General features: G+C 44.3%; 49 protein-coding genes (1 of these 49 running past the window's edge). 15 read left to right on the plus strand and 34 right to left on the minus strand.

The annotated features are described in order from the left end of the window. The first annotated feature begins 269 nt into the window (after window positions 1-269). The gene (locus BCT34_RS11615) at window positions 270-677 is read left to right on the plus strand and encodes a SulA-like leucine-rich domain-containing protein (RefSeq protein WP_076654881.1); all 408 of its coding nucleotides are present in this window, start codon (window positions 270-272) and stop codon (window positions 675-677) included. A gap of 250 nt (window positions 678-927) precedes the next feature. Then, on the plus strand, window positions 928-2,031 hold the full coding sequence (locus tag BCT34_RS11620; protein WP_017055177.1) for a phosphoribosylaminoimidazolesuccinocarboxamide synthase: 1,104 nt from the start codon (window positions 928-930) through the stop codon (window positions 2,029-2,031). A gap of 127 nt (window positions 2,032-2,158) precedes the next feature. Here the strand turns inward: BCT34_RS11620 and BCT34_RS11625 are convergent, their stop codons facing one another. Both BCT34_RS11625 and BCT34_RS11630 read right to left on the minus strand, forming a co-directional pair. Next, window positions 2,159-2,536, minus strand: coding sequence for a hypothetical protein (locus BCT34_RS11625; protein ID WP_019821854.1), 378 nt, complete (start codon window positions 2,534-2,536; stop codon window positions 2,159-2,161). Between the two features lie 203 nt (window positions 2,537-2,739). After that, complete coding sequence (locus tag BCT34_RS11630; RefSeq protein ID WP_076654880.1) at window positions 2,740-5,118, minus strand: helicase-related protein; 2,379 nt, start codon at window positions 5,116-5,118, stop codon at window positions 2,740-2,742. Window positions 5,119-5,302: 184 nt separating this feature from the next. Between BCT34_RS11630 and BCT34_RS11635 the strand changes: the two genes are divergently transcribed. The 3 genes from BCT34_RS11635 to BCT34_RS11645 all read left to right on the plus strand — a co-directional run bounded on the left by BCT34_RS11635 (window position 5,303) and on the right by BCT34_RS11645 (window position 9,521). Continuing rightward, on the plus strand, window positions 5,303-6,991 hold the full coding sequence (locus BCT34_RS11635; protein WP_076654879.1) for an NAD-dependent malic enzyme: 1,689 nt from the start codon (window positions 5,303-5,305) through the stop codon (window positions 6,989-6,991). Window positions 6,992-7,152: 161 nt separating this feature from the next. Further along, complete coding sequence (locus BCT34_RS11640) at window positions 7,153-7,953, plus strand: ElyC/SanA/YdcF family protein (RefSeq protein WP_076654878.1); 801 nt, start codon at window positions 7,153-7,155, stop codon at window positions 7,951-7,953. Window positions 7,954-8,150: 197 nt separating this feature from the next. Beyond that, the gene (locus tag BCT34_RS11645; protein WP_076654877.1) at window positions 8,151-9,521 is read left to right on the plus strand and encodes a DASS family sodium-coupled anion symporter; all 1,371 of its coding nucleotides are present in this window, start codon (window positions 8,151-8,153) and stop codon (window positions 9,519-9,521) included. Between the two features lie 226 nt (window positions 9,522-9,747). On the opposite strand, the gene BCT34_RS11650 is transcribed toward BCT34_RS11645, so the two are convergent. Then, on the minus strand, window positions 9,748-10,098 hold the full coding sequence (locus BCT34_RS11650; protein WP_048607138.1) for a GlpM family protein: 351 nt from the start codon (window positions 10,096-10,098) through the stop codon (window positions 9,748-9,750). Between the two features lie 123 nt (window positions 10,099-10,221). After that, window positions 10,222-11,517, minus strand: a complete 1,296-nt coding sequence (locus BCT34_RS11655; protein ID WP_076654876.1) for a GGDEF domain-containing protein — start codon at window positions 11,515-11,517, stop codon at window positions 10,222-10,224. Window positions 11,518-11,821: 304 nt separating this feature from the next. On the opposite strand from BCT34_RS11655, the gene BCT34_RS11660 reads away from it, so the two are divergent. Next, complete coding sequence (locus BCT34_RS11660) at window positions 11,822-12,646, plus strand: DUF2797 domain-containing protein (RefSeq protein ID WP_076654875.1); 825 nt, start codon at window positions 11,822-11,824, stop codon at window positions 12,644-12,646. Between the two features lie 108 nt (window positions 12,647-12,754). Here BCT34_RS11660 and BCT34_RS11665 read toward each other — a convergent pair whose 3' ends face one another. Next, window positions 12,755-14,005, minus strand: a complete 1,251-nt coding sequence (locus BCT34_RS11665; RefSeq protein ID WP_076654874.1) for a GGDEF domain-containing protein — start codon at window positions 14,003-14,005, stop codon at window positions 12,755-12,757. A gap of 326 nt (window positions 14,006-14,331) precedes the next feature. Next, window positions 14,332-15,216, minus strand: a complete 885-nt coding sequence (locus BCT34_RS11670) for a LysR family transcriptional regulator (protein WP_076654873.1) — start codon at window positions 15,214-15,216, stop codon at window positions 14,332-14,334. A gap of 167 nt (window positions 15,217-15,383) precedes the next feature. Between BCT34_RS11670 and BCT34_RS11675 the strand changes: the two genes are divergently transcribed. Further along, window positions 15,384-16,055: a type 1 glutamine amidotransferase domain-containing protein gene (locus BCT34_RS11675; protein ID WP_076654872.1), complete on the plus strand. Its 672-nt coding sequence runs from the start codon at window positions 15,384-15,386 to the stop codon at window positions 16,053-16,055. Window positions 16,056-16,210: 155 nt separating this feature from the next. Here BCT34_RS11675 and BCT34_RS11680 read toward each other — a convergent pair whose 3' ends face one another. Both BCT34_RS11680 and BCT34_RS11685 read right to left on the minus strand, forming a co-directional pair. Beyond that, complete coding sequence (locus BCT34_RS11680; RefSeq protein ID WP_076654871.1) at window positions 16,211-17,446, minus strand: cysteine desulfurase-like protein; 1,236 nt, start codon at window positions 17,444-17,446, stop codon at window positions 16,211-16,213. Next, entirely contained in the window at window positions 17,430-18,086 is a 657-nt protein-coding gene (locus BCT34_RS11685; RefSeq protein ID WP_017059755.1) for a 2OG-Fe dioxygenase family protein, read from the minus strand. Before BCT34_RS11685 ends, BCT34_RS11680 begins: the two co-directional genes overlap by 17 nt. A gap of 747 nt (window positions 18,087-18,833) precedes the next feature. On the opposite strand from BCT34_RS11685, the gene BCT34_RS11690 reads away from it, so the two are divergent. From BCT34_RS11690 to cydC, 5 genes are all read left to right on the plus strand, one after another. Next, window positions 18,834-19,733 (plus strand): hypothetical protein, encoded by a 900-nt coding sequence (locus BCT34_RS11690; RefSeq protein ID WP_076654869.1) that lies wholly within the window; start codon window positions 18,834-18,836, stop codon window positions 19,731-19,733. Then, window positions 19,730-20,113, plus strand: a complete 384-nt coding sequence (locus tag BCT34_RS11695; RefSeq protein WP_019821826.1) for a hypothetical protein — start codon at window positions 19,730-19,732, stop codon at window positions 20,111-20,113. Before BCT34_RS11690 ends, BCT34_RS11695 begins: the two co-directional genes overlap by 4 nt. Window positions 20,114-20,621: 508 nt before the next feature. Further along, window positions 20,622-21,581 (plus strand): thioredoxin-disulfide reductase, encoded by a 960-nt coding sequence (gene trxB / locus BCT34_RS11700; RefSeq protein ID WP_004733400.1) that lies wholly within the window; start codon window positions 20,622-20,624, stop codon window positions 21,579-21,581. 161 nt (window positions 21,582-21,742) lie between these two features. After that, window positions 21,743-23,527: a cysteine/glutathione ABC transporter permease/ATP-binding protein CydD gene (cydD, locus tag BCT34_RS11705; protein ID WP_076654868.1), complete on the plus strand. Its 1,785-nt coding sequence runs from the start codon at window positions 21,743-21,745 to the stop codon at window positions 23,525-23,527. Next, window positions 23,520-25,241 carry a cysteine/glutathione ABC transporter ATP-binding protein/permease CydC gene (cydC, locus tag BCT34_RS11710; protein WP_076654867.1) on the plus strand — a complete coding sequence of 574 codons (1,722 nt, stop codon included), beginning with the start codon at window positions 23,520-23,522 and terminating at the stop codon, window positions 25,239-25,241. Before cydD ends, cydC begins: the two co-directional genes overlap by 8 nt. 338 nt (window positions 25,242-25,579) lie before the next feature. Here cydC and BCT34_RS11715 read toward each other — a convergent pair whose 3' ends face one another. The 9 genes from BCT34_RS11715 to BCT34_RS11755 form a co-directional block, all read right to left on the minus strand. Then, entirely contained in the window at window positions 25,580-27,463 is a 1,884-nt protein-coding gene (locus BCT34_RS11715) for a methyl-accepting chemotaxis protein (RefSeq protein WP_076654866.1), read from the minus strand. A gap of 318 nt (window positions 27,464-27,781) precedes the next feature. Next, the gene (locus BCT34_RS11720) at window positions 27,782-29,353 is read right to left on the minus strand and encodes a BCCT family transporter (protein WP_017060963.1); all 1,572 of its coding nucleotides are present in this window, start codon (window positions 29,351-29,353) and stop codon (window positions 27,782-27,784) included. Between the two features lie 271 nt (window positions 29,354-29,624). Next, window positions 29,625-31,223, minus strand: a complete 1,599-nt coding sequence (locus BCT34_RS11725) for a BCCT family transporter (RefSeq protein WP_076654865.1) — start codon at window positions 31,221-31,223, stop codon at window positions 29,625-29,627. Window positions 31,224-31,392: 169 nt separating this feature from the next. Continuing rightward, complete coding sequence (locus BCT34_RS11730) at window positions 31,393-32,031, minus strand: response regulator transcription factor (RefSeq protein WP_076654864.1); 639 nt, start codon at window positions 32,029-32,031, stop codon at window positions 31,393-31,395. Next, entirely contained in the window at window positions 32,024-33,379 is a 1,356-nt protein-coding gene (locus tag BCT34_RS11735; protein ID WP_076654863.1) for a cache domain-containing protein, read from the minus strand. The genes BCT34_RS11730 and BCT34_RS11735 overlap by 8 nt, the downstream gene beginning before the upstream one ends. 104 nt (window positions 33,380-33,483) lie before the next feature. Next, complete coding sequence (locus tag BCT34_RS11740; protein ID WP_076654862.1) at window positions 33,484-34,767, minus strand: TRAP transporter large permease subunit; 1,284 nt, start codon at window positions 34,765-34,767, stop codon at window positions 33,484-33,486. A gap of 9 nt (window positions 34,768-34,776) precedes the next feature. Next, window positions 34,777-35,322: a TRAP transporter small permease subunit gene (locus BCT34_RS11745; RefSeq protein WP_017631193.1), complete on the minus strand. Its 546-nt coding sequence runs from the start codon at window positions 35,320-35,322 to the stop codon at window positions 34,777-34,779. A 209-nt stretch (window positions 35,323-35,531) separates the two neighbouring features. Next, on the minus strand, window positions 35,532-36,626 hold the full coding sequence (locus tag BCT34_RS11750; protein WP_017631192.1) for a TRAP transporter substrate-binding protein: 1,095 nt from the start codon (window positions 36,624-36,626) through the stop codon (window positions 35,532-35,534). A gap of 489 nt (window positions 36,627-37,115) precedes the next feature. Next, a complete protein-coding gene (locus BCT34_RS11755) occupies window positions 37,116-37,508 on the minus strand; it encodes a hypothetical protein (protein WP_004740184.1) in 393 nt (130 codons plus the stop codon). 220 nt (window positions 37,509-37,728) lie between these two features. On the opposite strand from BCT34_RS11755, the gene BCT34_RS11760 reads away from it, so the two are divergent. Beyond that, window positions 37,729-38,529, plus strand: coding sequence for a DUF2982 domain-containing protein (locus BCT34_RS11760; protein WP_076654860.1), 801 nt, complete (start codon window positions 37,729-37,731; stop codon window positions 38,527-38,529). Between the two features lie 111 nt (window positions 38,530-38,640). On the opposite strand, the gene BCT34_RS11765 is transcribed toward BCT34_RS11760, so the two are convergent. The 15 genes from BCT34_RS11765 to nrfB all read right to left on the minus strand — a co-directional run bounded on the left by BCT34_RS11765 (window position 38,641) and on the right by nrfB (window position 53,394). Continuing rightward, entirely contained in the window at window positions 38,641-39,294 is a 654-nt protein-coding gene (locus tag BCT34_RS11765) for an MBL fold metallo-hydrolase (RefSeq protein WP_076654859.1), read from the minus strand. 100 nt (window positions 39,295-39,394) lie between these two features. Beyond that, the gene (locus BCT34_RS11770; protein WP_076654858.1) at window positions 39,395-39,943 is read right to left on the minus strand and encodes a YcbK family protein; all 549 of its coding nucleotides are present in this window, start codon (window positions 39,941-39,943) and stop codon (window positions 39,395-39,397) included. 198 nt (window positions 39,944-40,141) lie between these two features. Further along, on the minus strand, window positions 40,142-41,680 hold the full coding sequence (locus BCT34_RS11775) for a L,D-transpeptidase family protein (RefSeq protein WP_076654857.1): 1,539 nt from the start codon (window positions 41,678-41,680) through the stop codon (window positions 40,142-40,144). Between the two features lie 80 nt (window positions 41,681-41,760). Then, a complete protein-coding gene (locus BCT34_RS11780; RefSeq protein WP_076654856.1) occupies window positions 41,761-42,849 on the minus strand; it encodes a DUF1513 domain-containing protein in 1,089 nt (362 codons plus the stop codon). Then, window positions 42,839-43,900: an imelysin family protein gene (locus tag BCT34_RS11785; RefSeq protein WP_076654855.1), complete on the minus strand. Its 1,062-nt coding sequence runs from the start codon at window positions 43,898-43,900 to the stop codon at window positions 42,839-42,841. The genes BCT34_RS11780 and BCT34_RS11785 overlap by 11 nt, the downstream gene beginning before the upstream one ends. A 176-nt stretch (window positions 43,901-44,076) precedes the next feature. Then, window positions 44,077-45,465 carry a di-heme oxidoredictase family protein gene (locus BCT34_RS11790; RefSeq protein ID WP_076654854.1) on the minus strand — a complete coding sequence of 463 codons (1,389 nt, stop codon included), beginning with the start codon at window positions 45,463-45,465 and terminating at the stop codon, window positions 44,077-44,079. A gap of 111 nt (window positions 45,466-45,576) precedes the next feature. After that, window positions 45,577-46,836 carry an imelysin family protein gene (locus BCT34_RS11795; protein ID WP_076654853.1) on the minus strand — a complete coding sequence of 420 codons (1,260 nt, stop codon included), beginning with the start codon at window positions 46,834-46,836 and terminating at the stop codon, window positions 45,577-45,579. 177 nt (window positions 46,837-47,013) lie between these two features. Continuing rightward, window positions 47,014-47,610 (minus strand): GTP cyclohydrolase II, encoded by a 597-nt coding sequence (gene ribA, locus BCT34_RS11800; protein WP_076654852.1) that lies wholly within the window; start codon window positions 47,608-47,610, stop codon window positions 47,014-47,016. Window positions 47,611-47,859: 249 nt separating this feature from the next. After that, window positions 47,860-48,036, minus strand: coding sequence for a hypothetical protein (locus tag BCT34_RS24425; protein ID WP_017632056.1), 177 nt, complete (start codon window positions 48,034-48,036; stop codon window positions 47,860-47,862). A gap of 89 nt (window positions 48,037-48,125) precedes the next feature. Then, on the minus strand, window positions 48,126-48,566 hold the full coding sequence (nrfF, locus tag BCT34_RS11805) for a heme lyase NrfEFG subunit NrfF (RefSeq protein ID WP_076654851.1): 441 nt from the start codon (window positions 48,564-48,566) through the stop codon (window positions 48,126-48,128). Beyond that, the gene (locus BCT34_RS11810; protein ID WP_076654850.1) at window positions 48,563-49,117 is read right to left on the minus strand and encodes a DsbE family thiol:disulfide interchange protein; all 555 of its coding nucleotides are present in this window, start codon (window positions 49,115-49,117) and stop codon (window positions 48,563-48,565) included. Before BCT34_RS11810 ends, nrfF begins: the two co-directional genes overlap by 4 nt. Continuing rightward, complete coding sequence (locus BCT34_RS11815; protein ID WP_076654849.1) at window positions 49,098-51,014, minus strand: heme lyase CcmF/NrfE family subunit; 1,917 nt, start codon at window positions 51,012-51,014, stop codon at window positions 49,098-49,100. The genes BCT34_RS11810 and BCT34_RS11815 overlap by 20 nt, the downstream gene beginning before the upstream one ends. Window positions 51,015-51,142: 128 nt before the next feature. After that, on the minus strand, window positions 51,143-52,117 hold the full coding sequence (gene nrfD / locus BCT34_RS11820; protein ID WP_076654848.1) for a cytochrome c nitrite reductase subunit NrfD: 975 nt from the start codon (window positions 52,115-52,117) through the stop codon (window positions 51,143-51,145). Window positions 52,118-52,119: 2 nt separating this feature from the next. Beyond that, complete coding sequence (gene nrfC / locus BCT34_RS11825) at window positions 52,120-52,806, minus strand: cytochrome c nitrite reductase Fe-S protein (RefSeq protein WP_076654847.1); 687 nt, start codon at window positions 52,804-52,806, stop codon at window positions 52,120-52,122. 3 nt (window positions 52,807-52,809) lie between these two features. After that, window positions 52,810-53,394 (minus strand): cytochrome c nitrite reductase pentaheme subunit, encoded by a 585-nt coding sequence (nrfB, locus tag BCT34_RS11830; RefSeq protein ID WP_008222036.1) that lies wholly within the window; start codon window positions 53,392-53,394, stop codon window positions 52,810-52,812. A gap of 481 nt (window positions 53,395-53,875) precedes the next feature. Between nrfB and nrfA the strand changes: the two genes are divergently transcribed. After that, window positions 53,876-55,306 carry an ammonia-forming nitrite reductase cytochrome c552 subunit gene (gene nrfA, locus BCT34_RS11835; RefSeq protein WP_174571155.1) on the plus strand — a complete coding sequence of 477 codons (1,431 nt, stop codon included), beginning with the start codon at window positions 53,876-53,878 and terminating at the stop codon, window positions 55,304-55,306. 126 nt (window positions 55,307-55,432) lie between these two features. After that, entirely contained in the window at window positions 55,433-55,777 is a 345-nt protein-coding gene (locus BCT34_RS11840) for a rhodanese-like domain-containing protein (protein WP_076654845.1), read from the plus strand. A 104-nt stretch (window positions 55,778-55,881) separates the two neighbouring features. On the opposite strand, the gene BCT34_RS11845 is transcribed toward BCT34_RS11840, so the two are convergent. Further along, on the minus strand, window positions 55,882-56,511 hold the full coding sequence (locus BCT34_RS11845; RefSeq protein ID WP_076654844.1) for a tetratricopeptide repeat protein: 630 nt from the start codon (window positions 56,509-56,511) through the stop codon (window positions 55,882-55,884). A gap of 199 nt (window positions 56,512-56,710) precedes the next feature. Further along, window positions 56,711-57,671, minus strand: partial view of a DNA topoisomerase (ATP-hydrolyzing) subunit A gene (gene gyrA / locus BCT34_RS11850; RefSeq protein WP_076654843.1) — the 3' end only. 1,700 nt of this gene lie beyond the right edge of the window; 961 of the gene's 2,661 nt are visible here — the last part of the coding sequence; its start codon lies off the right edge, out of view; its stop codon occupies window positions 56,711-56,713.

The raw sequence follows: 57,671 nt of genomic DNA on the forward strand, positions 1-57,671 counted from the left end.
TCTTCTCTCTTCTCTCTTCTATACAGGTGTATACAGTACTTTTCTGTCAAAACTACTGTATACACCTGTATAAAGCTCACATTTTTTCAACTTATGAGACAAAACAGCAAATTCAGTCAAATTTAATTTATTTAAAAATTTCAATAACTTAGCTAGATAACAACCATAACCCCCGGCAGAATCGTCCAATAATCCCGCAAAAAACGCTTGATCTTATAAGCAACTAAAACTACTGTATACACATACAGCATGTATATAAGGACAGCAAAATGATTCAAGCACACGTTAAAGCACAACACTCTAGCCCGCTAGTTCACTGCGCATTTGCATCAGTTTCTCGTAAAAGCAAAAATTCAAACGAGGAAGCGTTATTTGCAAGAATGGCGTTGCTGTCCAATCAACATCAGTGGTTACTGTTTACGGCACAAACGCCAAGACCATCGGCAAAGCAACTGAAGCAACATAATGTATGCTGCGACCGCGTTATTCACATGAAAGCCTCTCATCAAATGACGGAAGTTGAAACGGTCGAAAAAGCCATCCGCTCTAAGAATGCGAGTGCGATTGTTGCAAGTGCATCGATTGATCAGTTCAGCCAACAATACTTAAGAACACTAGGTATGCGCTTTCAATGTGAAGTGTTCTTTATAGATGCAAATTCAGAGCGTATTCACTAAACCACCTTACTTAACAAATTAGCTAACAAACATAGCTACAAAACACAGTCCAAATATACTGCCTTCCCCTGCCCTACAATTCGCCAAATTTTTAGCGGATTGTTAGGTGGGGGTTTTTATTTAAACAATAGATTTAGCAATCGTTTGCTTTTTCTCTGGAAGCAAATAGTAGATTGGGTATAATGCCCGTCTAATCATGTGCACACCGCACTTCTCTGTATGACGTTTGATAAAAGATAGGAATGTCTAAATGAGCCTTGCTGATCAAGTTCTTGCCGTAAATGATGACCTACCAATCCGTACTGATAAACCTGTCCACAGCGGCAAGGTTCGTTCAGTCTACTGGTTAACTGAAGAAGATAGCCAACGACTAATTAAAGAGAAAGGCTACGACGTAGCACCTGATGCGCCTCTGGCTATCATGGTGATCAGTGACCGTATCTCTGCGTTTGATTGTATCTGGCGTGGTGAAGGTAATCTAAAAGGTGTCCCAGGTAAGGGAGCGGCTTTGAATGCTATCTCTAACCACTGGTTCAAATTGTTTAAAGACAACGGACTTGCTGACAGTCATATTCTTGATATCCCTCACCCGTTCGTATGGATTGTACAAAAAGCTCGCCCAGTCATGATCGAAGCGATTTGTCGTCAATACATCACAGGCTCTATGTGGCGTGCATACGCAAACGGCGAACGTGAATTCTGTGGTATCGAGATGCCTGAAGGCCTTGAGAAAGATAAGAAACTACCAGAGCTTCTAATCACGCCTTCTACTAAAGGGATTCTGAAAGGTATTCCTGGTGTCCCAGAAGCTGACGATGTGAACATCACACGTAACAACATCGAAGATAACTTCGCAGCATTTAACTTTACTCAAGCAAGTGACATCGCGCATTACGAGAAGCTTCTCAAAGAAGGCTTCAACGTCATCAGCCAAGCACTAGCGAAAGTAGATCAAACCTTTGTCGATACCAAGTTCGAGTTCGGCTACGTTAACGATGCTCAAGGTAAAGAAAAGCTTATCTACATGGACGAAGTGGGTACTCCAGATTCATCTCGCATTTGGGATACTCAGGAATACAACAACGGCAACATCGTTGAGAATTCAAAAGAAGGCTTCCGTCAGTTCTTGCTTAACTACTTCCCTGATGCCGACATTCTTCTGAACAAAGAGCGTATGCCGGAACGTGAAGCACTAGCTCGTGACAATGAACTTCCACTGGACTCGCTAATGTCTCTGTCTCGCACTTACCTTGATATCGCAGCGAAAATCACAGGTGCGGAGATCGTACTGAGCGAAAATCCTAAGCAAGAGATCATCGATGTCCTACGCGCTGACTATGGTCTAATCGACTAGTGACTTATTTGCTCAAGATAAAGAGCTAGTAAACACAAACTTTAGATACTAAAAGGGCCTCAGTATGGAGGCCCTTCTTACGTGTACGTTTTGCTATTCCTTGAGAGAGGTAATAGACGAAATGAAGTTACAGCCTAATAGTGAACTCTTCTCCAGAATTACCCGCAATCACTAAATGACTGCGCGATTCAATATACTCGATTTGCTCTTCTTCAAGAGAATATGGCATAACCACTTTGAGCTCATTGATCCCTTCTAGCTTCGCGAGCTTGAGTAAGGTAACAATATTCGACTCATCACTTTTACGCGTCGACATTGATTTCAATGCCATCTGCCATAAACGATCTTCAGGGCTTGCTAACTCTTTGATGCTATCTCGCCAGACGGTACTAAATACCGGCGCAATTGTGGTGAGCGCTTCCAGAAAAGTCCATTTTTTACTGCATGAGGCGCCAAGAAATGTTGTGTAATCAAACTCTACACGCGTCTCTTCCTGTTTATCCATGATGTCCCCCGACACTTTGGCAACACAATATGCTCAATATCTATCAACTCTTTCGTTATAGCAATAGGATATAGAAGAATAGTCTTTTATGACCTTTTGATTGGTTAAAAAGGCATATAAAAATCAATTTTGTAACAAAATAAGCACCGAAAAATCATATATGCACCTATTTGATTAATATTTTAGAGATAAAAGTTATCCATCTATTTGATATCAATGATTCGGCTCGCTTTTTTGTACTGAATACGCCAACCAGACCATGTCGGTAGTTCCCAACGTTTTGGCGATAACTTACGGCTACCCGATTGATAGTGAACGTAAATCAGCTTTCTTGCGGGCAAGTATTCTACATCGAGTTGCAAATCGGCAAGGCTCAATGTAAATGGGTATTTCTCAGAAAACTCCCCATAGAGCCAAGTTGGAATGCCATCAAACGGGATGTCTTCATGTTCAAACATTTCCAACTCGCTGACATCCGTCACACCTAACACTTCAAGCTGTTCTATAAACCATAGCTCAAAGTTCATTTGGTCAATTTCTGGTGTGTGTTGGACTTGTTCATCGAGGCCAAGTTTCACATACAACTGCCAATGTTTGATTTCTTGAGTTCGAGCCTCTACGAAACCAGGAAGCTGAACACCGCTTACCACAAGATCAACGATTGGCTTCAATGACAACTGACCTTCAGCCACAACCTGCTTAGTCGTAATCGTGCGACCAGCGTACACCAGCGCCATTTCGGTAAATACGCCATCTTCATTTACTATGGTTTCGCCTTGTTCCCACTCTCCTAGTTCAGCATCAATGATAAGCTCAAGAGGAATTGGTGCTGTGACGGTCGCTAAGGTCAGTGTTTGCTTAACGCCTCTTCCCGGCAAACTATGAGTATCAAGCACCAACATCGCTTGTGCACTGTCCGGGAAACGATTCTGACGACCAAGTACCGCCTCTAACACTCCATTGGCAAACGCTTCTTTCCGTTTCAGTCGTCGCACAAATACCAGCTCAGGGTGCAGGTTCATAACCATCTTAAGCAGTTCAATGCGTTGGAAACGTGATGCGACTTCTAGCTGAGGAAGTTCAAACACCTCTCGCATTTGCTTAGCCAGCCCTTGTGCTTCATTCAATGCCTGTTGGTCGATGTCCAAATGCGGATATTCGCGACCACGCACAATCTGAATCAGCAGGCTTAAATCGCCCCCTTCTTTCTCTTGTTGCGCGAGCGCTTCTAGATATTCTGCATTATTCGGTAATTGATAGAGCCGTGCAGGAACGGACAGCGCCGCGGTGAGATCCACCATCGCTTCTTTAAGTGCTTTGGTTTTAGTTCGAGTAACAATATCGGCATACAAAGCGTCAATCGGCAACGGATACAGCTTCTTGCCATGCTCGGTAATTTGATGGTCCGTATTGATCGCTTCCATCGTCAGCAAGGTTTGAGTGGCACTGTTTAGTGATTTTTCAGGAATAGGATCGAGGAAAGACAGACTCTCAAGCGGAGTACCACAACATGCCGCCGCCAACATAGGTTCGGTCAGTTCTTCACGCTGAAGTTCAGGAGGCGTAACCAACTCCAACGCCGCATGTTCGCCATACAGACGAACACAGACACCATCCATTACCCTGCCCGCACGACCTGCGCGTTGTTTGGCGCTAGCGCGTGATATGGATTTCAACATCAAGGTAGTTCTGCCGTTGCGTTGAACGGTGCGTCTTTCTAGTCCTGAATCTATCACCACACCAATATCAGGAATGGTTAGCGAGGTTTCAGCAACATTGGTGGCAAGGATGACCTTTCTCAAGCCATTAGTTTCTGTATCCATGTTACGACCAGCGAGTGCTATATCTCGCTCCTTATCACTGACCGATGCATGCAATTTAACGACTTGGATATCTGGATTTTTCGCCAAGGCTTGTTCGCATTGCACAATCTCTTTTTTACCCGGCAGAAAAACCAACATGTCGCCAATAGATGCGATCAGTTGATGATTCACTTCTTCCGCTATACGTTGCTCTAGATGTCGACTGTCTGGCAGTGTTCTGGATTCATTCGCTCGGTGTTGAATGTCAACCTGATAAGTTCGACCCTCACAGCTTATTCGATTCGCCCCCAAATACTGAGCAAGACGCTCACCCTCTATGGTTGCTGATGTAATCACCAAACGATGACTCGCTTTTTGCTTAAGAATGGCCACCAGCAGATCGATGTCCCACCGTCTCTCATGAAACTCATCCACCACGATCACATCAAAACCAGCGAGTCCATCTTCTGATAACCAACGCAACGCGATACCGGGAGTCACAAAAACAACGTTAGTTTGCTCGTTATATTCCGATTCAAGCTTAATTGCATAGCCAATTTTAGAACCCAGCTTTTCACCCGATTGTTGCGCTAAATATTTCGCAAGTGACGTACAAGCAATTCTTCTCGGTTCCACCACCAAAACACGTCCATGTTCAGACGCCCAAATTGGCAATCGCGTTGATTTACCTGATCCAGTTTCAGCTTCTACAACGAGGTGAGAATCGGCGATCTGTTGATGGAAAGTACTTTGATAGCTATCGATGGGAAGTTGAGACATAAAAAGAGAGAGCCGCGAAAAAATGTGAGCAAAGTATAACGAATTATGGCGTTCAAATTCGATAAGAGTGGGAGATGACTAAGAATATCATTTTGTTTGCTCAGATCGGAGGGAAACTATTTACAATTGAATAACTAAACCGTTATCATTTTTCAGTTACCCTTTCTCCCATATTAGGCATCCAATGAACAACGATAAACGCCCTCTATATATCCCTTATGCTGGTCCTGCTCTACTTAGTACACCTCTTCTAAACAAAGGCAGCGCATTCTCTGCTGAAGAGCGCAGTTCTTTCAACCTTGAAGGTTTGTTACCGGAAACAACCGAAACGATCCAAGAGCAAGTAGGACGTGCATACAAACAATATTGTAACTTCGAAAGTGATATGGATAAGCATATCTACCTTCGTAACATCCAAGACACTAATGAAACGCTTTTTTATCGTTTAGTTCAAAACCACATCTCTGAAATGATGCCTATCATTTACACGCCAACGGTTGGCGCAGCATGTGAGAACTTCTCAAATATTTACCGTCGTGGCCGTGGTCTGTTTATCTCTTACCCGAACCGCGATCGTATCGATGATCTACTGAATAATGCGACAAACCACAATGTTAAAGTCATCGTGGTTACGGATGGTGAGCGCATTCTTGGTTTGGGAGACCAAGGTATCGGTGGCATGGGTATTCCAATCGGTAAACTAGCACTTTACACAGCGTGTGGCGGCATCAGCCCAGCATACATGCTACCAATCGTGCTAGATGTGGGTACAAACAACCCTCAACGTCTTGCAGATCCAATGTACATGGGTTGGCGTCACCCTCGTATCACAGGTGCTGATTACGATGCATTCGTTGAAGAGTTCATTCAAGCGGTTCAACGTCGTTGGCCTGATGCTCTAGTTCAGTTCGAAGATTTCGCACAAAAGAACGCAATGCCACTGCTTGAACGCTACAAAGATCGCATCTGTTGTTTCAACGATGATATCCAAGGTACAGCAGCAGTAACCGTAGGTTCTCTACTTGCAGCATGTAAGGCAGCAAACAGCAAACTGTCAGATCAACGTATCACCTTCTTGGGTGCGGGTTCTGCAGGTTGTGGTATCGCGGAAGCTATCATTGCTCAAATGGTGTCTGAAGGTATCAGCGATGCACAAGCACGCTCTCAAGTTTACATGGTTGACCGTTGGGGCTTACTACAGGAAGGCATGCAGAACCTGCTTGATTTCCAACAGCGCCTAGTTCAAACCAACGCGAATACTAAAGATTGGGAAAGCGATGGCACTGGCTTCTCACTACTAGACGTTGTTCGCCACGCTAAACCAACGGTATTGGTTGGTGTATCTGGTGCACCGGGCCTATTCAGCAAAGAAGTGATCAAAGAGATGAACCTTCACTGCGAACGCCCTATCGTGTTCCCTCTATCGAACCCAACTAGCCGTGTTGAAGCAACACCAAACGACATCATTCGTTGGACTGATGGCCAAGCACTTGTTGCAACAGGTAGCCCATTTGAGCCAGTGGTTCACAACGGCACAACTTACCCAATCGCTCAGTGTAACAACAGCTACATCTTCCCAGGTATTGGCCTTGGTGTACTAGCTGTGAACGCTTCACGCATCACTGACGAAATGCTAATGGAATCAAGCCGTGCGCTTGCAACGTGTTCTCCATTAGCCATCAATGGTACAGGTGCTCTACTTCCACCATTGGAAGAGATCCACACGGTATCTAAGAAGATTGCTTTTGCTGTGGGCAAGAAAGCGATTGAACAAGGTGTTGCACTAGAGATCACTGAAGAAGCACTACAACAAGCGATTGACCAGCACTTCTGGCAGCCGGTTTACCGTCGCTACAAGCGTACTGCATTCTAATAGAGCGTACTTATTCTCAAATACCTCTCTAACAAGAGCCTCTGCCATTGCAGGGGCTTTTTTCTTTACACTGACTTGTCTTTTTAACTGATTTTTCTCATTTTTATTTGGTATTATCGAGCACTCAAAAATTAATGCTCAGTCAAAGGACCATACCGAGAGTGAAATTTGATTCTCACATTATCCGTAGCTACCTAAAAACAGCTTACAAAAAGCTGCAAGGTTTTCTGTTTGGCGCTTTCCTCGTGTTCTTAGTAGCCAGCGCTGCGGTTATTGCGATCGATTATTGGGTTTCATGGCAAGCGGAAGATCGCATCATCTACGATATTGATGAAGTGCCCGAGCTTGAGGTCGCCGTTGTACTTGGCACAAGCAAATATTTGGGTCGAACACTTAACGACTATTACAAGCACCGAATCGAAGCCGCGATTGAGCTGTTCGATCGTGAAAAAGTGGACCAATTTCTACTGAGTGGCGATAACGCTCATCGCTCTTACAATGAGCCTTGGACGATGAAACGTGACCTGTTAAAAGCGGGCGTCCCCGAAGAACGCATCAATCTCGATTATGCGGGGTTCAGAACCTTAGACTCGATTGTTCGCGCCAAAAAGATATTCGACACCGATAACTTCCTGATCATCACCCAGAAGTTCCACTGTGAACGAGCATTGTTTATCGCCAATTCTTACGATATTCACGCGCAATGTTTAGCCGTTTCAGGACCAACCCATCATTCAGGAACCTCAATACGTTTACGTGAAGTGTTTGCGCGTACCAAAGCATTCCTTGATCTGTACATTATGGGAACAACACCAAAGTTCCTTGGCCCTAAAGAGCCAATTCAACCAAGCCCAAAACCGGAACTATTACCGATTCCAAACCCTATTGCTGACCCCACTACAAACCCAGTTGTAGACCCTAAAGCAAACCCGATTACAGACCCAATAGAGTCCGATGTGTAGAAAACTACACATTTTGAATTTGTTGCCTCACACTTCCCCATTGTTAAGCAAAAACACACCAACACTCCTTTGTTAACTTGAGTAACATTCTTCCAACAAAGTCTGACCCTACATCAAGCTATATACCTCGAAAATAATAAGCACCACTCAATGAAGTGGTGCACCAATACAACGAGGATAAACAAAAGGAGCGCCTTATGACGGCACTTGTTACTACACTGAAACACTGGTTGTTTACCCGCAACAGCATGATATTAATTGGTAATTTCACGCTATTTGCTGTTTTGCTCAATACCCTGCCATTCGAAGCGCAAGTGAATACGGGTTTAAGTATTCTCGTATTCGTTGCCATTCTATGGTTAACAGAAGCAATTCACGTCAGCATCACCGCTTTGCTCGTTCCCCTATTGGCTGTCTTGTTTGGTGTATTCAACACGCCCGCTGCGCTGGCTAACTTTTCGAACCCAATCATCTTCTTGTTCATGGGTGGCTTTGCATTAGCAGCCGCACTCAACAAGCAAGAGTTAGATAAAGCGATTGCTGACAAAGTGCTGCTAATAGCAAAAGGCAGAATGTCAGTAGCTGTATTCATGTTGTTCGGTGTGAGTGCTGGCTTATCTATGTGGATCTCAAACACAGCAACCACAGCAATGATGCTTCCTCTTGTTCTTGGCATCATGAACAAGGTCGACCAACGTGAAGACCGCAACACGTACGTGTTCGTGCTGCTAGGTATTGCTTACTGTGCGTCAATCGGTGGTATCGCAACCTTGGTTGGTAGCCCACCAAACGCAATTGCAGCGGCAGAAGTTGGCTTGAGCTTCACAGAATGGATGGCACTTGGCCTACCTATCTCAATGATCTTACTGCCAATCGCGATGATTATTCTTTATGTGATGACTAAGCCTAAGCTTGACCACAAATTCGAGCTAGACCATGCACCTGTTGAGTGGACAAACAGCAAGAAAATCACGCTGTCTATCTTCCTTCTAACCGTGACTCTATGGATATTCGGTAAGCCAATCAACGCAATGATCGGCGGTTTCTCTAAATTCGATAGCTTAGTTGCAATTGGTGCGATTGTACTGCTTGGCGCTTCTAGAGCTGTGGAATGGAAAGATGTTGAGAAGACAACCGACTGGGGTGTTCTTATCCTGTTCGGTGGTGGTATCTGTTTGAGTAACATTCTTAAAGCGACAGGCACTAGCGTATTCCTAGCACACTCACTAAGTGGCTTCTTAGAAACAGCAGGCGTTCTTCTTACGATTCTAGCCGTGGTTGCATTCGTGGTATTCCTAACGGAATTTGCGAGTAACACAGCGAGTGCTGCACTGCTTGTTCCTGTATTCGCGACGATTGCTGAAGCTCTAGGTATGTCTCCGGTTATCTTGTCTGCATTGATTGCGGTTGCCGCGTCTTGTGCCTTCATGTTGCCAGTAGCAACACCACCTAACGCAATCGTGTTTGGCTCGGGTCACATCAAGCAAAAAGAGATGATGCGAATTGGTATGGTATTGAACCTAGTTTGTATCCTAGTACTGACTCTGTTCGCTTGGATCTTCTGGTAAGCACGAACGCCTTTTAGCAAATGCTCCAACTGAACTGGCTGCAGCTCCCCCGCTGAACCAGTATAAAAATGCCCGCCCAGCTAACAAGATCTGCTCTACTGGCAGAAATGACTGAACGGGCATTTAAAAACAATAAAACGCTTTTCCCTTTTGGTGGCCTCGCGCCACCTTTTTTGTTTTGGCTTGGCTATTATCGAACCGCTCATCACTTTTCAGAACAACAGCATTAAATTGCGCTTGGTACTAAACGCGTCCAGCCCAACAGCAACATAGATGCACACAATACCCACACTAAGGTCGCTAACGAGAGTGTCGATACCAAGTTATAACGATAACTGAACACATACACGGCGCCAAGATAAGCAGCATATGGCACAAGCGAAAACAAGCCAAACAGTGCCGTGGTTCGCAACTCCACCATGGTTTGTTCCGTGCCGACAATGTAGTGAGCAATCAGAGCAAAGGTCGGAAACAGCGGGACTAAACCCGAAATGTAAAAGCTCTTACTCTTCGACAACAGCGCAATCAACAAAACCGCCGCCGCCCCCAGCAAACATTTAAAGAACAGTGAGATCATTTTTGTACGTTATCCAAACAAACCAACAAAGGTTCCAGAGAGTAAACTCATCTAGCGGCCATAAAAACGCCACACGTCACATATGCACGTGTGGCTTATCAATTAATCAAAACAATTTTCAGATTAATGACTCAAGATCACCTGATTTCTGCCTGAGTGTTTGGCTTGATATAAAGCTTCGTCAGCGCGAGCAATGGTTTCCGTCACCCGCTCTTGCTTCATCTCAGCAACGCCAATACTGCATGTCAGTGGATCGCCATGAACCCAAAGGTGTTGGCTGACTAAAAGTCGAATTTTCTCGGCCTTTCTTTGCGCTTCGCCTAAGTCAGTCTCTGGGCAAAAAACAATGAACTCCTCGCCGCCCCAACGAACCAACTTATCGGTAGGACTGATCGAGCTGCCCACCACCATACTAAACTCACGCAAAATATGGTCACCCATTTGGTGTCCGTACTTGTCATTCACACTCTTAAAATAGTCGATATCGAGATACAGCATACTCAGCTTGCCATGACCTTGCTTCACGTGTTGTGACTGCATTTTCAGCCAATCACGAATCGCGTGTCGGTTTAATATCCCAGTCAGCTCGTCACGATGAGCCTTTTCAGAGAACTCGAAATTTTGCTCTCTCAATGCTCGGTTGACGTTCTTAAGATGGTTGTGTCTTTTTTCAACAATCACCATGCGTTTTCTAGAGCGGTGCAATTCTGAAATTAAGAAGACCGTGCCAGTCCCCACCCAGACAAACAACAAGATTAGGAATAAGCTTTCCGCCGAAATATACGAACCTTCAAACTCGATACTGCGAATAATGATCCGATGGTGGCCTAATTTCGCGCCAGATGCCGTCGCAAACTCAACCATGTTCACATTCGAATACTCAGGCGCAGAGTGCTCTAGCGCGATGTCATTATCAGCTAACCACCAAGTCATAACCTGCAAGTTTTTGATTGGGATTTCAATCACTCCACCATCAATCCCCGGCGAAAACTCCATCCCATTGTACTTGTGCGTATATTCGTTATCAGGAACGGAATAGGCAGGATTGTAATTACGTAGATAGGTTCTCAGACGGCCACTCGAATCCGCTTCAGCATGATAGTCAATGTTCACTCTAAAGGTATGATATTGGGAAAGATCAAGACCAGCGGTAATGTCTGGGTTAATCCGAATCGATAGGCCACAATAAGGCCACGGATATTCAGATTCTTTCAGTTCACACTCGAGAATATACTGCCCATCTTCATAGAAAAATTGAGATGTACTGACTCCCCTATCAACTTGATCACTGGTCGCGATAAATTCATATTTATCAGGGGTAATTGCCGTTATCACGCGATTCCCGCTCACACGGTAATATTGCACAATCGCAAGGGTTGCGATAACTAGAAAGATAACAATCTTATGGATCCACTTCACGTCTAAGCTTCCGGCTTAATATCCCTATGATTGGGATTTCACGATAAAAAATAAGTTAAGTGAGTTAGTGATCTTAGTACCAATAATCCACTAAAAAAACGTTATATCACGCCCAAAAAAAATGTCATACTATATTTTTATGCATGTGTATGCCGTTGATTATTCACGCTGAGAATCAAGTAATATTGCGTATAAAAACGGGCTCTATTTGTTATACTCATCGCATAATCATCGTTAACCGTAGTGCCTGCTCACAGCGCACTCGAGTCGGCGAAATAACAATCAAAATACAACGAGTAATGTAATGTCTTTATTAGCGAAAGGAACACTCAAGAAGATGAGTGCTTCCCTTGATGGTGCGGTTACCTACCGCTTGCCTGTTGGCGAAGAGTTTGTCGAGCTAAACCCTCTGATTGGTAAAACCATCAACCTCACTCACACTGGCAATATTTTTTGCTGCTCATGTGGTAAGAAAACCAAGAAAAGCTACTCCCAGGGTCACTGCTTTGTCTGCATGAAAAAGCTAGCAAGCTGCGATATGTGCATCATGAAACCAGAGACTTGCCATTACGATGAAGGCACTTGTCGTGAACCTCAATGGGGTGAAGAAAACTGCATGGTTGATCACTTCGTTTACCTATCAAACACATCAAGCTTGAAGGTGGGTATCACTCGCCACACGCAAATCCCAACGCGTTGGATTGACCAAGGTGCAACACAAGGCCTGCCGATTCTCCAGGTAAAAACACGTCAGATTTCTGGCCTGATCGAAGTTGAATTGGCAAAACACATTGCGGACAAAACCAACTGGCGCACGCTGCTAAAAGGCGATGGCGACGACATGGAATTGGTAGAAAAAGCCAAAGAGCTGTTGCCATTGGTTGAAGACAAAATCCAAGAGATCAGAGCGAAATTTGGTGACGACGCCATCGAGATTCTTAGCGAAAACATCACTTCACTGAGCTACCCAGTAGAACAGCACCCAGTGAAAATTGTTTCGCACAACTTTGATAAGAATCCTGAGGTGACGGGCGTACTTCAAGGCATAAAAGGCCAATACCTTATCCTAGATACTGGTGTGATTAACATCCGTAAATTTGGCTCTTACGAAGTAGAGGTGTCTGCTTAGTCAGCAGGATGTCATCACAGCTAAGGTTGAAATAAAAAATGCCCTGAGACTTCTGCTTCAGGGCATTTTCATTTCAGATGAAACTATCAGCTTTGGTTAAGTGAAAGGCTAGAGCGCAACCACATCTCCATCCACACAATTCTTACCATTGGCCTTCGCGCGATAGAGAGATTGATCGGTTAAATTCACGAGTGCGTCAATCGTGACACCGTCTTCACAGGCTCGGCTATCACTGATTCCGATGCTGACACTCGAATTAAATCGAACCTGCTCATCAATTTTGAACTCGACTTGATTGAACTGTTGGCGAATCTCTTCTGAAACCTCGTGTGCTGTTTCAAGAGACGTATTGGGGATGAATATAATGAACTCTTCCCCTCCCCAACGCCCTGCAACTCCACCGACTTTCTCAGCATTACGCTTGGTAATATTAGCCAAAGCGCAAATTACCTCATCACCGACCATATGACCGTAAGTGTCATTAATAGACTTAAAATCATCGATATCCAATAATATACAAACGAGGTAATTTTCTGAGGTTATATGCTCTCTTAGCCATTCGTAAATCGCCCTACGATTAAGCAAATCTGTCATTTCATCATAGTTAGCCTGATGGACCAGTTGCTTTTCCAGCATCACTTTTTGCGTTACATCTTCAAGTACAACCTGAACTGCGGGCTGACCTTTCCAAGTAATCGCATTGTCGTAGATATTGAAGAACCGGTGAACGCCATCAAATCCAATGTTTTCAACTACAGTACTCGTTCCAGACAGCTCCCCCAACACGATCGCTTGATAGTGCTTGCAGATACCATCCGTATTCTGTTTCGGCACCAATTCAAGAATCGATTCCAGCGCCAATACTTGCTCGATGGAAGTAGCGCCTTGCATGTTGACCCAAGATTGATTGACCATTAATGGCTTAAAATCTCGATGAACCAAGATGCCCTGACCAGATTGCATGATCATATCGTGATACATCTTATCTTGCTCACGCACTACGTTTTGTAGCTGAATAGCAGGAGAAAGATCGATAACCGTTACTTGCAGTGCAGGCCTACCTTGCCATTCAGTGACATGGTCGATAGAGAACACAGTGAACTCTCTGTCATGGCGATCAACATTGGTGTAAGTATGCACCTGCGGGTCGCGTTGACCACTGACGGTTTCAAGGTAATTTTGGTAGGCGAGAACGTGAAACTCTTCTGGAATGAGGTCCAGAAAGCTATCTATATTGGAAAGTAGTTCTTCGGGTGATTGGTATCCATAAATACGAGCATAATTAGCGTCAACACTAACCACATTCATATCTTGAATAGTTATTACACCGTACGTGGATTCGAAATTTATTGAAGACATTGCCAACTCCGCACTCTAGCTATACTTCACAAACTGGAGCATAACGACACATCCCGCCAACGCTTCCACATAATCTATCATGCGTTAGGGATATCAATATGCTGACTAGTATATCGTACTGTTGCAGGCTTCTCTACAACTCAATCGCTAGCACGAGTAAGTAAAAGTAGACAAGCATCTCAATCCCATTATTCGCGTCAAAAAACAGAAATAGATAACCTATACCTATGTAATTATTAACTTTTTCTATTTTTCATCTTGCACTGAATGAGCGAGTCAACTCTCTAACACTTCAAATCCCGTTCACTATTCTTTTAAACTTGGCGCTATTCATTCCAATCAGAGAAATAAGAGACTAAGAAGTCGATAGCCAACCGTGCTCTCTGTGGAAGAAAACGACGGTTCTGATAAACAATCCAACTGCTTGTGCCCACTCCCCAATACTCTTCTAACACAGGGACGAGTTTTCCATTGCTAAGACTGCCATTGAAACTGCTTTTGGGCAGATAGACAACGCCAAGTCCCTCTTCACATGCTTTAAGTACTGCGCTCGAGTTATTACTGCGCCAGCGCCCTTGCACTCTTACTGGATTTAGCGGCTTGCCCTCTTTCTCGAACAACCATTGGTCACTGTTAGCGATAATACAGCTGTGCAGTTTAAGTTGTTCTGGATTCGCTGGCGCACCAAACTCAGCAATGTAATCTTTGCTTGCTGCCGCGGCCATCGGGCGATCAACCAACTTTCTTGCCACCAGCCCCGAATCGTCTAATCGACCATAGCGAATCGCGAAGTCGATACCATCTTCGATGAAGTTAACCATCTTGGTGTTGAAGTTCATTTCAATGGTTAGGTCTGGATGAGACTTTGCAAACTCCATCAGCGCTGCCGCAACATGGTTCTCTGCAAATGCGCCCGCTGCGCTGACACGCAATGTACCGCTCAGCTGAGCTTGTTGAGATGTGACTTGTTCATTCGCCTGTTGCAGCCCAATAACCAGATCTTTGCATTGCTGATAATAGGTATGCCCAGACTCGGTCAAACTCACCATACGAGTGGATCGAGCGAGTAAAGCCACACCTACCCGCTCTTCCAACCTTGAAACCTGCCGACTCACATGGCTGGTACTGCAACCTAACTGCTTAGCGGCCGCAGAAAAACCGTGGCATTCGGCAACCGCAACAAATTCGTTAATCCCTTCAAAGCTATCCATACTTAATCTACCCGCATCTTATCTTTGCTATATAGCAACAATGTTTTTCCTATTTAGCATATTATCACCTAATTGGTTTGGAACTAGTATTAGATACAACAAGACGGCGATAGCTAACGTTAAGCATCAGCGCCTAAATAAAAAACATAAGCTCAAAGGGATGAATCATGAAAAAAATACTAATTCCAGTAACGAACCACGCAACACTTGGCGATACAGACCAAGCTAACGGCACTTACGCACCTGAACTAACCCACGCTCTGAAAGAGATCATGGCTGCTGGTTTTGAGTACGACATCGCTTCTATCAATGGTGGCAAAGCGCCGCTATACGGAACTGATATTGAAGGAGATACGGTTAATGCTGATATCTTGGCGAATGATGACTTCCAAAACCGTATTAACAACACGATTCCTGTAAGCCAATTAAACGTAGAAAGCTACGATGCTATCTTCTACCCAGGTGGATTCGGCCTACTTTCTGACTTAGCAACCGACGAGCAATTCGCAACGATTGCAGCTAAACATTATGAAGATGGCGGTGTGATCGCATCAGTATGTCACGGCCCAGCAGCTCTACTTCCTATCGTACTGAGTAACGGTGAGAAGTTGCTGAGTTCTAAATCGGTAACAGGCTTTACACGCGAAGAAGAGATCGACTTTGGCACCATCAACGACATTCCATTTCTACTGGAAGAATCACTTGCTCGTGGCGCAGCGCGTTTCAATAAGGTTCAACCTTGGCAAGAACTTGTGATTATTGATGAGCGAGTGATTACAGGCCAGAACCCAACCAGTGCACATGCTGTGGGTGTCGCAATTGTTGAGCAGCTTTCTTAGTCGAATAGCTGTCTTGCTTCGGTCACTGGCGTTAACTAAATAAGCGCTGTGAAACGAAAAAGAGCATACTTCCTACTCAATATTCATGAGAGAAGTATGCTCTTTTCTAATTCTGTCGCTATTAAGTGCTAGTGACTTCTTGCTAATGACTTCTGCTAATGGCTTCGCAAGATCCCTTCAAGCACATTGAACAGCAAATCGATCTCTTCAATCGAGTTGTAATGCATACAACCAATACGCACCACACCCTGCTCTTCAATACCCAACTGCTTCACCAAACCTAGCGCGTAGAAGTGTCCGTTCCACACACAGATATTATGTTCACCCAGCTTCTTAGCGATGAACTCTGGAGAGTGGCTATCAAAGGTGATGGCGAACGTTGGCGTTCTCAGGTTCGAATCAAACTCCGTCTTACCATAAAGTTTTGCCCCTTCCAGATCGCCCAAGCGCTTTAGGAAGTACTCACTGAGTTGGCTTTCATGCTTGTTATAAAGCGCGTAGCTTTGCTCTAAACGAGAACGCAATGAATCGGCTGGATCGCCTAATTGTGCCAAGTAATCCACTGCCGCAATCACACCGGCAAGGCCTTCGAAGCTTTGCGTGCCAGTCTCAAATCGACCTGGGCCGATATTGGTTGCAGGCTCTACCTTATAAGGTTTTAGAGTATGCAGCCATTGAGGCGCAACATAAGCAATGCCCACATGCGGGCCGAAGAACTTATACGCTGAACACGCTAAGAAATCACAATTCAGTTGCTGAACATCAATCAAGTGGTGTGGCGCGTAATGCACGGCATCGACATAAACCTGCGCACCATGCGGATGTGCAAGCTCGATAACTTTCGCCATATCGACAATTGAGCCTGTCGTGTTCGAAGCAAACGTCACCGCGACAAGCTTGGTTTTCTCGTTAAGCAGCGATTCAAAATGCGCCATATCCAAACTACAATCCGACTCATCGACACGAACTTGGCGAACAATAGCGCCTTTGTCGTCGGCCGCTTGCTGCCAGCTCGAGACATTTGAGTAATGGTCTAACGCAGTGACGATAACTTCATCGCCCTCTTTCCAATCGCGGCTGATCGCTCGGCTAAGTTGGAAGGTCAAAGATGTCATGTTCGCACCGAACACTACGTTGCCAGAAGACTCCGCGTTGAGTAGCGCTTGTGCCGCTTCTCGCGCTTGCTGCATTAAACCTGTCGTCTTTTGGCTAGAAAAGTAATGACCGCCTAGGTTTGAATTGAAATGCCCTAGGTATTCCGTCATGGATGCTAAAACATTCTCAGGAACCTGAGAGCCACCCGGCCCATCAAAAAAGGTCACCGGCTTGCCACTATGATATTGGCCTAACGCGCTAAACTGTTGGCGCACATCGTTAAGAGTGAAGGACATTGCGCGCATCCTTAGCCGTTAGAACAAACACATCCATGTAGCCCATCTCATCATGGTCTATGGTACGAATCGGTTGTGCGTTGTGCCAAAGCTTACTGTCGGCCAACATTGCTACTTCGCCATCGCCTAACACTTTTCTAAAGAATGGTGCTTCGTGGCTATCTTGATACAGCATCACTTCACCACCAACGATGTTGTGACGAGTAACACCAATGATCGCGATGTGGTCAAAACCGTCTTGGTGGACACCTTCTGGCGCAACCTGTGTCTCTTCAAAAATGGCAGCGATACGGATTTGGTGAATTTCGATTTCTTGTCCGTCTTCAAGTCCGTTGGTTTCAATGAACAGTTCACACATCTCTTGCATGCCTTCGCTGCTTAATATTTGAGCTTCAATCGGCTCGAACTGGCGAACAACGTCACCTTGAAAGTGATTGATGTCTTCAGACTGAACGAAGTTATGTTTGTCTAGCTCAACGACTTGTCCATTACTGAATTCAACCACAGAGTACCTTCTCAATCGGAACTGGCCATCCGCATGCTCTGTGCTTGGTAGCTTAGAGAATGATGGTGACAACTCCTTGACTGCATGGTTACTGAGGTGGGTAATATGTAGGGTGTTTTCGTGAGCGTGTAACATCATCGACTCCTTAATGATTGTTAATTTACTTTCGATATTTAACGTTTTGTTTACATAAAGGATACTTGAAGATCTTGTCAAATCAACATAAAGCAATCATTTATCCCGTCAGATTTAATAATTCAGACACTAAATCTAACTTGAAATTCAAATGCAGTGTATAAAACCAGAATAAAAGATGACCAACTCTTAAAACTAGCACACTCCACTAGCTAGTTATAAATCCCTACAAATTTAAATTTAACGATATTATTAACTATCAACTCATATTTCATATTGTGCCAGCCCTTTCGCCTCAACAAACCAGCCTCCTGCACGAGTCCAAATATCACGTTCACCATTATTGATTTCTATGCTTTTGCACAACGAAATACGACCTACCTATCAATCACTAGGCTATTGATTATTTACACAACAAACTGAAATTGGTTAATTTATGAGTACACCAGAAACCAAACGCCTTTGCTTGCGCGTCTGGAACAGGTCGAGTTCGGGGGGAACTCGACCGCCCCAAATGGCTCATTTCTTTTAAAAGCGCAACTTAGTAGAAACGACATCTAACCTTAATGTTTCTAACGACGATTATGAACTTCAGCGATTTACCGAGGCTCACAAAAGTCATTTTTGAACCTTTTTCTTTCCATTTAGGTCAAAAATGGCCAATTTAGTCGGATTACTGCTGGATAGGTAACGTATAAGAGACGTATTATTGCTGCGTCTATTCAATTACTAAAAATAAAGCAACACATGCACACCACTACGCCAATAAAGAAATGCTCTGAAACCAATAACCTAACATTACGTTTAGAGCACAGAGACCTGCGAGCTAACCCTGAAGATATGCTGCTAGCTCTGCACTGCTATACCAAAGGTTACCGCCACTTCATTGAATTAATTGGGCAGCAAATTGAACCCGATTCCGAATCAGTTTTTTTATTCGATCATGTTGAACGTGGTTCCATCAAGTTAATTAATAAGGTTGGTTATAAAGGCGGTGTTTTAGATTTTATTGCTTTACAACTAACCAAACTGCTACTTAATGATGCAACTGAGGATAACTTAGAGCAAAAGGCTCAAGAAATTGAACAAGAAACATCAGCCTTTTTAAAAAGTCATAACACATTTGCGACTAATATAGTCGACCCTTATATTGACCGTATTTCTTTAGCCGAAGTGATGAATGATATATCTACCGGTGGAGAAATGCTTATGGATCAAGAGCATTTTGAAGTATCTGCAAACGAGTCATCTTCGAGCAATAAAGTATACAAGTTTGACCCTGGATTTAGATCTCATATCTCGATGGCAGACTTAAAGAAATCCCAACCAGAGCCCTTTAATGGCAAAGACACTATTATCGCAATCAAGCCCTGTAATATTGGGACTGGCTCTTGGTACGTAAAAAGTATCATTTCTCAAAGACAATTTTTCGTGAAGATAGTTGATCATGAATGGCTTAGTAAGTACCAATCTGGAAAAATGGCAGTAGTAAGAGCAAACGATCTAATTCGTGTAAACTTGATTTGTGATGTGGTTGTTAGCTCATCTGGAAACACTCGAAACGCTAATGCAATTATTAACCACGTTCATAGCGTCGAACGTGACAAGTTTATTAGTTCGGACAGTCAAGCAAATCTATTTGAATGAAAAAGTTTCTAGCAAGCTACATTTTTATACTTGTGCCTTTCGTTATTTTATTGGTAACGAAGTTAGCTACATCAAAACCAATGGAGATTCTGACATCTACAGATTGGTCTGTAGCTAGTTTCATGATGATTGCTCAATCACTAGGAATCATCATATGTGACTCTAATGGAAGCAAAAACATAAACTCACAAGGGTTGCTTATTTTTATCGGTTTAACAATTATTCTTTTGATTCTTTGTGGAGGGGTTTATGCGTATTCTCTTATAAACCCAGAGAGTGTGTTTAGTTACATCCAACCAGTTATTTTTGCTTTGTCATCTTTTTGGTTAGTTATCGCTTACAAAACGAGCGATTTTTTGAAAAAAGCAGCTAGAGATTAAACAAAGCATCAAGTACTAAAAGCCGAATCTACTCACAACAGGTTCGGCTCTTTGTTTATCGATATGACCAAAACGGAAAACGAATTTAATAAAACAAGTAATCTTTCTATTTTAATTGAATCAAGTTATCAACTCTCCCATAAACAAAAGGCAATAAGTTAAGTAACTTTTCGATACTAGAATTGTTCAAATGATTTCTAAAGAGCTTACTTGGCAATCAACATTGAAGTTGCATCAAGATCGATTTCACAATAGGCAAGTGTAAGATTTAGCTAACTAAAAAAGCCCACCTCATACATAAATCATAGTCATAGCCCTCTCACCAACACCCCCAAAGCCTTTTGGTGATTTCACTGTTCTTCCAGCCACGAAAACGTTTGTCTTCATTAAGTTCTAAACTATAACGATTAATTACACTTCAGCCCTTGTTTACACTTTTATTGCCTCCATATTTTCCATACAATCCTAAGCGATTATAAATTAAAACAAATTCAATTTCGGAGTCCTCATGAGCGACGTAAAGCACTGTAATTTATTGATTCTTGGTTCTGGCCCTGCTGGCTATACAGCTGCAGTTTACGCTGCTCGTGCAAACCTAAACCCAGTACTTGTTACGGGTATGCAGCAAGGTGGTCAGCTTACAACCACAACAGAAGTGGAAAACTGGCCGGGTGATGCAGAAGGTTTAACGGGTCCTGCTCTAATGGATCGCATGAAAGAGCACGCAGAGCGCTTTGAAACAGAAATCCTGTTCGACCACATTAACGAAGTCGACCTTTCAAACCGCCCTTTCCGTCTTAAAGGCGATTCTGGTGAGTACACGTGTGATGCGTTGATCATCTCAACGGGCGCATCGGCTAAGTACCTAGGTTTAGATTCTGAAGAAGCATTCAAAGGCCGCGGCGTATCCGCTTGTGCAACGTGTGATGGTTTCTTCTACCGCAATCAGAAAGTAGCGGTTGTGGGTGGTGGTAACACGGCTGTTGAAGAAGCACTTTACCTATCTAACATCGCGTCTGAAGTTCACCTAGTTCACCGCCGTGACACATTCCGCGCAGAAAAGATCCTAGTGAAGCGTTTAATGGACAAAGTAGAGAACGGTAACATTGTTCTTCACACTGATCGCACGCTAGACGAAGTTCTGGGCGACGATATGGGCGTGACTGGCGTTCGTATTAAAGATACTCAGTCTGATAAGACAGAAGACATCGAAGTAATGGGCGCGTTCATTGCTATCGGTCACCAACCGAACACTGAAATCTTCAAAGGCCAAGTAGATATGAAAGATGACTACATCATCGTTCAGTCAGGTCTTGAAGGTAACGCGACACAAACCAGCATCCCAGGCGTATTCGCTGCAGGTGATGTAATGGACCACAACTACCGCCAAGCAATCACTTCTGCTGGTACAGGTTGTATGGCTGCACTGGATGCTGAACGCTTCCTAGATGGCCTTAACGATAAGTAAATCTGAGATTGCAGATTTGATTATCGGTGCTCTCGCCTCAGTAGATGCAGGGCGTCATCACATTTTGTTGTAAATCCCTAGAGCCCAGTGGTATATCCACTGGGCTTTCTTTTGTATACTAGCCGCCCTCAACAAATAATAATTATCATTAAGCCTTCATAATGGATAAGAAAAAACAACGCAGCTTGAACAAGTGGCTTAAGCAACAGAGTAAGTTAGCGAAACGCTGGCTTATGATTGCGATTAGCCTTGGCGTACTTTCAAGCGTGTTTTTAATTGCTCAAGCAGCTCTTCTCGCCTCTATTCTTCACCAGCTGATCATCGAGAATGTCGATAAATCTGAACTGGTTGGTCATTTTGCTGGCTTGGCACTTTCGGTCGTTGGCCGTGCGGGCTGTACATGGGGTCGTGAAATCGCAGGTTATCGCTGTGGTGAACAGATCCGTGTTTACATTAGGCAGCTCATTCTCGATAAGTTACGCGAACTTGGCCCTGCTTACATCAAAGGTAAGCCTGCAGGTACGTGGGCAACCTTGTTGCTAGAACAAGTTGAAGACATGCAAGACTTCTTCTCTCGTTACTTACCTCAGATGTCTCTGTCGGTAATGATTCCGTTCATTATTTTGGTCGTGGTGTTCCCAGTAAACTGGGCGGCTGGCCTTATCTTCTTGCTGACTGCGCCACTGGTACCGATGTTCATGGCACTTGTAGGTATGAAAGCGGCCGATGCAAACCGTAAAAACTTCAAAGCGCTTCAGCGTCTTTCAGGTCACTTTTACGACCGTTTGCAATCCATGACAACGATTCGTCTTTTCGACCGTACTAGCGCTGAAACAGAAGTATTGAAAGGTGCATCAGAGGTGTTCAGAACGCGCACCATGGATGTATTGAAGATCGCTTTCTTGTCTTCTGCTGTGCTTGAGTTCTTCACGTCTATCTCTATCGCGATGACGGCGGTTTACTTTGGTTTCACTTACATCGGCGAGCTTAACTTCGGTCACTACGGCGTTGGCATTACTTTATTCGCTGGTTTGTTTATCCTTATCTTGGCACCTGAATTTTACCAACCTCTGCGCGACTTAGGTACGTTCTACCACGCGAAGCAACAAGCGGTGGGTGCTGCCGAGAGTATTGTCGAGTTCCTAGAAACCGACATCACTAAGGTTAAATCAGGTGACACTCAACTAGACCCAGCTCAAGGCATCAATATTGAAGCTCAAGATCTGAAAGTATTGAGCCCTGAAGGAGTTCAACTGGTTGGCCCTATCTCGTTTGCACTGAATACTCGCCAGTCGACTGCATTAGTTGGCCCAAGTGGTGCGGGTAAAACAAGTTTGATCAACGCCATTCTTGGTTTCATGCCTTATGAAGGAAGCTTGAAAATCAATGGCGTTGAATTGCGTGATTTAGATTTGGCATCTTGGCGTAAGACGATCAGCTGGGTTGGTCAAAACCCATTGTTACTTCACGGCAGCATTCGTGACAACGTCACTCTAGGTAAGCAAGATATCACTGACCAAACTGTTCAAAACGCACTAGAGCAATCTTTTGCTAACGAATTTGTAAACGAGCATGGCTTGGATTACATGATTTCTGACCGTTCGGGTGGCCTGTCTGTTGGTCAATCTCAGCGTTTAGCTTTGGCTCGTGCAATGATTCAAGACGGTCAATTCTGGTTGTTAGATGAACCTACTGCCAGCCTAGATACTCGCAGTGAACAGCTCGTGATGAAAGGCATCAACAGCAACATCGAAAGTCGCACTGCCCTGCTTGTGACGCACCAACTGGCTCCTCTTCAATCGGTCGATAACATTCTGGTTATGCGCGATGGTGGTCTTGTTGAACAAGGTCATTACTCTAAGCTTTCGACTGCGGGTGGTTTATTCGAAGAGATGCTAAACGCGAACTTAGCTCAACAAGACAATAAGGGTAATTTAGATGCGTGATTTACTGCCTTACCTGAAACTCTATAAAAAGCATTGGTTTGGCCTATCGCTAGGCATGCTACTGGCTTTTGCTACTCTTTCGGCTTCTATCGGCTTGTTAACGCTATCAGGTTGGTTCATTTCAGCTTCTGCAGTTGCAGGCCTTACGATTGCACGTGAAACCTTCAACTACATGCTACCGGGTGGTGGTGTGCGTGGTTTGGCAATGAGCCGTACTGCGGGTCGTTGGGGTGAACGCGTCGTGAGCCACAATGCAACATTCAAACTGTTAACTGATTTACGTATTTTCTTCTTCAAGAAGCTGGCTCCGCTGATCCCAGGTCGTATCTCAAACCTTCGTGATGCTGACCTTCTCAACCGTTTGGTTGCTGATGTCGATGCAATGGACCACGTTTACCTACGCTTAGTAAGCCCTGTGACGGTTGGTGTGTTTGGTATCTTCTTCCTGACTCTGTTCTTGATGTGGTTTGATACTTCATTAGGCCTGATCTTAGGTTCTATCCTGCTTATCATGCTGTTGGTTTGGCCTGTCTTGTTCTACAAGCTGGGGAAACGTAACGGTGGTGAGCTGACACAGAACAAAGCAGATCTTCGTGTTACCACTCTGGATTGGATTGAAGGCTACAGCGAACTGACTCTGTTCGGTGCAGAAGAGCGTTACCGTAATGCGATTCTAGAGACACAACACAAGCTGATGGCGAATCAGTTTGTGAACGCTAACCTAACAGGTATGGCTTCAGCTGCGCTAATGCTGTTCAACGGTTTGACGCTGGTTCTTATGCTTTGGCTGGCGGCTGACGGCGTGGGTGGTAATGCACCAGACCCGTTCATCGCGCTAATGGCGTTCGCTACTATGGCAAGTTTTGAGCTATTAATGCCAATCGCAGGCGCGTTCCAGCATTTAGGTCAGACTCTGTCTTCAGCTCGTCGCTTGAACGAAGTGATTCTGTCAGAGCCTGAAGTTCAGTTCGCGGAAGAGAAGCTCGACATCAACAAGCCGCTTGATATTACGTTCTCAAACGTAACGTTCAACTACCCTGATTCTGAGCGCAGTGTTCTGAACGCTGTCGACCTAACAATCCCGGCTACCAACAAGGTTGCGATTGTGGGTCAAACGGGTTCTGGTAAGTCGACACTGATTCAGCTTCTAACTCGATACTGGGATCCTAAGAAAGGTTACATCTCTATCGCGGGCATTGAGCTGACACAATGGAACGAGTCACAACTGCGTGAATCTATCAGTGTGGTAAGCCAGCGCGTCGACATTTTGAATGGTACTCTCCGTGACAACTTGTTGATTGCAAGACCAGAAGCGACCGATGATCACTTAGCGAATATCCTTAAAGACGTTGGCCTAGAAAAACTGCTTGAGAACAACGCGCTTGATAGCTGGTTAGGTGATGGTGGTCGTCAACTGTCTGGTGGTGAGAAGCGCCGTATTGGTATCGCACGTGCGATTCTTCATGATGCCCCTATCCTGCTTCTTGATGAGCCTACAGAAGGCTTAGATAAGCAAACAGAGCAGAGCATTATGGCACTGTTCGAGAAGCACTTTGAAGGCAAGACGGTTATCTTCATTACGCACCGCTTGATTGGTCTGGAATCGATGGATTCTATCGTTCTGATTGAACAAGGCGAGATTGTAGAACACGGCTCTCACGAGACGCTGCTAAACGAAGAAGGACGTTACTTCCAACTTCGTCAGGCAATCTAGCTTCTCATAAATTATAAAGAAAACCATTCTAAGCCCGAGTTTATACTCGGGCTTTTTATTGTCTGTGATTCTACTGGAGTACACCCTTATTCCATACGCTGACAAGCCACTCCCAATAACTACAGACCTTGATGCAAAGACCCAAACAGCTTAACAACGCCAAGCTAGCGCCCTTGGGATGGTTAAGTTTATGAAGCAGTACTTCCCGACTCGTGTGGCCCTTAAAGCTAAGTTTTCAGGTTATCCGAACAACTAGTTTGAGTTCATAACTCTAACTAGCACGCACAAAAAAGCCGAATGTGATAATCACATTCGGCTTTCAAATTACGAGTTAGCGCTTACAGCTTGAAGCGGCTGATTTCGCTCTCTAGCTCGTGAGACAGTTCAGACAGCTGAGCAGCTTGCTCTGCCGCTTGGTGTGCTTCGTCAGCTAGCTCGTTAGACACGTCACGGATTCCTTCAGTGTTACGAGTAATCTCCGACGTTACAGACGCTTGCTCTTCTGCAGCAGAAGCAATCTGTGTTGCCATGTCGCTGATGCGTTCAACAGCTGCATGAATTTGCGTTAGGCTCGCTGCCGCTGAGTTAGCGTCATCAACACTGGTTTCAGCAAGCGTACGGCTATCGTTCATGATGTTAACCGCTTTGCCTGTCGTGCCTTGCAGCAATTCGATAGTCTGTTGAATCTCTTGCGTTGAACCGTGTGTACGTTGGCTCAGAACACGAACTTCATCCGCTACTACTGCGAAACCGCGGCCTTGCTCACCGGCACGTGCTGCTTCAATCGCCGCATTAAGTGCAAGTAGGTTCGTTTGTTCAGCGATACCTTGAATGTTCGACAGGATAGCATTGATGCTATTACCGTGCTCTTCAAGTTCTAGAATCACGTTGGTTGCGATTTGAACTTCTTGAGCAAGGTTTTGGATAGAGCTTTGAGTCTGTGTTACTTGACCAGTACCGTGCTCACACGCGCCAACGGCTTCAGATGAGTTCTGTGCAGTGTGGTCTGCATTACCCGCGATCTCTTGTGTTGCTGCAGCCATTTCGTTAACGGCCGTCGCTACCATGTTGATCTCGTCTTGCTGCATTTGGATACGAGCACTACGTTCTTCAGCTTGAGAAGCCGTTTGACGAGCTTGGTTGCCTAGCGCAGCAGATACTTCGCTTAGCTTGATCACCATGGTGTGCATGTTGCCCACAAAACGGTTGAAGTTTTCAGCAAGCTTACCGATTTCGTCGTCACTCTTAGGCTCAAGACGTTGAGTAAGGTCACCCTCACCTGAAGCAATTTCTTCAAGTGCTGCCGAAACGCGGTTTAGGTCGCGGAATAGGAAGCTCACTAACCAAGACACGAGTACGATTACGATTAGGGTAATAACGATAGCAGTGATGATCAGCTGAGTAAGTAGCGTTGAGTGGTTCGCTTCTTCTGTTGCTTTATCCATCTGAACTGCGAAGATCCAGTTAGTGTTAGGTACCTTCGTGAAGTAAAGCAGCTTCTCAGCGCCACGTTCTTTAATGATCTCGATGCTACCGGTACGCACTGCGTTCTCGATGATAGGCATAGAGATATCGTTTGAAAGCTGGCTCACTGGCTTTAAGCTGAGTGCTGAATCTGGATGCGCTAGGAATGTGCCGTCAGAGGCATCAATTAGCATTGCGTAAGCGTTGTCACCCACATCTAGGCTGATTACATCGTTAACCAATTGGTCGATAAGTACGTCCGCACCTACTACGCCAACAAGCTGGCCATTGTGGCGAACAGGTTCTGCGATAGTTACTAACAGTGCTTTAGTGATGGCATCTTGGTAAGCTGTGGTAATGATTTGCTTACCTGCTGCGTTTGCTTCTTGGTACCAAGGACGTTGACGTGGATCGTAATCTGCGCGATTACGTTCAGGGTGTGAACGGTACATTCCGCCTTCTGGAGTACCTAAAAAGATATCGTCAAAGCCACCCGCTACACGAGCTTGCTTAAGGAAAGGAACAACATCACTTTCTCGTGAAAACTCATTAAATGCTGATGCGATATCGGTACGGATATCAATCCAGTTTTTAATACCTTCAGATGCTGCTTCAGATACGCTCTCAGCTCGTAGGTATACGCCATTACGAGTCTGTTCAAATAATTGGTTTGCTGATAACCAAGTCAACGCCGTTGCCATTACGACAACAGCAGATAAGCTTGCACCTATCAACTTCTGTTTAAGTGTTAGTTTCATTCTAAGCTTCACGAGTGGTGGGAAATCCCGCGCATACTACCCAATATGAGTATTAAATTCGAGCAATTTTATAATTTAATAGCGGAATATAATATTAGGCAAACCATTGACTTAGATAATGCCAATTACTTGGCTTTTCGCCAAATTAAAGGCGCTATTTTGAGTGCAATTCAACCGAAATATACAGATCGTCACACTATAAAAATAACCATTCACACAGAAAAATAGACACAAAAAAGGCAGGAGAGTTTCCTCGCCTGCCTTCGTATTATTTATCGTCCAACCGCATATAAAACACGGCTGATTAAGCCATAGGTCTTAGCGCTTTTCTGTACGCATACCCATTAACAAACTCACACACATCAATAATAGAATGATGGTGAATGGCAATGCCGTCGATATTGCGCCCGCTTGCAGAGCCTGTACTGCTTCAGTACCGCCGACCCACAATAGAGCTACAGCAATCGCGCCTTCAAGGAAAGCCCAGAACACACGTTGAGGCACAGGCGTATCAACTTTACCACCAGCAGTAATGCTGTCGATAACTAGAGAGCCTGAGTCAGACGATGTAATGAAGAATACTAGAACCAATACAACCGCAATAATTGATAGCAGAGTACCAAACGGCAGTGCATCAAACATTTGGAACATAGCTAGTGATACATCTGTTAGGCCGTCTTGACCAAGAATACCAACGTTATTCACGATTTGGTCAATCGCCATGCCACCGAATACTGACATCCAGATGATAGTCACTGTAGTCGGTACAATCAGAACTGCTGTGATGAACTCACGAACCGTACGACCTTTAGAAACACGTGCGATAAACATACCTACGAATGGAGACCATGAAATCCACCAAGCCCAGTAGAATACAGTCCAACCGTGCATCCACGTTTCATCTTCACGACCGTGAGGGTTGCTCAGAGGAATGATATTTTCAATGTACGCCATCAATGTAGTTGGGATAGAGCCTAGTGTCACTGCGTAGCCGATTAGAGCCACTAAAATAAGCAGTAAGAAAGCAACCAGCATGTTGATGTTACTGATAACTTTAACGCCACCATCAATACCACGAAGTACTGATACTACCGCCAATAACGTCACCGCTGTAATCACAATAACTTGCAGCCCTAAGCCCGCTTCGATGCCGAATACATGCTGAATACCACTTGCCGCTTGTTGTGCACCAAGACCTAGCGATGTAGCCAGACCAAATAGCGTTGCAAGTACCGCAAGAATATCAACAATGTGACCAGCCCAACCCCAAGCTCTATCACCTAAAATTGGGTAAAAGATAGAACGGATTGAAAGAGGCAAACCCTTGTTGTAAGAGAAAAACGCAAGTGACAGTGCCACTACACCATAAATAGCCCAAGGGTGTAGACCCCAGTGATACATGGTTGCACCCAATGCCAATTTAGCCGCTTCTGGTGTATTTGGTTCAACACCTAACGGAGTTTCAAACCAACCCGTGAAGTAAGCAGCAGGCTCAGCCACACTCCAGAACATCAAGCCGATACCCATACCTGCGGCAAACAGCATCGATAGCCAAGAGAAGAATGAGTAATCTGCCGTCGCATCAACACCACCAAGGCGGATTTTGCCGTATGGAGAAACAATCAAGCCCAAGCAGAAAATTACGAAAATATTACCCGACCAGATGAAAAGCCAATCAAACGAATTGATAATCTGGCCTTTAACGCCATCTAGTGCAGCCTTTGCTGAAGCGGTATCTGTAATAAGAACACCGATCAGGAACAAAGCGATAAGTCCCGCACTGATACCAAATACTGGGTTATGAACATCAAAACCCCATTTTTGGACGTTATCTTGACCGACAGTGTAATCCGTACTGTCGATACTGTATTTATCTATACCTTTAGTCATTATCCCTCTCTACGGAATACTAATAGGGTCTGTTGACCTCGTATCCCTTACTTACCTGTGACTTAATTACAAACTCGAACCTACAATCCAAGTAGTACAAGCTGTTGTCACAATAATTCAAATACTTGGATGTCTGAAGTTTAGCAGGTTAACTTGTTGTTTTCAGTAAAGCAGAATCGGTTCGATTAAATTTCAAACAAAATTCACGTAATTACTCAAGTTTATGCCGAAAAAAAGGCCGACCCCGTCGACCTTTTCATGAAAAATACTTTTAACTCAAAGCACTTTGATGCTTAACCAATTGATTTTCTGTTCGTAAACCTAGCAATAAGCTTAGGCACATAAGCAATAATATGAAGGCAAATGGTAGCGCCATCGATACTGTTCCAGCTTGCAGTGCTTGAATAGATTCAGTACCACCAACCCACAATAGAACCGCTGCAATCGCGCCGCCCATCAACGCCCAAAATACGCGTTGTGGAACAGGTGCATCGACTTTACCACCAGAAGTAATGCTATCGATAACCAATGAACCTGAGTCTGAAGAGGTGATAAAGAACACCATAATCAAACCAATCGAAACTACTGAGAGCACAGAGCTCATTGGCAACGCATCGTAAGTATGGAACAGAGAAAGTGTAATATCTTGCAGACCATTCACACCAATCTCGCCCACCTTGTTCGCTACTTGGTCAATCGCGATGCCACCGAAAATAGCCATCCAAATGATGATGACTGTCGTTGGGATGAACAGCACCGCAACGATAAATTCACGAATCGTACGACCTTTAGATATACGAGCGATAAACATGCCAACGAATGGAGACCAAGACATCCACCATGCCCAATAGAATACGGTCCAACCTTGCATCCAAGTTTCATCATCACGACCATGAGGATTACTTAGAGGAATAAAGTTTTCAATGTAGCCCATTAGTGCGGTTGGGATTGCTTTAATGCCCGCCATGCCACCAGCGATGGTAACAAAAATAAGCAAACCCAAAGCGACCAACATATTGACGTTACTCAGAACCTTCACACCGCCATTGATGCCGCAAACCACTGACATTGTCGCCAAGCAAGTGACCACTGCGATAACAATCAGCTGCATGCCAATACCGCCATCGGTACCAAACACATGGTTAATACCACTTGTTGCTTGTTGAGCACCTAAGCCCAATGAAGTGGCAAGACCAAATAGCGTTGCAAGCACAGCAACGATATCAACAATATGACCAAACCAACCCCAAGTTCTATCGCCCAAGATTGGGTAGAAAATAGAACGGATTGAAAGTGGCAAACCTTTATTGAAGGTAAAGAAGGCAAGCGCTAGAGCAACAACGGCGTAAATAGCCCAGCCGTGAAGACCCCAGTTGTAGATAGTTGCGCCGAGCGCCAACTTAGCCGCTTCAGGTGAGTAAGCTTCGACACCTAATGGCGTTTCATACCAGCCTGTGAAGTAAGCTACAGGTTCAGCGACACCCCAGAACATTAAACCAATACCCATTCCCGCTGCGAATAACATCGACACCCAAGACAGGTTTGAGTGCTCTGCTTTGGCATCATTGCCACCAATACGTATCTTGCCATACGGGGAGACAATGAGGGCAAAACAGAAAATTACGAAGATGTTTGCTGCCCACATGAAGAAACCATCGAAATTACCGATGACTTTCCATTTGATTCCATCAAGCGCCGCTTTTGCGGTTTCTGAATCTGCGACTAGAAGTGCAATCAGGAAGAGAATGATCGCTCCTGCACTGATTCCAAATACTGGGTTATGTACATCAAAACCCCATTTCTGAACGTTATCTTGTCCTACTGTATAATCGGTATTTTCAATACTATACCTATCTTTTACAGGCTCCATGCTTCCTCTCTAATTTGCAGCGCACAGTTTGCAACATTGCATTCGGCACTTAAATTTCGAAAAGAAGAATATCAACCTGTCACAAAAATACTAAAAAAACCTCCGTAAAGGAGGCCTAAATTACACATTTAGTAATTAAATTACACATTTAATGTAATTTAGCGTAAAATCAGTCCACAAGCCCGGAGTTGACCGCGTACTTAGCAAGCTCTGCTGTAGAGTGAATATCGAGCTTATGCTTAATATTTTGTCGATGGGTTTCTACCGTTCGATAGCTGATATTCAGTGCCTTCGCGACTTCTTTACTGCTCTCCCCTTTTGCGACTAATTTCAGCACCGCTTCTTCACGTCTACTCAATGGATTCTTAACGGACGGCGTTGGAGTAATCGGCTGAGTAAACAAATTCTGCGTTACTTTTTCACAGAAATAGGTCGAGCCTTGATTGACCGTTTTGATTGCCTGCACCATTTTTTCAGCCGAGATCTCTTTCAACATGTAGCCGACTGCACCCGACTGCATCACCTTCATGATGTATTCACGGTTGTTATGCATGGTCAGCATCAACACCTTAGCTTCAGGGTCTTCTTCTTTAATCAAGTGGGTCGCATCAATACCATTCATGATCGGCATGCTGATATCCATCAACACCACATCAGGGTGCAGAGTCTTAACTATCTCTACCGCTTCTAGCCCATTGCTAGCCGTACCTATCACGCTAATATCTGGCTCGAGTTCCAATCTCGCCATAAAGCCATCCAGTACCACTTGGTGATCGTCAGCGATCACAACTCGAATAACTTCACTCATTCATTAATCCCTCTAGTGTCAGTAACACCGTAATTTCCGTTCCGAGGCCAATCTCACTCATCAGTTCAAAATCACCGCCGATGAACTCCACTCGCTCTCTCATGTTCCGCAGCCCGATCCCTCGTTTTTCCATCGCTTTATAGGTGTTGAAACCGACACCATTATCTTGAATCAGTAATTGCAGTACATTGCCAATTTGCTGCGCGATAACCCTTACTTTGGTCGCTTGTGCGTGTTTCTCTATGTTATTCAATGACTCTTGCACCACTCGATACAAGGTTGTCGCGGCTTCAGATTTCAACTTACCCTGTTGAGTACTAAACAAGGTTTCCACCTCAATACCCGAGTGCGCCTGAAAATCTAACAACAAGGAAGACAATGCAGCTTCTAAGCCTATGTCATCCAATGAACTTGGCCGAAGTTGATGCGAGATATGCCTCACTTCTTCTATCGCCCGCATCAGTGAATGCTGCGATTTATTCAAATGTGCTTTAAGGTCTTCATTTTGCAGCTTATTACCGAGCAGTTCTAAGTGGCAACGACTCGACACTAATAATTGGTTAATACCATCATGTAACTCACGTGCGAGATGCTTCTTCTCGTCTTCTTGGAACATCACCGTCTTATGCGCCAGCTCCTTCAAGTTGTTATCCGCGATCCTGTGTTCATGCATATTAATGGCCAAGGTCAGCACGATAATGACCGCAACCGTCACGCTCAGAATCACCACAATCGAAAAGAACGTGGTTTCAATATTCTTGTTAATTGCAGCCTGCATCGATGCTACTTCTTGATGGACGTCTTCAATATATAAGCCAGTGCCAATCATCCAGTCCCATCGCTCTAACCATGCGGCATAACTCAGCTTAGACACCACCTCGCCCGTCGAAGGCTTTTGCCACAAATACTGGTGAAATCCACCTCCGGTTTGCGCCTCTCTTAAGAGAGCTTCTATCAGAAAGTCGCCATCTTCATCTTGCAGTTGGAGTAAATTTTGACCAATCAATTCGGGTTGTATTGGATGAACCAAGTTGGTCCCGTGGCGGTCGTATGCAAAGAAATAACCATCAGAACCATATCTAAGTTTAGACAATATGGTTCGAACTTCTTTTTTGGCTTGGGCTTCTTGGATATTGGGGTCGTTATAAACGTGTTCTATGGCATCGAACGCCAGATCAACCGTGTCTTTGAGGGCGTTTTCACGCGACTTGATTAAGCTGTCTCTAAAGATCTCAACTTCTTTAGCGCCTAACGTCTTGGTCTGGTGCAGCGAGATCCAGCTAATACTCGCCGTTACGAGCAGCAACGGGAGCAATGTCAGCAAAATCAGTTTGGCTTTTAGAGGCATTCCTTTCCCTCACAAAAAACGGCTTACTGAACATCAATAAGCCGTTTTACTTTATCAAGTTATGGATAGCCGTTGAAACATATCATTCACATTCTTGGCTTCACTCACATTCCATAGAAAGAAGGGAAAGCGAGAAGTGATCCAAGTACGAGGATTTGAATCAGAATGAATGGCATCACACCGCGGTAGATATCTTTCGTTGTAACGCCTTTTGGTGCCACGCCTTTTAGGTAAAACAGGCTAAAACCAAATGGCGGCGTTAAGAATGAGGTTTGTAGGTTCATCGCAATAAGGATAGCGAACCAAGTCATGTTGATGCCCATCAGTTCAGCAACAGGCGCAATGATCGGAACGATGATGAAACAGATTTCAACAAAGTCGATGAAGAAACCAAGAATCAGAATCACCAACATAGTAATGATCAAGAAGCCCCATTTCTCACCTGGCAACTGCAGCATCCACTCTTCAACCAGATAATCACCGCCAGTATAAGTAAACGCCATCGAGAATGCCGTGGCACCAAGCAAGATAGCAAATACCATTGCCGTGACTTTCACCGTTTCTTTGGACGCTTCATACACCATCGACCAGCTGAATTGACCGTACAGCAAAGCAAGTACCATAGCACCCGCACCACCTAATGCAGCAGACTCTGTTGGCGTAGCAACACCCGCAAAGATTGAACCCAGCACGACAATGATTAGCGCTAAAGGTGGAAGAATCGCTTTTAGTGCATTAAACACTTCTTGTTTGCGGCTGATTGAATCGTCACGCTCAATTGGCTGAGCCGCTTCAGGGTGCAGTTTTGCGTATATCAGGATATAGACAATGTAAGCGCCGACTAGCATCACGCCCGGCCAAATCGCTGCTTGGAACAAGTCCCCTACAGGCACACCCAATACGTCACCCAACAGAATCAATACGATGGATGGCGGAATGATTTGCCCTAACGTACCAGACGCACAGATAGTGCCGCACGCTAAGCCCTTGTCGTAGTTGTACTTGAGCATAACTGGCAAAGAGATAAGTCCCATTGCAACCACAGAAGCACCAACCACGCCGGTTGAAGCAGCAAGCAGAGAACCTACTAACACGGTTGAAATTGCGATACCACCACGAACTCCACCAAACAGTCGTCCCATAGACTCAAGCAACTGTTCGGCAAGCTTAGTCTTTTGCAGAACAAGCCCCATGAAAACAAACAATGGAACGGCCATCAGCACCGTGTTTTCCATGATTGATTGAATTCGATATGGCATGAAGGCAAACATTTCGATGCCCTCAGCCCAAACACCAAAGATTAACGCAATACCACCAAAGGTGAACGCTACAGGGAAGCCAAGTAAAAGTGCAAACAAGGCTACGAAAAACATTACTATTCCAATCATGTTCAGCCTCTACTTGTTTTTTGTATGAAGATTGTTGGCATGGATAAGGTGGGGATTAAAAATCTTGTTCAGTGAATGCAAGATCAAGCCCACGCCACTCAGTGCCATTAAGAAGAATGACAATGGGATCATAGCTTTGATGATCCAGCGATATGGCAAGCCACCTGGGTCACCCGAGGTTTCGCCAAGATCATAGCTCTCTTTGGCAACATCAATACCAAACCAAGCGACTAACAAACAGAAAGGCATCAGAAAAATCAGTGTGCCGAGCAGGTCAATAATAGCTTGCGCCTTAAAACTCAGTTGCTCGTAGAACACATCCACTCGAACATGGCCACCAGCCTTGATGGCATAAGGAACACCTAACAGGAAAACGGCTGAAAAAAGATGCCATTCCATCTCTTGGAAGGCGATTGAGACATCATTGAAGGCATATCTCATGACAACGTCATACACAACGTTAGCGATAAGTAGAATAAACAACATACTGGAAAGCCATCCCAGAGCATCACCGATACGATTAAACAGGCGTTCAATATAAATTAGACTTCGCATTCCCGACTCCATGGAATTTGAAAAGACATCGCGCAGTACAGCTAACCCAACTAAAAACGATTCAGTTTATAGCTAACAATAGGCACAACGTAGAAAGGGTTCTTGGGCATTTAATTATTATGGTTAAAATGAACCCGCCGCTTAGTCACTCTTAGTTTCCTAACAAGAAAAGCTTTGGGTTCATTTAGCTTCAGTTCAACAACTGTCGATTATTTCGCTTGGCTATTTAGATAAGCTCTGTGTGAAATATCCGTCCATGAACGTACTTGCTCCAGGTAGTTAGCTTGAGAAGCTTGAATCTCTTTTGCCAACTCATCTTTCTCAGCATGTGCAGCAAGTAGGCGATCGTTCGCTTCTTTCAGTGCCGACATTACTTCAGGCGGGAAATCTTTCACTTGTACATCTGGGTATTCTGTTTTCATTGAAACCCAGTTCTTGCCACTTTCGTGCGTTGCTTGTGTGTACATGTCGTAAGCTGCTGTACGCATTGCAACACGCAAGATCTCTTGCAGGTCTTCAGGAAGCTTGTTCCATGTGCGCTTGTTCACTAGGAATTGAAGCTCTGAACCCGGCTCGTGCCAACCTGTGTAGTAGTACGGCGCAATTTTGTGGAAACCCATACGTAAATCAAGTGAAGGACCTACCCACTCTAAGGCGTCGATTGTGCGGCGCTCCAAAGACGTGTAAAGCTCACCTGGGGCAATGTTCGTCGGTTTAGCACCAAGCTCAGCTAGGATTTCACCCGCAAAGCCAGGGATTCGCATTTTCAGACCTTGTAGATCTTCAACGCTGTTGATCTCTTTTTGAAACCAACCACCCATCTGAATATCCGTGTTACCACCAGGGAAAGACATCAAGTTGTGCGGAGAGTAAACCTGCTCCATCAACTCCATACCACCACCGTGATAGAACCAAGCGTATTGTTCTGCTGGCGTCATACCGAAAGGCATAGAAGTGAAGTAAAGCGTGTTTGGAACTTTACCTTTCCAGTAGTAAGAGCCAGAGTGACCCATGTCGTATTGACCAGACTTAACCATGTCAAAAACGCCAAGAGGTGCTTTGTGTTTGTTTGCTGAATCGATTCTGATTTGCAGTCGACCATTCGACATCTTCTCAGCCATCGCTGCCATGTTTTTGGTTGCATCACCGAAAACTGGGAAGTTTGGTCCCCATGTTTCCGCAAGTTTTAAACGGTAAACCTTATCAGCGGCTGTAGCACCAGTAGCGACCAAAGCTAAACAAGCCGCAGCGGTTACTGCAACGTTCTTAAAAACTCGTGTGAGGGAGTTAGAAATGAGACTCATGTTCACGTCCTTTGTTGGGTTAACACTCTTTCTATGAGCATTTTTAATGATTCAACATAAGAGTGCACCGTGATGAGGCAACAAGATATCAGGGTGAGCACGCACGACGGATGCGTACAAACTGCGTATTAGACCAAAGAATTACGTAGAACTACGTAGGAGATAGTCTATTGATGTCGATTTTAAAGGATTAAGCTCATTCACTAGGAAAATACTTATTGATAAATACCTAAGTATTATTAATTAAATACTGTTAACAATTGATTGCCATTTCGTGATGCAGCTCTATTGATGACTGCGTTTTTGCCATTGATACGCCCTACTTTAGTGCTTGCCGATGAGAAACAGAGCCAAGTATTACCATGATTAAGTGAAGCGGAAATCTTAAAGAATAAGGGTGAAATTATATTTAGCATTATCTTTCAGGTACAAAAAAGCCTCGATAATCGAGGCTTAAAAACTTAACGAAGCGAATGTAATCCCACAGGATTAGATAGCTTTGTAGATAACCTTGTTACCTGCTAGCTGCTCTTTCGCTACTAGGTTTTCTTCAAGAAGTTTTTTCAATGCGCCTGTTGCCCATGAAGCTGCTTTCGCGTCTTCTTGACCAGCTGCTAGGCCGATACCTTTAGGGTTAATGCCTTCAGCATTGCTAACAACGATGTCTAGAACTTGTTGTTGCTTAGGAGTCAGTGCTACTGCAACTTCTTTAGTTGCTGCTACTGTTTTCTCTACCGCTGGTTTTGCTGCTACAGTTTTTTCTGCTACAACTTTCTCTGCGACAGGCTTCGCTTTTTTCGGCGTTGCCACTGCTTTAACTACAGCCGCTTTAGTGCGTTTCTGCAGTTTAGCCTGCACCTTACGCTTATGAGCAAGTCTCATTGAATATTTCTCCAGTTCACTGCTCTTTTCGCAGTGGTGAAAATTTGAAGCGCGATTTATACCAAAAAATAGGAGCTATTTGTAGAGTGAAGCGCCGAAAGTCGACGAAAAATACCGATATTGTCTACTAGCGTCTATTATTTAAACATCGACTTATCAATTCAGGGTCATATACACTGGTTATCCATCCAGACAAAAATATGAAAACTTGGTGTTGCCTATGGACACTCGTCATCTTACTAATTTCTCTTTGCCTTCTTTCACTCGTTCGTACCGTATTCTCGCCGTTATTCTAGGCTTCATTTGCTTAATCGTTGCGCTATACAGTGACAATCCAAAGTTACTGATCGTAGGTCCTTTTTGCAGTATTGCCCTTCTCGGAACCGGTTATTATTTGATGCTGCGCAGCCGAGTGATGTTCACACTCACCCCGACTCATTTTCAGCAGCATTTCTATAAAGGTGGCTGGGTTTTAAAATGGAGCAACATCCAAAAGATTGGTCTTTGTACTTATGAACAAGATGGTTGGCATCAGCCCTTACCTTGGATCGGAATTAAGGTAAAAGAGTACTCACCATACCTAGATTCGATCTGCCCTAAAATCACTTGTGAATTATTACTAAGCCAACGAGCACTTTTATACTTAGGAGCCAAACAGGCGGGAAAAGAGTCGAACTTTGAAGATATGGTTCTCGATTCATCACATTACTACGCACGTTGCACTGAGAGTGGCTGTGTGGAACTGAGCCAATACAAAGAGTCGCAGAATACCGACGACGTTGATTTCAGCGATAACCAATCACAGAGCAGCCTTGATTCGTCTAATGAAACAAACAGTCAAAACGCAGTCATTAAGGACTATTCTGGATTACAGGCGATGCTTGCCAATAGGATGAAGTATCAAAGAGGTTTCCATGGTTATGATATTTTCATATCAACTCATGATTTGAATATTAGTGGAGAAGAGTTTGTGGGATTGGCTCGACGCTACTTGGCTGCCTCTGAGCGTCTTTCGGATTAAGGCTTACCAATAAGTTTTCATGCAATAAAAAAGCTTAGCTTTCAAAAGAAAAACTAAGCTTCATTTTCAATCAATCGACACGAATAATCGGGCGGTTAATCAAAGGGTTAATTAGTATAGAGGCATTTCATCTGCGACGAACGGGTTCGATACGCGCTCACGACCGAATGTTGATTCTGGACCATGACCCGGGACGAATGTTACGTCGCTGCCTAGTGGCCAAAGCTTAGTCTTGATTGAAGCAATAAGCGTGTTGAAATCACCTTGTGGGAAGTCAGTTCGGCCAATTGCGCCATTGAACAACACGTCACCCACAAATGCTAAACGAGCTTGATCGCTGAACAGTACAACGTGACCTGGAGTATGACCCGGCGTATGAATCACATCGATAACTTGATTACCAAAAGTGACTTTATCGCCCTCTTCTAACCAAGTGTTTGGTTCAAACGCTTTACACAGTGGAAACCCAAACATCTGGCTTTGATTTTCTAAACCTTGCAGCCAGAAATTGTCTGCCTTATGTGGGCCAACAATCTCAACGTTCAGCATCTCTGCAAGTGGCACTGTACCGCCAACATGATCTAAGTGACCATGAGTCAGCACCAAGTTCACAACCTTAACACCCAACTCTTCGATAATTGCGGCTAGCTGTTGGATGTCGCCACCTGGATCGACAACGATGCCTTCCATGGTTTCATCACACCACACAATCGAGCAGTTTTGAGCGAAAGAGGTAACAGGTACAACTTGATACTTAAGAGACATATACAAACCTTAGAGGGCAAACTGAAATTTGGGCAAACTATGACATTGGATGTCTACTTTGACAAGTGCCTACGGTATCACTCAATAACTAAGCTTAGCTCTACCAGCTGCGGACTGGGCCTGTATCAATATGGATAAAGTTGCTACGCGCATAATAACCGACACCACCCGCGTTCAGGCTTTTAGCTACGTCTCTCAGCTCTTTCAGATCAACGCCATCGATACGGAAATCGATCGCTTTGCCTAGCATGTGGTAACTCTTTTTAGCCACACCGCTCGAATTAGAGCGAAGTGCTTCATTGGTTGCCGGAGAACGATAGCCAGAGATCACCTGAACTTCTTTTTGTATACCCAAAATATTTTGAATTTGAGTGATCTGGTCAAACAAATTTTTATCCATTGGGTGGATTTCATTGCGACGGAAATCGCGGCATAGTTTGCTCAGACGTGCCATCTCGTCACCAACGTAGTTAGTGCCATCGAAATAACAAGTCTCTAATCGTTCACCAGTGTGAAGATTGTTCATGCTAATCGTTCTTGGTTGATCAGGGTATGAAGCAAAAGCGATAGAAGGAGTAAGTGAGGCGACAACAGCAGTACCACCAGCGTAAGTCAGAAACTGACGGCGTGAAAATAAACTTTGAGACATACAGCAAAAAAACCAATTAGATCGAACGAAAAATGCACGATACATAATGGAATTTGCTGCGTCAACGTACAAAAACCGCGCAAAACGTTAGTATTTGTAACCTTTGTACGGTTAGTTATTGATACTCATTATAATTTTATCAATAGAAGCTTGGTTGTCATTTTTTGGTCAAGATCACCTTTATTGGTCGTAGTTTGATCAACCGCCCTCTTTGTCATATTGGTAGATGTCACCACGATACTGAATGCCTTCTTCTTCAAACAACACGGTTTGATAGATGATGTGCACTGGGATTCGTTTCTTAAGTCGGACCTTGGTGTTCGGAGCAAGGTCACCATTTTGCTTCGGTACTTTTCTTACCTTAGTGGCAAATAACAACTCAGCCAGTTCCTCTGCATGCTCAACGCGTATGCAACCTGAGCTATAAGCGCGGAAGTCGTCATTAAACAGGCCTTTACTTGGTGTGTCGTGGAGATAAATCGCACGCTTGTTAGGCGTATTGAACTTGTACAATCCAAGTGCGTTGCGCGAACCTGCCTGCTGACGCATACGATATGGGAAAGAATTGAAGTTGATGGTCTGCCAATCGATCTCAGTTGTGTCGACGGTTTCCATTGAACGCCAACCATCGATCACTTGGAAATTGTGTGTTTCAAGGTAGCTTTCATCGGCTTTGACCTTAGGTAGGATGTCTTTGACCATGATTTTCCATGGCACGTTCCAAGTCGGGTTTAAGATGACTGAATCTAGGTTGATCTCTAAAAGCGGCGTTTTTCTCGACTTTCTTCCGACCACAACTTTCGACTCAAACACCTCTTCGCCATCTTCCCAATACTTCATGTCAAAGCTAGGTACATTAACGACAATGAGAGAGTCTCGGTCTGTTGGCCACAAGCGAACGCGTTCAGCATTCAGAGCCAAAGACTTCAACCGATCATCAAAACTCATATTGATCCATTTGATCGTGTCTGGCCCAATAATCCCATCATCTGTAAGACCATGCATTCGTTGGAAAGATTTAATTGCCGTTTTCAAATCTCGATCAAACTCAGGGAAATCGACCGCAATCATCGAGGTATCAACACCTACGAGTGCAATACGCTCAATCAGAGTCGTTTTGTCTGAGAGCATATCCCCCAAGCGTTTCAAGCCTTTCTGTCGGTATCGCTCGATATTGAGTTCAGAGGCGCTTTCCAACACGGAATAGGTTGCCTTGAATTGATCGAAATCCCCAACAGGCGGCGCGTAAGACAACACCATCTCCAATAAGTAATCATTGGCGACGCTGCTTTTCAGTCTCATCAGAATATGCGGAGAAGGCGGTGGCAACTTGGAATGCAGCTTACCCGAGAAGTACCACTCTTTGCCGGCCAGTGGCGCATTTTCAACGTAGCTGAGGTAGTAGATAAAGGTATCTGTTAATAAGATGTCTAACTCTTGCCATTGGCGGCGAGATTGATACTGGCGGATTTGCTTAATTTGTCGTTCGAAAAGCGGTGCCATTTGCGCTTGTTCGAGAAGCGACAATTGGAATTCAAACGCTTTGACTAACTCAGGTGAATCCCAAAGGATAGGAAGAGAAGTGTCTTGATAGATACTCTGTGTCAGCTCTGGATAGATAAGCATGAAAGAGAGCTCTGAATCGGCCGGTATAAATCGACCCTCGTCAGAACTCGTATAGCCCCATGCATGCACAGAGACTAACACTAATAAACCACAGAAGTATCTCGCTAACATGCCTTACTCCATCACCACCAATCTCATAAGTATGGCAAAGAAATAGGAGTAAGCATGTTATTTTTACGTGACGTTATAAATCAGATAGAACTCCAATGGTTATCCCACTGGACCGATGATTGCTGAGTTGATTTCTCATAAGGCTTACGCTGACTAACCACACTGCCCGCCCCAGAACTTAATCGAAACTCGCCATCAAGTAGCACAGCACCAGAGGCATCCGACAATGCAGAGAGTTCCACTAACTCTTTACTCTCTTTGGACCAAATACCATAGCAATTTCCTCTTGGCGAGGTCGCGATAATCCAATCATCTGACGCCGCGATGCTGGCGATGTAGTGATTAAATCGAGCCCATTGCTCCGGCTCTGCGTTCAGTGATTCAAACTGCCCACCTTTGGTATGCATAGCTAAAAGTGAAGGATACTCATCAGGCTCACCACGATATTGTTGGCCACAAAGTACGGTTTCAGCGCCATCATGAGCTAAGTGTCGAATGCTCAGCTTCTTGTCTAGTAATTCAACCTGATCAAGCAGCACGCCGTCGGGAGAAACATAGCTCAAACTCGGTTGCATTGAATCCAAATTTTTCGGTGTTCGTCCATCAGTATGAACGCCACCAACGCCAATCGCGAGATTGCCATCAGGCATAATAATCACTTCATGAGGACCAATACCGAAACCTGTGAACTCCTCAACCTTACGATAGCCTTGCGCGACATCATAAACACCAATCACGCCTTGGCTGGTGTCCGTTTTTCCTTCGGTCGCATACAGTAACTTGCCATCTAGCGAATAAACGCCATGACCATAGAAGTGGCGGTTGTTACCTTTCACCACCATTTTTATTTGCTGACCATTTTTATAGTCAAACACCATAAAATAATCACCAGGGCGACGGGCAAACACCACCGCATGTGATGATGTTGGGCAAATAGCAACGCCATGACCACGAGCAGGGATAGGCAACTGACTCAATGACATACCAAATTCGTCAGCCACAACTGCAGAGTATTGACCACGACCGTTTAGTGCACAACCAATCAGCTGAGGTTCATTAGATGTACTCAAATCACCGGAGCGACTCGCACACCCAAATGGAAGTAATGGAACAGCTGCACAACCCAGTGCAGCCTTGAGTAACGTTCTTCGTGTAGTATCAGTCACCATCGGTAGCATTGAATCCTATTACCACGCCAAGCTCTATCGCCACTTCTTCATGAATCAGATACTTCAAACGTTCGAGTTTGTTGTATTGCGTCAGCACATCGCGGTAACCCTCTTTGCTCTGCAGTAGAGTAAACAAGCTAGAATCGGTCGGCCAAGTATCTAACGTTAGTGTGAACTGAGCAGCAACACGATCGGCAAGGTCATTTAAGCCCTTCTCTCTCAATAAACCATCAAGACCATTGTCATCGGCTAGGTACAGTTGCTCTAGCGCCGCTACGTTAGCTTTCAACTGAGTCATTGAGGTTTGAGCACGCCATGATTCTGAGAAATAAGGGCGTGGATGACCAATTTTTGCCATTGGTCGGCTCAGCTTCTTCATGCTGTAATCAAGTTGGTTAGTCAGTAAAGCGATGTATTCAGATTCCCAACGCATCTCGTCTAGCGCTAACCAAGGATTAACCTGCCAAGCCTCTGCAATAGAGGCCGATTTCATTGCCAAGTTTTGTGCGATAGCTTGTGATGATAGACATCCTAGCGCTTTGTCTTGAAGCAGTGGCGATTGCTCGTCATAAAGCAACCATTCCAACGCGCCTAGCCCTTGAACTGTCACACTTTGTTGCGCAATTTCATCTTGAGACCAAGTTTTACCCTGCTGGGTGAGCTGGCGCATTTTTAGGCCAGTTGTGTTCTTTTTGTCTGGCCAGAATTGAACATTCCAGCTCTCTTCAAGTGCAGCTGTAGGGCCTCTTTCTTGGCCTTGCAGTGCCATCCAACTGTTCATGGTGAGCTGCCACTGATTTTTCAAAGCGTCTAACTCAACATCATTGGTTTGGCAGTAACTCTGCATCAAGACTTCTAGCTCGTTGGCCTGCTTGGCGAATAGCACCGCAGAATCAAACTCCTGCTGATAAACACTGCTACTAATATGACTCGTTGTGTCTGCTTGGTAAGAGACACCGTTAACCTCAGATGAAGCGGCTTGCTCACCCGATGATTGACAGCCTGCTATGACTAATACCGATAAAGGCATTAACAAAAATTTATGTGCCATGCTGTTACCTTACTTCCTAATTTTTCTTTTAATTATATGAGTTCATTAAATACGAAACGACCGCTGACCTCGTATTCCTACAAGTTCAGCGGTAATGTGCTTTTGGCTAACTTATTCTTGGGGTTAGCTCGCTCTTTAAGTTAACAGGGGAGTTGAACCTCTACATCTCAGCCCGACTACAAAGAATTCAAAAATGCCAGTAGTGCTTCGCGTTCACTGCTACTCAAAGCTAATACTTTTTGTTTTGCCATTTCCGCTTCACCGCCATGCCAAAGCACCGCTTCCATAACATTTCTTGCACGACCATCATGCAGTAAGAACGTATGACCATTCACTTCTTTGGTATAGCCTAATCCCCACAATGGCGTGGTTCGCCACTCGCGTCCATTCGCTAGATACTCTGGGCGATTGTCGGCTAAGCCTTCACCCATATCGTGCAGTAACATATCGGTATATGGGCTGATTAGCTGTTTAGACAACGCAGGTAAGCCTTCACGTTCTGCTGTGCGAATTTCAGCTTGGTGGCAACTTTGGCAACCAATCTCTTTGAACAGTTTTTTACCTTGAACAACCTCAGGATCATCGACATTACGACGAATAGGTACCGCGAGATGCTGCGAATAGAACTCAACAAAATCTAAAATGTTGTCGCTAACTTCTGGTTCGCCACCATTAGGGAAGTCATCACAGGTTGATTGCGCAGATGTGCAGTTTTCATTCGGGAACAAGCTACTTGTTAAGCCCAAATCACCGTTAAACGCTGCCGCATTTTGCTGCATTAGATTTGGCTGCCCAGCTTTCCAACCGAAACGACCCAGTGCCATTTCGTTTGTTCGAACATCAAGAACGTAATTGGCTTTGCCTGATACGCCTTTCTTGTCTGCCAATTGCTGCTCTGCAAATCCAAGAATCGTTTCTTGCGGAATACTTTCGAGCAAACCAAGACCGATCATTGGTGGTGCAACACGAGCTGAAAATTCAGTTTTAGGGTGCATCTCACCGAAAGCGAGTTCCGTGATTTTTAAAGTAGGTTTACGCAGAGTAACAACCGTGCCGTCTTTGAATTCAACAGGAACATCAGTGTAGCTGATGTTCACTTTACCCTCAGGCTTAACACCTTGAAGTGCGAAATCTTGTAGCTGACCTCCGTAAGTTGGTTCAGGAATGCCGCCATCTCGAATGAATGCCTGTCTTTGTTCTGGCGTTTCAGCCGGAATACTCAAACGAACCAACATGGATACTGCGTTCTCATCGCCTTTTTCTGGCGCGTGGCCACGACCATCTTTGATGTGGCAATTTTGACAGCCGTTGGTGTTAAACAGTGGTCCTAATCCATCACGAGCATCAGTTGATGACGGTGCTGGAACCCAAGGGTTTCTAAAAAAGCTGTTACCCACGCTGAAATCTAAGCGTTTGCTCATTGGTAGGTTGGCTGCGGGAAGAGAAAAAGCGTTCGCTCCCTCTTTCTTCACGGTCGTTTTACCACCAGAGTAGGTTTCATGGGCGTGTAATGGAGATACGAAAAACAGTGCGGTTAATAGTGAGGCTGAGAGATACGACTTCATACATTGCCTTGCTGTGTTTTTGATTTTAGTTTTTATGTGGGAGTGACTTTCTTGAGTAACAAACAATTAAGGGCTCAATGAGAGCCCTTACATAGTTTTGGTCTCGGGTTCTTAGAACTCGTGATCAGCCGTGTCTGGATTTAGGCTATCAATGCCAATCACACCCGCAGCACGCTCAATTGCAGCTGTTTGAGACACTAGCGCAACAATTGTTTTGTTTACTAGCGCGTTACCTGCAGCGTTATCAGCAGCGATTAGCTGATCGAAGTGCTGGTTATTTTTCTCTGCAGACGTTACTAACTCGCCTACTTGTGCACGTGCTAAGTCAAACTGCTTTTGGATCTCTTTCGCAGCTTGCTCATCTTTTTGCTCTACCAGGTCAAACAGGCTTGGACCTGAAAGTAGAGTACCGTCTTCACGCTTGTATAGACCCGTGTAAACGTTGTAGATGCCTTGCTCGTTGTAGTAGTGAGAGTTATGCGTGTTGTCAGAGAAACAATCGTGCTCATCTTCAGTTGAGTTCGCTTCTAGTGCAACCTTCATACGCTCGCCCGCTAGCTCACCTAGAGACAGTGAACCCATGCCGAATAGCATTTTACGTAGGCCGTTCTCGCTAGACTCAGAAAGAAGCTCTTGACGATAGTTGCCTTTCTCACCTTCAGCCCACTGTTTTTCCATCCACTCTAAGTCTTGGATAAGTAGTTCAGCTGATGCTTTTAGGTATGCGCCACGACGGTCACAGTTGCCGTTAGTACACTCAGCGCCAACAACGAAATCAGTGTAAGCACGCTCACCTGCACCTGCGTTTGTGCCGTTTAGATCTTGGCCCCAAAGTAGGAATTCAATCGCGTGGTAACCAGATGCAACGTTCGCTTCAGAACCGCCGATCTCGTTTAAGTCTGCGATTAGCTCAGGGGTGATGTTCGTTGCATCAACGGTAGTCTGGCCAATTTGGAAAGTCTTATTCGCCACGATGTTTGCGCTAGCGCCTTCGTTGCCAAGCTCATATTGGTAATCAGAAGATACATAGTCAATCAGGCCTTCATCTAGTGGCCATGCGTTTAGTTGGCCTTCCCAATCATCAACAACAGCGTTGCCGAAGCGGAATACTTCTGATTGTTGGTAAGGAACACGAGACTCAAGCCAAGCTTGTTTTACTTGTTCAAAGTTGCCAGCAGAAGGAGAAGCTAAGAAGGTATCAATAGAAGAGTTCAACGCTTTTGCTGTAATTACTGAGTCTGCAAACACTGCATGTGCAATATCTGCGTAATGTTCTACAACTTGATCTTGAGTTACTGCTGCGAAAGAAGAAGCAGAGGCAAAAATGAGTGACGAAGTTACGGCTTTTGTCACTAAAGATTTAATGGTCATGAAGCATCCTTGTTGAGCTTTAAATTATTATTCGTAGTAATAGTGCAAACCATTATCATTTACACTACGAATTTGAATAATACAAACTTACAATTTTATTGCAAGATAAATACAAAAAAACCTCACATTTGTGAGGTCTTTGAACATTTTTGTGTTAAGCGCAACAAAGAAGACTAATCAGATATCCAGATTATGCTTACCATGTGAGACTTTCGCCTTCAGGTAGCTTTCATTACCTGACTTGATATGAGCAGAAGTATTCACCACTTCTTCAATTTCAATACCAAAGGATTTCAGCTCGTTGATCTTCTTAGGGTTGTTGGTTACTAAACGGATTCTTGTGGTGCCTAAAGCACGTAGCATTTCAGCGGCTTCAGTAAAATCACGTAAGTCATCGCCAAAACCTAGGTGGTTATTGGCTTCATAGGTGTTCATACCTTCGCTTTGCAGGCGGTACGCATCGATTTTATTGTACAAACCAATACCACGTCCCTCTTGGCGTAAGTAAAGAATCACACCGCCTGTTTCACCCATAATTCTAATGGTTTCGTCTAGCTGCTCGCCACAGTCACATCGAGAAGAATGGAAAACATCACCAGTAAGACACTCAGAGTGCATACGAACAAGAGGTATGTCTTGTGTTTTGTCTGCTGATTTAAATATCACAGCAACATGCTCTTTATCTGTTTTCAACCCATGAAAAGACAGAAGTTCAGCATCGATACTGCTTGTTGCCCCTACTTTGAAATCTATTCTGGCACGTACTTCCGCCATAGCTATACTCACTTGAAAATTCGATGTATTTAACGACACTACATTATATGTCTAGGCAATATTTTGTAGCTAACTATCTAATGATAGACACTATGAGGCTGTTAACAATTTTTTTCAAGGTCGACTACGCACAAATTGTTATAATATAACAATTAATTTTCAAGTAAGAAAAAACCCCACATTGGAATGACCAACATGGGGTTATAAATTAAACAGTTGCGGCTAAAGTGACACTTTTTTACAGAACGCTCAACTTACTTGAGTTTGCTTCCAGATGACAAGTTGCACCCAAGCATTCTCTAATTCGGTTAACTCTTCTTGAGTTAGCGTAGAAATGCTCGACTTAGCACTGTATCTCTCTGCCCATTTGTCTGACTGGACACGAGTATGGAACTCTTTCTTTAAATTTGAGATTACGTTATCCACAGATACATCCTTATATAGCAGTGCTTAGCCTTTATAATCGGTTAATGTTACAAAATACAGGTCAATTGGTAAACACTAATACATAATTTTTATGAGCTCTTCCTAACACTTTTTACTGATAGATATATAAATAATAAAAATAACACGCTTGGTAGCAACCAAAGTAATAGATTTGAAACCTTCATTGCGGGTTTATAAAGTACGAACTCACCAAACCTTTCTGTCATATATTGAGTAATATCACTGTTACTCTTTCCTGCTTTCACCATATTGAATACAACAAGGCGCAAGTCTTTTGCTATCGGAGAGTTGGATTCAATCAGATTTTGGTTTTGGCATTGCGGACAACGTAGCGTTTTTGCCAACGTAATAGCGCGCTGCTGCTGTTCTGGATTTTCAAACTCAAACAGTTCAACTTGAATACTCGTGTCCTTATTACTGGCTGTAAACAGATCTTCTGCCAAAGTCGGAAAACTAATAACCACAAGCGTAGACAGCACAACGAGTGCTTGTATTAAAGGCTTCATCATCCATTCGCACCATCAAAATACATCGCAAGTTCTTCTTGCCACACGGATTCGTTGATCACGCCCAGTAACTTCTTAATGATTTGGCCGTCAGCGTCGACCAGATACGTTTCAGGAGTACCGATTACGCCGAGCTCTAACGCTAGCTTACCTTGAGGATCACTGATCACAGTTAAGTACGGATTACCGTCGCTCGACAACACATTAATTGCTGCGCCTGAATTATCTCGATAATTGAGCCCAACAATTGGAATACCTTTGGCGTGAAGTTTGAGCAAAAAAGAATGCTCAGTTTTACATATGCCGCACCACGAAGCCCATACATTAACCAATTGGTAAGGATGCTGAGTGATATCAGACAACGTAATTTCCTGTTTGCCGCTGATGTCTTCACTATTCGCTAACGCAGTAGATATGAATTCTGGAAATGCCCTTTTCTGCTCCGACACAGTTGTCGATTGTTGTTTATTATTGAGCGCAAAGGCGAACCCCAACACCACAACAAATGCCAATACAATTAACGTGATGAGCTTGTTACGAACGCTGGTATGCATACTGTGACGCCTTAACGGTTTTCTTTTTACGATGAGTCAATGAAAGTAAAGCGCCGAGAATGGAGAACAACCCACCAAACCAGATCCAGCGCGCATACGACTTGTACTGAACTCGAAATGCGTAGGCGGTAGAATCGACCTTCTCGCCCATGGTGATATAAACATCACCATGCCAGAACCATTTCATAGCAGGCTCACTCATGTTCATGACTCGAACTTGGTAGTGTCTTCTTTCTGGCGCGATAGAAAAGCTTTTCTCATTAGTGTTTAAGCTTAGTATCGCCTTCTCTGCGGTAAAATTTGAGGCGACATAAAGCTCAGTATCGCGATGAGAAAGCGTCCAGTCCATGAATTTCACTTGTGCGCCAGGGCTTAGTTTATAACTGCGCTCAAACGAGTGATAGCTATTCATTGCAGCACCTACGGCGAGTACCGCAACCCCTACATGAGCAAAGGTCATCACCCAGACTTTGCGTTGGAACTTGGAACTGCGCGTCACCACTAAGCCATAAACATGGGTCAGTAACACCCAGAACGCGAGTGACCATGTTATCAGCACCATCACATGGATCTTCTCGACTTGTAAAACATAACAGGCAAACCCGAGACAAGTAGACACTAGAGCGATTAATGTAATAACGCCTTTCGACGCATGAGGCTTGATACTGAGCAGCGGGGCAAGGCCAACAACGCCCATTGCGAACAAAGCCAACGGTGCTATTAGCAGGTTAAAGTAAGGTGCGCCGACTGAAATGTTACCCAGTCCAAGAAGCTCGAATACCATTGGATAGAAAGTACCAAACACCACGACAGCCGTCGCCAAAACAAAAACAAGTACCGCAACGAGGCTCAAAAAGCTCTTACTGGCGAAACTGGTAATCGGGCTTGATTCGAAAGACTCCCCTCGAACAATAAGCAGAGAAAATGAGCTCACCAGTACCAACACCAATATGAGCAGTAGTGCGATGCCTTTAGTTGGGTCGACAGCGAAAGCGTGTACCGATGTTAGTACACCAGAACGCACAATAAAGGTGCCTAAGATACTCAAACAAAACGTAAGGAAAGCAAGGCTAAGAGACCACTTAAGGAGCTGTTGCTTACCCTTTGCAACACCTAGGCTGTGCAATAAAGCGGTCGAAGTGAGCCACGGTAATAAGCTGGCATTTTCAACAGGATCCCAGAACCACCAGCCGCCCCAACCTAATTCGTAATATGCCCACCAAGAACCAAGAATGATCCCTGCGGTTAAAAAGATCCAAGCGACCAAACACCAACTGCGACAATGGGTAACCCAATCAAACTCAATAGGATCAACTAGTAAAGCGGCAACAGCAAATGCTAGCACCACAGAAAAGCCGACATAACCAAGATAAAGCAACGGCGGGTGAAAAATCAGACCGACATCTTGCAGCATTGGGTTAAGGTCACGTCCTTCTAACGGCAATGTCGAGTTCATTTCAAATGGGTTTGATGCGAACAACGTAAACCAAGCAAATATCGCAAGCAGCAGATTCATCACCCACAACACACGGCTTTGGTATTCATCCGAATAGTGTTTTTGTAAAGCGATAACGCCAGACCAGACGCTGATCGTCAGTACCCAAAATAACAAAGAACCCTCATGACCTGCCCATACGGCTGCAAGCTTAAAAAATGAGGGTAATTGAGTATTTGAATGTTCAGCGACATAGAGGACAGAAAAGTCATCACTGACAAAAGCATAACCAAGCAACGCGACAGAAGTGAGAGAAAACAACGCGCTGGAAAGAGAAAAACTGCGAATTAAACTTAGATTTTGCACCTGTTTATTTAGCATTTGGTAAAACGAATACACACCAATAATGCTACTGAGCACAGCAACCAATACTAAACTAAACAGCCCCAAAGAACCGACCATATCACCTCAATAAGGCTCCGCTAGAGCAGAGCCGATCTGAACACGCATCTCATGTTTACTAAAAGCATGTTCATTAATAAGCAGATGTTTAGTATCCGACATCTGCCCATTAATAAACTTGAGCAAAATTAAGCTATCGTTAACTGCCCTGCATAAAGGACAAAAGTTCGCAGCATTAATACGCCCATTAGACTTAGCGAAGTCACGGAGAAAATATACACCGAGCTATGGCGGATTGAGGTTGGTGTAACGGCATTCAGCAACAACGGTAAAATCATTCCGACACCAATCACGCCATACCAGAACCAACTCGCCCAGAAACCACTACCAATTGCGTTCCATACGGCTTGTTCACTTTGACCACCTGCGAAGATAAGCCCAGTAAAGAAGGTAATAAGAACAAACAACTCAAACATCACAACCGGACGTTCGAATCCGTGGATCCATGAAATACTCGGGCTATGAGGCGATTCTTTAAAGACCAATACACCAAATAAAATACACGCCGCCGCTCCCGAAGATAAGCTCGAGAATAAGAACAATATCGGCAACACTGGGTTGTTTAATAGTGGGAAGGTGTTTAAAGCTGACAGTAAGAATCCGGTGTAAGCAGCAAGCATCAGAGCAAGAACCGCTAAGAATATTTCCAAAGCATTCTCAAACGTTTCTAATTTGCCAATCCAGTTACCAACGAAATCGAGTCGTCCTTTCAGCCATGCTTGGTCATTTAAAAATACGACGATTTGATCTCTAAATATAATGCCAATCCAAAGGAATAAGATCACCATATACACTTGGAATAAGATCACACCCATCGACATCACAGACGTTGGATTATAGAAGATCATGATCTTCCAAAAGGATAACGGTTTGGTCAGGTGGAAAACCAAGATCAACAGACCTGAAATGATCCCAAAGGGCGCAAGAAAAGCCGTAGCCGTTAACACACCATTATGAGCAGGATCGCCTTCAATGACCTTACGCTTTAAGTAAATAGAGATCATTACGGCACCCGCCGACATCCCCGCGAGAAATAGATAGATTGCGATAATCCAGTCCCATACCACGGTACCAGACTGAAAAGCTGTGTCCCATGCACTCATAATCAAATCTCCCCTTTTTGGTGTGGCACTTTATAAAGTTTTGGTTGAGTACCGAGATAAGCTTTATCTCTGTAAACCACCTCAGATTTAAGCACCTGGTTTATCTCACTCTTAGGGTCATTTAGATCGCCAAATACCAGCGCATTGGTTGGGCAAGATTCGACACAAGCCGGTAACTTCCCTTGTGCAAGATTGGTGTCACGACAGAAGTTACATTTATCTGCGGATTTATTCTCTGGATGGAAGAAGCGCACTTGATATGGGCAAGCTAGCAGGCAATAACCACAACCGACGCACTTCTCTTTGTGTACATCAACAATGCCAGTTTTTTCATCTTTGTAGGCAGCCCCTGTTGGGCAAACCATCACACAGGGTGCATTATCACAATGTTGGCAAGAGTTACGAGTGAAACGGTAATCAACATTTGGATATTCGCCTTGAGGCTCGCTCTTAATAATTTCTAATCGCGATACGCCTTCAGGCACTTTGTTCACTTCACGACATGCTTCTGTACAAGCAGTACAACCAATACACGCGGTTTCGTCATGAATCATTCCATAACGCTTAGCACCATCTTCTTGAACATTGGCCAATGTTTTACGGCTTGTCACCGCCGCCGTTCCCGCAACACCTGTGGTGAAGATAACAGCGCCAGCGCCAGCCAAAAAGTTTCTTCTTGAGCAGCTCATAGATTACTCCCCTTCTTTCTTCTGGTTGAAGTCTGAATGGCAATCCACACACAGCTTGATGGTTTGCTTCTTATCTAAGCCAAGCACCTTCGCTTCACTCGCATGAACATCGTGGCAGTTTGAACACGTTAAGTTTTGTGCGTGAACATCGTGAGTCCAACTTGCTTCGCGCAGATCATCAGGCTTATGACAATCTATACATTGGCTATTGGCATCTAAGATTAAGCTAGGATCGAGGAAAACCTTTTCAGTTCCAGGTTGTGATTGAGCCGCACGATATTTCACCACTTCAGGTGCACCATCACGGTGATCGGGGCCTATAGAGGAGTGACAATCGGTACAGTTAACTTCACGACCAAGCAAAGCGTGCGCACTCTCACCGTGTGAACCAAACACCGTTTCTTTTGAATCTTTATGGCATTGAACACACTTGTAATCTTTGTCACGTATCAATTCGACTTCATGTCTTGTTGATTCCCCTACTGGCGTTACAGCAGGCTCAGCAACAGCATGAATGGAATAACCATAGAGGCAGAATGCTAGAAGGGATTTAAGCATTATGACTATGGCCAATTTAATATTGCCCATTTTATCCTTTCCTTATACCGGCATTATTTAACTCTCAACTAAATAATATTCCGGTTAAACAAAAGTACCCTTAAACGATATTATTACCGTTTAAATGATATCAATTCTTATTTTGGATAAGCCACAACGCTTTCTATATTTAGAATATACCCCTAATTGGGTAATACGAAATTTGAATGGTTTAATATGTGAACGTAATCACCCTATTTATCACAAGGAGATAGTAAGTAATTACTTGTTATATATGATAATAATTCTCAATTGGATTTTGATAACTCGCATCAACAATACCCCTTTAGGGGTATATAAACTTCAACGTGATTGAAGTCACTACCATTAATTGATCTGGGACAAGCTATATCCAACACGTAACAAAATGTGTTTGTTTATGAATTAATATAAACAGGAATTCTCCAGTTCTTAATTTGAATAGCAAACTCACAACGCTTGGTATAAAAATCAGTATATTGGAGATATCACTGTGAAAAAGCATTGGATACGTAATTCCGTCACAGCACTATTAATGGTTAGCGCATCACTTGCGAGCGCGACCAGTTTTGCTGCGTCTGAACAAAAAGAAATTGGCGATCCTCGTAACGACCAGTTCGAGCAAAACCACCCTGATCAATATCACTCATGGAGACAAACCTCAGAAAGCGAAACAATTGAGGATGCACTAAAAGAAGATCCAAACATGGTTATCATGTGGGCTGGCTATGGCTTTGCAAAAGACTATAACAAAGCACGCGGCCACTTTTATGCTATCGATGATGTAAGACAAACGCTTCGTACTGGCGGACCTACCGACGAAAACTCAGGCCCTATGCCAATGGCATGTTGGAGCTGTAAAAGCCCAGACGTAGCTCGTGTTATCGAAGAACGTGGTGAAGACGGTTACTTTGAAGGCAAATGGGCACGCCTTGGCAACGAAATTGTTAACCCTATTGGCTGTGCTGACTGTCACGACACACAAAGCGAAGGCTTTAAAAACGGTGAACCTGCACTGAAGGTCACTCGTCCTTATGTTGAACGTGCATTCGATGCGATTGGTAAAAACTTTGAAGAACAAGGCCGCTTTGACCAACAAGCGTCTGTTTGTGCTCAGTGTCACGTAGAGTACTACTTCACAGGTCCAACAAAAGGCGTGAAGTTCCCTTGGGACAAAGGGACCCGAGTTGAACAAATGGAAGAGTACTACGACGATATCGGCTTTAAAGATTGGACACATAAAGTATCTAAAGCACCGATGCTAAAAGCTCAGCACCCTGGTTACGAAACGTGGCGTGAAGGTATTCACGGTAAGAACAATGTCGCTTGTGTTGACTGTCATATGCCTAAAGTCACCAAAGAAGATGGCACCGTTTATACCGACCATAAAGTAGGTAACCCGTTTGACCGCTTCGAAGATACCTGTGCTAACTGTCATACTCAATCTAAAGAGACCATGCGTAACATCGTTTCAAGCCGTAAAGCGCAAGTACTCAACATGAAGCTTACTGCTGAGAAACAAATCGTTGCCGCTCACTTTGAAGCGGGCGCAGCATGGGAAGCGGGTGCAACCGAGCAAGAGATGGAACCTATCCTACTGGATATCCGCCATGCTCAATGGCGCTGGGACTATGCAATCGCATCTCATGGTGTTCATATGCATGCACCTGAAGTCGCTTTAGAAGTCCTAGGAACTGCTGTTGACCGCGCGGCCGATGCTCGTACTAAGATTATTCGTCTACTAGCGAAGAAAGGCATCACTGAGTCAATCGAGATTCCAGACATTTCGACCAAAGAAGCTGCTCAAAAAGCGCTTGGAATGGACATGGATAAGATGAACGCTGAGAAACAACACTTCTTAGATACAGTTGTTCCTAAGTGGGAAGAGCAAGCTGAAAAGCGTGAAGCCAGCTACGAATACTAGTTACTTCAATTAGACCATTACGTAAAAACCAGTCACACTATTATGGTGTGGCTGGTTTTTTTAGGTTTTGAGGGAATACACATCAATACCTACCTCCGATCCACTCGCCAATTCAAGGAATAAACAATGAAAACCTTATTTTCGCTTTCAGCACTATGTATCGCACTACTCAGTTCAGGCGTTTACGCTTCTGAGCGAGCTGAGACAGGGTGGGAATTGATTGAGAAAGGCGCATTAGTTGTTGATGTCAGAACACCCGCAGAATTTGAACAAGGGCATCTAGACAACGCCATCAACTACCCTCTTTCGGAAGTAGCGACTCACTTCGCTAAGATAGATAAAGACCAACCGATCGTCTTGTATTGCCGCAGTGGGAATCGCTCAGGACAAGCCTATCAATTCTTGCGAGCTCAAGGATTCACTCAAATCCATAACGCAGGTGGTTTAAGTGAAATGCAAGAAAGCCAATAGCCTGAGAGACTAATGGCTCTAAGGGCTGAACGCTCTAAAGGCACACCGTTTCAAAGGCAAACCACTTCAAAAGCTAACCTGGAAGAACTGTCTGTTGACCAAGCCTAGCGGATCATCTGTTTGGCTTGGTTGATCGAGTGGATAATCGAGACGCGATCAATCCCCTTTTGATTGGAATCTAGGATTTGAGTCCATGCATCAATCGCTTGTTGATAGCGCATACTAATGAAGTGATCCGTCGCAATCAGCATCAATGCAGTTCGATCATTGGGATCAAGTTGCATCGAGTGTTCCAATAATGCATTCACGTCATCGTTCATGGCTTGAGAACTAAGATAGTAAAGTGCCGTTGCTTTGGCAGCATAGAGGCCTGAAGGTGCTTGAGGATCTAATCGAATCGCGTAATCGTAACAGGTGAACGCTGCATCAAATTCCCCTTTCTGCATATACACACCACCAAGCTTAAACCACAAGTTGGATTGATTTGGATCTTGTTTGAGGCTTTGCTGCAGTTCGTCTTCGAAATCTGTTGTCGTGTAACGATTACTATCATCCAAAGGCTGTTCAGGTATCTCTTGTTTCAGTTGAGACCAAACAAGCACACTCAAAGTTACAGCAACAAGCGAAATCACTACATTGCTTCTCAGGTGACTGCTGTTTTTGTTCGCCGCGATGACGACCACAATCAAAAACAGGCTCATTAGTACCAACGCAATCAACAACCAGATGTCCATTCCACACTCCTTTCTATTCACTCCCTACTCTATCGCTTTCAACTCACCTCTATATTGATCAAGGTTTAGCTATCGAGATTTTAGCGAACACAACTTAGCTATTAAGTCATATCAAACTCTACAAATAACAGGTAATAAAAAACCGAGCACTTAGGCTCGGTTTTTCAATAGTAAGCTTAATTACTTAACGTAATAGAGATTACTCAGCGTCTTGTTCGCTATCATTTTCAGAGTCAGAAGCATCTGATGCTTGCTCTTCACTTGATTCAGAAACTTCAGCGTTGATAGTTTCAGCATTTGCTTCTACAGCTTCGCCTTCTACAATCTCAGCTTCTTCTACTTCGTCGATACGTTGTAGACCTACAACATTCTCGTCTTCAGAAGTACGAATCAGTGTTACACCTTGAGTGTTACGACCAACTTGGCTTACTTCCGCTACGCGAGTACGTACTAGCGTACCTGCGTCGGTGATCATCATCATTTCATCGCCTTCTTCAACTTGAACAGCACCAACAACTGGGCCATTACGTTCAGAGACTTTGATAGATACTACACCTTGCGTTGCACGGCCTTTCGTTGGGTATTCAGCTAGTTCAGTACGCTTACCGTAACCGTTTTGAGTCACAGTTAGGATATCGCCTTCGTTTGAAGGAACAATCAGTGAAACCACTTGATCGTCTTCTGGAAGCTTCATACCACGAACACCAGAGGCAGTACGGCCCATTGCACGTACTTTGTCCTCGTTAAAGCGAACAACTTTGCCCGATTTAGAGAACAGCATGATGTCGCTATCACCGTTAGTGATGTCAACGCCAATCAGTGAATCGTCGTCACGTAGGTTAACTGCGATTAGGCCGTTAGCACGTACGTTTGCGAATTGATCCAGTGATGTCTTCTTAACTGTACCGTCACCCGTTGCCATGAAGATGAATTTCTCGTTAGAGAACTCAGAAACAGGCAGGATAGCCGTAATACGCTCACCTTCTTCTAGAGGAAGAATGTTCACGATAGGCTTACCACGAGCAGTTCGACTCGCTAATGGTAGTTGGTAAACTTTCAGACGGTATGTCTTACCACGCGTAGAGAAACATAGAATGTTATCGTGAGTATTAGCAACAAGCAGACGCTCAATGTAATCCTCATCTTTCATCTTAGTTGCA

The organism is Vibrio sp. 10N.261.45.E2, from assembly GCF_002875705.1.
In the GTDB taxonomy this organism is placed as follows: domain Bacteria; phylum Pseudomonadota; class Gammaproteobacteria; order Enterobacterales; family Vibrionaceae; genus Vibrio.

What these genes read in the sequence shown, in the direction of transcription:
- BCT34_RS11650 (WP_048607138.1), bottom strand. Translation starts at nt 10,098, where the DNA reads ATGATCTCACTGTTCTTTAAATGTTTGCTGGGGGCGGCGGCGGTTTTG.
- BCT34_RS11775 (WP_076654857.1), bottom strand. Translation starts at nt 41,680, where the DNA reads ATGTTAGCGAGATACTTCTGTGGTTTATTAGTGTTAGTCTCTGTGCAT.
- BCT34_RS11615 (WP_076654881.1), top strand. Translation starts at nt 270, where the DNA reads ATGATTCAAGCACACGTTAAAGCACAACACTCTAGCCCGCTAGTTCAC.
- cydD (WP_076654868.1), top strand. Translation starts at nt 21,743, where the DNA reads ATGGATAAGAAAAAACAACGCAGCTTGAACAAGTGGCTTAAGCAACAG.
- BCT34_RS11630 (WP_076654880.1), bottom strand. Translation starts at nt 5,118, where the DNA reads ATGTCTCAACTTCCCATCGATAGCTATCAAAGTACTTTCCATCAACAG.
- trxB (WP_004733400.1), top strand. Translation starts at nt 20,622, where the DNA reads ATGAGCGACGTAAAGCACTGTAATTTATTGATTCTTGGTTCTGGCCCT.
- BCT34_RS11665 (WP_076654874.1), bottom strand. Translation starts at nt 14,005, where the DNA reads ATGTCTTCAATAAATTTCGAATCCACGTACGGTGTAATAACTATTCAA.
- BCT34_RS11840 (WP_076654845.1), top strand. Translation starts at nt 55,433, where the DNA reads ATGAAAACCTTATTTTCGCTTTCAGCACTATGTATCGCACTACTCAGT.
- nrfC (WP_076654847.1), bottom strand. Translation starts at nt 52,806, where the DNA reads ATGAGCTGCTCAAGAAGAAACTTTTTGGCTGGCGCTGGCGCTGTTATC.
- BCT34_RS11780 (WP_076654856.1), bottom strand. Translation starts at nt 42,849, where the DNA reads ATGGTGACTGATACTACACGAAGAACGTTACTCAAGGCTGCACTGGGT.
- BCT34_RS11715 (WP_076654866.1), bottom strand. Translation starts at nt 27,463, where the DNA reads ATGAAACTAACACTTAAACAGAAGTTGATAGGTGCAAGCTTATCTGCT.
- BCT34_RS11790 (WP_076654854.1), bottom strand. Translation starts at nt 45,465, where the DNA reads ATGAAGTCGTATCTCTCAGCCTCACTATTAACCGCACTGTTTTTCGTA.
- cydC (WP_076654867.1), top strand. Translation starts at nt 23,520, where the DNA reads ATGCGTGATTTACTGCCTTACCTGAAACTCTATAAAAAGCATTGGTTT.
- BCT34_RS11810 (WP_076654850.1), bottom strand. Translation starts at nt 49,117, where the DNA reads ATGCATACCAGCGTTCGTAACAAGCTCATCACGTTAATTGTATTGGCA.
- BCT34_RS11680 (WP_076654871.1), bottom strand. Translation starts at nt 17,446, where the DNA reads ATGTCCTTCACTCTTAACGATGTGCGCCAACAGTTTAGCGCGTTAGGC.
- BCT34_RS11785 (WP_076654855.1), bottom strand. Translation starts at nt 43,900, where the DNA reads ATGGCACATAAATTTTTGTTAATGCCTTTATCGGTATTAGTCATAGCA.
- BCT34_RS11845 (WP_076654844.1), bottom strand. Translation starts at nt 56,511, where the DNA reads ATGGACATCTGGTTGTTGATTGCGTTGGTACTAATGAGCCTGTTTTTG.
- BCT34_RS11745 (WP_017631193.1), bottom strand. Translation starts at nt 35,322, where the DNA reads ATGCGAAGTCTAATTTATATTGAACGCCTGTTTAATCGTATCGGTGAT.
- BCT34_RS11645 (WP_076654877.1), top strand. Translation starts at nt 8,151, where the DNA reads ATGACGGCACTTGTTACTACACTGAAACACTGGTTGTTTACCCGCAAC.
- BCT34_RS11660 (WP_076654875.1), top strand. Translation starts at nt 11,822, where the DNA reads ATGTCTTTATTAGCGAAAGGAACACTCAAGAAGATGAGTGCTTCCCTT.
- nrfB (WP_008222036.1), bottom strand. Translation starts at nt 53,394, where the DNA reads ATGGGCAATATTAAATTGGCCATAGTCATAATGCTTAAATCCCTTCTA.
- BCT34_RS11760 (WP_076654860.1), top strand. Translation starts at nt 37,729, where the DNA reads ATGGACACTCGTCATCTTACTAATTTCTCTTTGCCTTCTTTCACTCGT.
- BCT34_RS11740 (WP_076654862.1), bottom strand. Translation starts at nt 34,767, where the DNA reads ATGATTGGAATAGTAATGTTTTTCGTAGCCTTGTTTGCACTTTTACTT.
- BCT34_RS11670 (WP_076654873.1), bottom strand. Translation starts at nt 15,216, where the DNA reads ATGGATAGCTTTGAAGGGATTAACGAATTTGTTGCGGTTGCCGAATGC.
- BCT34_RS11750 (WP_017631192.1), bottom strand. Translation starts at nt 36,626, where the DNA reads ATGAGTCTCATTTCTAACTCCCTCACACGAGTTTTTAAGAACGTTGCA.
- BCT34_RS11725 (WP_076654865.1), bottom strand. Translation starts at nt 31,223, where the DNA reads ATGGAGCCTGTAAAAGATAGGTATAGTATTGAAAATACCGATTATACA.
- BCT34_RS11720 (WP_017060963.1), bottom strand. Translation starts at nt 29,353, where the DNA reads ATGACTAAAGGTATAGATAAATACAGTATCGACAGTACGGATTACACT.
- BCT34_RS11770 (WP_076654858.1), bottom strand. Translation starts at nt 39,943, where the DNA reads ATGTCTCAAAGTTTATTTTCACGCCGTCAGTTTCTGACTTACGCTGGT.
- BCT34_RS11625 (WP_019821854.1), bottom strand. Translation starts at nt 2,536, where the DNA reads ATGGATAAACAGGAAGAGACGCGTGTAGAGTTTGATTACACAACATTT.
- BCT34_RS11685 (WP_017059755.1), bottom strand. Translation starts at nt 18,086, where the DNA reads ATGTTACACGCTCACGAAAACACCCTACATATTACCCACCTCAGTAAC.
- BCT34_RS11730 (WP_076654864.1), bottom strand. Translation starts at nt 32,031, where the DNA reads ATGAGTGAAGTTATTCGAGTTGTGATCGCTGACGATCACCAAGTGGTA.
- BCT34_RS11795 (WP_076654853.1), bottom strand. Translation starts at nt 46,836, where the DNA reads ATGACCATTAAATCTTTAGTGACAAAAGCCGTAACTTCGTCACTCATT.
- BCT34_RS11675 (WP_076654872.1), top strand. Translation starts at nt 15,384, where the DNA reads ATGAAAAAAATACTAATTCCAGTAACGAACCACGCAACACTTGGCGAT.
- BCT34_RS11765 (WP_076654859.1), bottom strand. Translation starts at nt 39,294, where the DNA reads ATGTCTCTTAAGTATCAAGTTGTACCTGTTACCTCTTTCGCTCAAAAC.
- BCT34_RS11635 (WP_076654879.1), top strand. Translation starts at nt 5,303, where the DNA reads ATGAACAACGATAAACGCCCTCTATATATCCCTTATGCTGGTCCTGCT.
- BCT34_RS11695 (WP_019821826.1), top strand. Translation starts at nt 19,730, where the DNA reads ATGAAAAAGTTTCTAGCAAGCTACATTTTTATACTTGTGCCTTTCGTT.
- BCT34_RS11755 (WP_004740184.1), bottom strand. Translation starts at nt 37,508, where the DNA reads ATGAGACTTGCTCATAAGCGTAAGGTGCAGGCTAAACTGCAGAAACGC.
- BCT34_RS11620 (WP_017055177.1), top strand. Translation starts at nt 928, where the DNA reads ATGAGCCTTGCTGATCAAGTTCTTGCCGTAAATGATGACCTACCAATC.
- nrfF (WP_076654851.1), bottom strand. Translation starts at nt 48,566, where the DNA reads ATGATGAAGCCTTTAATACAAGCACTCGTTGTGCTGTCTACGCTTGTG.
- ribA (WP_076654852.1), bottom strand. Translation starts at nt 47,610, where the DNA reads ATGGCGGAAGTACGTGCCAGAATAGATTTCAAAGTAGGGGCAACAAGC.
- BCT34_RS11735 (WP_076654863.1), bottom strand. Translation starts at nt 33,379, where the DNA reads ATGCCTCTAAAAGCCAAACTGATTTTGCTGACATTGCTCCCGTTGCTG.
- nrfD (WP_076654848.1), bottom strand. Translation starts at nt 52,117, where the DNA reads ATGAGTGCATGGGACACAGCTTTTCAGTCTGGTACCGTGGTATGGGAC.
- BCT34_RS11690 (WP_076654869.1), top strand. Translation starts at nt 18,834, where the DNA reads ATGCACACCACTACGCCAATAAAGAAATGCTCTGAAACCAATAACCTA.
- BCT34_RS11815 (WP_076654849.1), bottom strand. Translation starts at nt 51,014, where the DNA reads ATGGTCGGTTCTTTGGGGCTGTTTAGTTTAGTATTGGTTGCTGTGCTC.